The sequence below is a fragment of the Propylenella binzhouense genome, assembly GCF_009866965.1.
In the GTDB taxonomy this organism is placed as follows: Bacteria; Pseudomonadota; Alphaproteobacteria; order Rhizobiales; family Afifellaceae; genus Propylenella; species Propylenella binzhouense.
Genome location: NZ_SPKJ01000017.1, coordinates 1 through 55,622 on the forward strand (window position 1 = coordinate 1; position 55,622 = coordinate 55,622).

Annotated in this window: 46 protein-coding genes; 17 read left to right on the forward strand and 29 right to left on the reverse strand. The window is 69.1% G+C overall.

The features are described from left to right. Positions 1–23: 23 nt before the first annotated feature. The gene (locus tag E4O86_RS07495) at positions 24–1,922 is read right to left on the reverse strand and encodes a methanol/ethanol family PQQ-dependent dehydrogenase (protein ID WP_161139948.1); all 1,899 of its coding nucleotides are present in this window, start codon (positions 1,920–1,922) and stop codon (positions 24–26) included. Between the two features lie 213 nt (positions 1,923–2,135). On the opposite strand from E4O86_RS07495, the gene E4O86_RS07500 reads away from it, so the two are divergent. Beyond that, positions 2,136–2,843, forward strand: a complete 708-nt coding sequence (locus tag E4O86_RS07500) for a Crp/Fnr family transcriptional regulator (protein ID WP_161139908.1) — start codon at positions 2,136–2,138, stop codon at positions 2,841–2,843. 388 nt (positions 2,844–3,231) lie between these two features. On the opposite strand, the gene E4O86_RS07505 is transcribed toward E4O86_RS07500, so the two are convergent. The 4 genes from E4O86_RS07505 to E4O86_RS07520 all read right to left on the reverse strand — a co-directional run bounded on the left by E4O86_RS07505 (position 3,232) and on the right by E4O86_RS07520 (position 8,343). Continuing rightward, the gene (locus tag E4O86_RS07505; protein WP_161139909.1) at positions 3,232–5,994 is read right to left on the reverse strand and encodes an ATP-binding protein; all 2,763 of its coding nucleotides are present in this window, start codon (positions 5,992–5,994) and stop codon (positions 3,232–3,234) included. Between the two features lie 7 nt (positions 5,995–6,001). Beyond that, on the reverse strand, positions 6,002–6,256 hold the full coding sequence (locus E4O86_RS07510; RefSeq protein ID WP_161139910.1) for a hypothetical protein: 255 nt from the start codon (positions 6,254–6,256) through the stop codon (positions 6,002–6,004). Further along, the gene (locus tag E4O86_RS07515) at positions 6,253–6,651 is read right to left on the reverse strand and encodes a response regulator (protein WP_161139911.1); all 399 of its coding nucleotides are present in this window, start codon (positions 6,649–6,651) and stop codon (positions 6,253–6,255) included. The genes E4O86_RS07510 and E4O86_RS07515 overlap by 4 nt, the downstream gene beginning before the upstream one ends. 162 nt (positions 6,652–6,813) lie before the next feature. Then, complete coding sequence (locus tag E4O86_RS07520) at positions 6,814–8,343, reverse strand: helix-turn-helix domain-containing protein (RefSeq protein WP_161139912.1); 1,530 nt, start codon at positions 8,341–8,343, stop codon at positions 6,814–6,816. 375 nt (positions 8,344–8,718) lie between these two features. On the opposite strand from E4O86_RS07520, the gene E4O86_RS07525 reads away from it, so the two are divergent. From E4O86_RS07525 to E4O86_RS07545, 5 genes are all read left to right on the forward strand, one after another. Further along, positions 8,719–10,095 (forward strand): substrate-binding protein, encoded by a 1,377-nt coding sequence (locus E4O86_RS07525; RefSeq protein WP_161139913.1) that lies wholly within the window; start codon positions 8,719–8,721, stop codon positions 10,093–10,095. Between the two features lie 107 nt (positions 10,096–10,202). Beyond that, a complete protein-coding gene (locus E4O86_RS07530; RefSeq protein WP_425500115.1) occupies positions 10,203–11,171 on the forward strand; it encodes a branched-chain amino acid ABC transporter permease in 969 nt (322 codons plus the stop codon). Beyond that, the gene (locus E4O86_RS07535) at positions 11,168–12,283 is read left to right on the forward strand and encodes a branched-chain amino acid ABC transporter permease (RefSeq protein WP_161139915.1); all 1,116 of its coding nucleotides are present in this window, start codon (positions 11,168–11,170) and stop codon (positions 12,281–12,283) included. Before E4O86_RS07530 ends, E4O86_RS07535 begins: the two co-directional genes overlap by 4 nt. Beyond that, entirely contained in the window at positions 12,280–13,050 is a 771-nt protein-coding gene (locus E4O86_RS07540) for an ABC transporter ATP-binding protein (RefSeq protein ID WP_205520762.1), read from the forward strand. The genes E4O86_RS07535 and E4O86_RS07540 overlap by 4 nt, the downstream gene beginning before the upstream one ends. Further along, complete coding sequence (locus E4O86_RS07545) at positions 13,047–13,802, forward strand: ABC transporter ATP-binding protein (RefSeq protein WP_161139916.1); 756 nt, start codon at positions 13,047–13,049, stop codon at positions 13,800–13,802. Before E4O86_RS07540 ends, E4O86_RS07545 begins: the two co-directional genes overlap by 4 nt. A gap of 219 nt (positions 13,803–14,021) precedes the next feature. On the opposite strand, the gene E4O86_RS07550 is transcribed toward E4O86_RS07545, so the two are convergent. Genes E4O86_RS07550 through E4O86_RS07580 form a run of 7 tightly spaced genes read right to left on the reverse strand, consistent with a single transcriptional unit; the run spans position 14,022 to position 22,961 of the window. Continuing rightward, on the reverse strand, positions 14,022–14,882 hold the full coding sequence (locus E4O86_RS07550) for a p-hydroxycinnamoyl CoA hydratase/lyase (RefSeq protein WP_161139917.1): 861 nt from the start codon (positions 14,880–14,882) through the stop codon (positions 14,022–14,024). 55 nt (positions 14,883–14,937) lie between these two features. Further along, entirely contained in the window at positions 14,938–15,726 is a 789-nt protein-coding gene (locus E4O86_RS07555; protein ID WP_161139918.1) for an enoyl-CoA hydratase/isomerase family protein, read from the reverse strand. A gap of 33 nt (positions 15,727–15,759) precedes the next feature. Further along, positions 15,760–16,575 (reverse strand): alpha/beta fold hydrolase, encoded by an 816-nt coding sequence (locus E4O86_RS07560; RefSeq protein WP_161139919.1) that lies wholly within the window; start codon positions 16,573–16,575, stop codon positions 15,760–15,762. Positions 16,576–16,578: 3 nt separating this feature from the next. Then, positions 16,579–18,522 (reverse strand): tripartite tricarboxylate transporter permease, encoded by a 1,944-nt coding sequence (locus E4O86_RS07565; RefSeq protein WP_161139920.1) that lies wholly within the window; start codon positions 18,520–18,522, stop codon positions 16,579–16,581. Positions 18,523–18,559: 37 nt separating this feature from the next. Beyond that, entirely contained in the window at positions 18,560–19,642 is a 1,083-nt protein-coding gene (locus E4O86_RS07570; RefSeq protein ID WP_161139921.1) for a type 2 periplasmic-binding domain-containing protein, read from the reverse strand. Positions 19,643–19,661: 19 nt separating this feature from the next. Beyond that, a complete protein-coding gene (locus E4O86_RS23920) occupies positions 19,662–20,816 on the reverse strand; it encodes an acyl-CoA dehydrogenase family protein (protein ID WP_205520763.1) in 1,155 nt (384 codons plus the stop codon). 30 nt (positions 20,817–20,846) lie between these two features. Continuing rightward, positions 20,847–22,961, reverse strand: coding sequence for an acetate--CoA ligase family protein (locus E4O86_RS07580; protein WP_161139922.1), 2,115 nt, complete (start codon positions 22,959–22,961; stop codon positions 20,847–20,849). A gap of 171 nt (positions 22,962–23,132) precedes the next feature. Between E4O86_RS07580 and E4O86_RS07585 the strand changes: the two genes are divergently transcribed. Then, positions 23,133–23,918: an IclR family transcriptional regulator domain-containing protein gene (locus E4O86_RS07585; protein ID WP_161139923.1), complete on the forward strand. Its 786-nt coding sequence runs from the start codon at positions 23,133–23,135 to the stop codon at positions 23,916–23,918. Positions 23,919–23,943: 25 nt separating this feature from the next. Here E4O86_RS07585 and E4O86_RS07590 read toward each other — a convergent pair whose 3' ends face one another. The 10 genes from E4O86_RS07590 to E4O86_RS07635 all read right to left on the reverse strand — a co-directional run bounded on the left by E4O86_RS07590 (position 23,944) and on the right by E4O86_RS07635 (position 35,157). Beyond that, the gene (locus E4O86_RS07590) at positions 23,944–24,756 is read right to left on the reverse strand and encodes an aspartate dehydrogenase (protein ID WP_205520764.1); all 813 of its coding nucleotides are present in this window, start codon (positions 24,754–24,756) and stop codon (positions 23,944–23,946) included. After that, on the reverse strand, positions 24,753–25,544 hold the full coding sequence (locus E4O86_RS07595; protein ID WP_161139925.1) for an alpha/beta fold hydrolase: 792 nt from the start codon (positions 25,542–25,544) through the stop codon (positions 24,753–24,755). The genes E4O86_RS07590 and E4O86_RS07595 overlap by 4 nt, the downstream gene beginning before the upstream one ends. A gap of 7 nt (positions 25,545–25,551) precedes the next feature. Then, a complete protein-coding gene (locus E4O86_RS07600; protein ID WP_343039119.1) occupies positions 25,552–26,073 on the reverse strand; it encodes a cupin domain-containing protein in 522 nt (173 codons plus the stop codon). 42 nt (positions 26,074–26,115) lie between these two features. Then, on the reverse strand, positions 26,116–27,567 hold the full coding sequence (locus tag E4O86_RS07605) for a 4-hydroxyphenylacetate 3-hydroxylase family protein (protein ID WP_161139926.1): 1,452 nt from the start codon (positions 27,565–27,567) through the stop codon (positions 26,116–26,118). Positions 27,568–27,730: 163 nt separating this feature from the next. Then, the gene (locus tag E4O86_RS07610) at positions 27,731–28,348 is read right to left on the reverse strand and encodes a MarR family winged helix-turn-helix transcriptional regulator (protein WP_161139927.1); all 618 of its coding nucleotides are present in this window, start codon (positions 28,346–28,348) and stop codon (positions 27,731–27,733) included. Between the two features lie 171 nt (positions 28,349–28,519). Beyond that, positions 28,520–29,698 carry an alpha/beta hydrolase family protein gene (locus tag E4O86_RS07615; RefSeq protein ID WP_161139928.1) on the reverse strand — a complete coding sequence of 393 codons (1,179 nt, stop codon included), beginning with the start codon at positions 29,696–29,698 and terminating at the stop codon, positions 28,520–28,522. A gap of 38 nt (positions 29,699–29,736) precedes the next feature. After that, a complete protein-coding gene (locus E4O86_RS07620; protein ID WP_161139929.1) occupies positions 29,737–30,906 on the reverse strand; it encodes an alpha/beta hydrolase in 1,170 nt (389 codons plus the stop codon). Then, on the reverse strand, positions 30,906–33,044 hold the full coding sequence (locus E4O86_RS07625; RefSeq protein ID WP_161139930.1) for a molybdopterin cofactor-binding domain-containing protein: 2,139 nt from the start codon (positions 33,042–33,044) through the stop codon (positions 30,906–30,908). Before E4O86_RS07625 ends, E4O86_RS07620 begins: the two co-directional genes overlap by 1 nt. 18 nt (positions 33,045–33,062) lie before the next feature. After that, a complete protein-coding gene (locus E4O86_RS07630; RefSeq protein ID WP_161139931.1) occupies positions 33,063–34,238 on the reverse strand; it encodes an alpha/beta hydrolase family protein in 1,176 nt (391 codons plus the stop codon). Between the two features lie 58 nt (positions 34,239–34,296). Then, entirely contained in the window at positions 34,297–35,157 is an 861-nt protein-coding gene (locus E4O86_RS07635) for a fumarylacetoacetate hydrolase family protein (RefSeq protein WP_161139932.1), read from the reverse strand. Positions 35,158–35,291: 134 nt separating this feature from the next. Here E4O86_RS07635 and E4O86_RS07640 point away from each other — a divergent pair, with 134 nt between their 5' ends. Continuing rightward, positions 35,292–36,215: a LysR family transcriptional regulator gene (locus E4O86_RS07640; protein WP_161139933.1), complete on the forward strand. Its 924-nt coding sequence runs from the start codon at positions 35,292–35,294 to the stop codon at positions 36,213–36,215. A gap of 6 nt (positions 36,216–36,221) precedes the next feature. On the opposite strand, the gene E4O86_RS07645 is transcribed toward E4O86_RS07640, so the two are convergent. The 6 genes from E4O86_RS07645 to E4O86_RS07670 form a co-directional block, all read right to left on the reverse strand. Next, a complete protein-coding gene (locus E4O86_RS07645; RefSeq protein ID WP_161139934.1) occupies positions 36,222–37,520 on the reverse strand; it encodes an amidase in 1,299 nt (432 codons plus the stop codon). A gap of 57 nt (positions 37,521–37,577) precedes the next feature. Then, positions 37,578–38,564, reverse strand: a complete 987-nt coding sequence (locus E4O86_RS07650; RefSeq protein ID WP_161139935.1) for an aldo/keto reductase — start codon at positions 38,562–38,564, stop codon at positions 37,578–37,580. A gap of 22 nt (positions 38,565–38,586) precedes the next feature. After that, on the reverse strand, positions 38,587–40,089 hold the full coding sequence (locus E4O86_RS07655; RefSeq protein WP_161139936.1) for a tripartite tricarboxylate transporter permease: 1,503 nt from the start codon (positions 40,087–40,089) through the stop codon (positions 38,587–38,589). After that, positions 40,077–40,538, reverse strand: a complete 462-nt coding sequence (locus tag E4O86_RS07660) for a tripartite tricarboxylate transporter TctB family protein (protein WP_161139937.1) — start codon at positions 40,536–40,538, stop codon at positions 40,077–40,079. Before E4O86_RS07660 ends, E4O86_RS07655 begins: the two co-directional genes overlap by 13 nt. A 114-nt stretch (positions 40,539–40,652) precedes the next feature. Continuing rightward, complete coding sequence (locus E4O86_RS07665) at positions 40,653–41,621, reverse strand: Bug family tripartite tricarboxylate transporter substrate binding protein (RefSeq protein WP_161139938.1); 969 nt, start codon at positions 41,619–41,621, stop codon at positions 40,653–40,655. A gap of 90 nt (positions 41,622–41,711) precedes the next feature. After that, positions 41,712–42,938 carry an alpha/beta hydrolase gene (locus E4O86_RS07670; RefSeq protein ID WP_161139939.1) on the reverse strand — a complete coding sequence of 409 codons (1,227 nt, stop codon included), beginning with the start codon at positions 42,936–42,938 and terminating at the stop codon, positions 41,712–41,714. Positions 42,939–43,390: 452 nt separating this feature from the next. Here E4O86_RS07670 and E4O86_RS07675 point away from each other — a divergent pair, with 452 nt between their 5' ends. Continuing rightward, positions 43,391–44,275, forward strand: coding sequence for an amidohydrolase family protein (locus tag E4O86_RS07675; RefSeq protein ID WP_161139940.1), 885 nt, complete (start codon positions 43,391–43,393; stop codon positions 44,273–44,275). A 35-nt stretch (positions 44,276–44,310) separates the two neighbouring features. Here E4O86_RS07675 and E4O86_RS07680 read toward each other — a convergent pair whose 3' ends face one another. Next, positions 44,311–45,765, reverse strand: coding sequence for an aldehyde dehydrogenase family protein (locus E4O86_RS07680; RefSeq protein ID WP_205520765.1), 1,455 nt, complete (start codon positions 45,763–45,765; stop codon positions 44,311–44,313). A 256-nt stretch (positions 45,766–46,021) separates the two neighbouring features. Here E4O86_RS07680 and E4O86_RS07685 point away from each other — a divergent pair, with 256 nt between their 5' ends. The 8 genes from E4O86_RS07685 (at position 46,022) to E4O86_RS07720 (ending at position 55,535) form a co-directional block, all read left to right on the forward strand. After that, the gene (locus E4O86_RS07685) at positions 46,022–46,339 is read left to right on the forward strand and encodes an NIPSNAP family protein (protein ID WP_161139941.1); all 318 of its coding nucleotides are present in this window, start codon (positions 46,022–46,024) and stop codon (positions 46,337–46,339) included. Between the two features lie 64 nt (positions 46,340–46,403). Next, complete coding sequence (locus tag E4O86_RS07690) at positions 46,404–47,306, forward strand: NAD(P)-dependent oxidoreductase (RefSeq protein WP_161139942.1); 903 nt, start codon at positions 46,404–46,406, stop codon at positions 47,304–47,306. 15 nt (positions 47,307–47,321) lie between these two features. Then, positions 47,322–48,167, forward strand: a complete 846-nt coding sequence (locus E4O86_RS07695) for an amidohydrolase family protein (RefSeq protein ID WP_343039121.1) — start codon at positions 47,322–47,324, stop codon at positions 48,165–48,167. A gap of 245 nt (positions 48,168–48,412) precedes the next feature. Further along, positions 48,413–49,468: an ABC transporter substrate-binding protein gene (locus E4O86_RS07700; protein ID WP_161139943.1), complete on the forward strand. Its 1,056-nt coding sequence runs from the start codon at positions 48,413–48,415 to the stop codon at positions 49,466–49,468. Between the two features lie 108 nt (positions 49,469–49,576). Further along, complete coding sequence (locus tag E4O86_RS07705) at positions 49,577–51,286, forward strand: ABC transporter permease (RefSeq protein WP_161139944.1); 1,710 nt, start codon at positions 49,577–49,579, stop codon at positions 51,284–51,286. Further along, positions 51,283–52,455, forward strand: coding sequence for an ABC transporter ATP-binding protein (locus E4O86_RS07710; RefSeq protein ID WP_161139945.1), 1,173 nt, complete (start codon positions 51,283–51,285; stop codon positions 52,453–52,455). The genes E4O86_RS07705 and E4O86_RS07710 overlap by 4 nt, the downstream gene beginning before the upstream one ends. A 78-nt stretch (positions 52,456–52,533) precedes the next feature. Then, positions 52,534–54,330 (forward strand): thiamine pyrophosphate-binding protein, encoded by a 1,797-nt coding sequence (locus tag E4O86_RS07715; protein WP_161139946.1) that lies wholly within the window; start codon positions 52,534–52,536, stop codon positions 54,328–54,330. Positions 54,331–54,362: 32 nt separating this feature from the next. Continuing rightward, positions 54,363–55,535 (forward strand): LVIVD repeat-containing protein, encoded by a 1,173-nt coding sequence (locus tag E4O86_RS07720; protein WP_161139947.1) that lies wholly within the window; start codon positions 54,363–54,365, stop codon positions 55,533–55,535. Positions 55,536–55,622: the final 87 nt, after the last annotated feature.

Sequence of the window (55,622 nt, forward strand, 5' to 3'; positions counted from 1 at the left end):
GCCCGCCTGCCATAAGCCGCCCGTCACTGCGCCGGCGCATCGGTGCCTCCCGTCGCTGGCCGCGCGGGCGCGGCCGGGCCGCCGCCGGCTCCCCCGCCCGCCTCGGGCAGCGCGAAGACGAGGAGCGTGCTGCCGCCCCTGGTATAGGCCGGAAGGTCCTGCGTAGCGCCGACGAAGCCGAGCGCGCCGTTGCGCACCCGCGGGTCGAGCTCGGCGGTGGCGACGGCGCCCGACCAGCCGCCGATGCCGGAAAGGATCGCGACATATTGCCGGCCGTCTCTGCCCTGATAGGTGGTCGGCTGGCCGATGATCCCCGAGGGCGTGCGGAACTGCCAGAGCACCTCGCCGGTGCGCGCGTCCACGGCTTTGAAGAGGCGGTCCATGGTGCCGTAGAAGGCGACGTCGCCGGCGGTCGCCAGCGCGCCGCTCCAGACCGGCAGGTTCTCCTTGATGGACCAGACCTTCTCCTGCCGGACCGGGTCCCACGCCATGAACTCGCCGCGATGTCCGCCGGGCCCGGCATACATGTCCGCCTCGGCGCCGAGATAGGGCGTGCCGGCGATGTAGCCGACCTCGACCGTCTTCATGTTCATGCAGAGATGCTGGTGCGGCACGTAGAGGAGCCCGGTGCGCGGCGACCACGCCGTGGGCTGCCAGTCCTTCGCGCCCGGCGCGGCCGGACAGATGTCCTCGATGGTCTTCCCGAGGGTCGGATGGAGCGCCTCGTTCGGGATGATCCGGCCGGTCTTCAGGTCGACGCCCTTATAGGCGGTGACGTCGTCATAGGCCTTCGCCGAGATCACCTCCCCGGTCGCGCGGTCGATGACGTACATGTAGCCGGTCCGCCCGGGCCGGATCGCCACCTTGCGGGGCTTGCCGTCGATCTGAAGCTCGGTCAGGACGAGCTCGTTGATGCCGTCATGGTCCCAGAGATCGTGGGGGCTGGTCTGGTAGGCCCATTTCGCCTGCCCCGTGTCCGGATCGCGCGCGAAGATGGTCGTCGTCCAGAGATTGTCGCCCGGCCGCTGGTTCGAGTTCCAGGGCCCGGGATTGGCGGTCCCGTAGAAGATGAGGTCGAGCTCCGGATCGTAGGAGATCCAGCCCCACACCGTGCCGCCGCCATGCTGCCAATGGTCCGGCGGCCACGACTTCACGCCGAGATCCTCGCCCTTCATGAAGTCGTAGAAAGGCTTGAAGTCCGGCCCGATGAGCACGTCCTTGTCGGGCCCGGTCGAATAGGCGCGCCAGACGATCTCGCCGGTATTCTCGTCGAGTGCGGTCAGCCAGCCGCGCACGCCCATTTCGCCGCCGCTGTTGCCGACGAGGACCTTCCCCTTCACGACGAGGGGAGCCATGGTCATCGTCTCGCCGCGCGAGATGTCGCCGAGCTGCTTGACCCAGACCTCCTTGCCCGTCTTGGCGTCGAGCGCGACGGTGTGGTTGTCGAGCGTGTTGTAGAAGATCTTGCCGTTGTCGTAGGCCGCGCCGCGATTGACCACGTCGCAGCAGGCGACGCCCTGCGCGGAGAGGTTCGGCTTCGGCGAGTAGGTCCATTTCAGCTCGCCGGTGGTCGCGTCGAGCGCGAAGACGGAGCCCGGATGCGGCCCCGCATAGGGTCCGACCACGTACATCATCCCGTCGACCACGATCGGCGCCGCCTCCTGGCCGCGGTCGGCGCCGACCGAGAAGGTCCAGGCGACCTGCAGCCGGCCGGCATTGCCGGTATTGATCTGGTCGAGCTCGCTGTAGCGGGTGGACGCGTAGTTCTTGCCCGGCATCACCCATTGGGCCGGGTCCTTCGAGAGCGCCTCGAGGTCGCCCTGCTGGGCGGCGGCCTCTCCGGCCGCGATCGGACCGAGGACGAGCGATGCGCCGAGAAGAAGCGCGGCTGCCAACCGGCCCGCTCCGCCTTGTCGGTGCATGCGCGCCGTGCCATGGCGGCGATCCCCGGCCGGCAGGCGGTAGGGGGGCAGGTCGCGCCCGGTTCCGGAGGCGCAGTCAGTCACATGCCGCATCATGGCACCTCGGCTGCTGCATTCAGGTAGGGTTATGTATCCTATCTGACATACGTCAATGCGCGTCTGTCATGTGTGTTACATTTGTACGATTCGCACGGGAGGAGCTGGCACGGTGTCATGGAACGGCAACTCCACCCGAACCGCCTTCTGAGCACGCTTCCGCCGGCGGAGTTCGTCGCGGTGCTGCGGCGGCTGCAGCCGGCGCCGCTCATTCCGGGAACAATCCTCTACGACGCCGGAACAGCGATCGAGACCGTCTGGTTCCCCCATTCCGGCTTGGTTTCGATCGTGAGCCACCCGGGGCTGGACGGGCTCGTGGGCACGGCCGCGATCGGCCCGGAGGGCTTCGTCGGCTTCCCGCTCGTGCTCTGCGCGCAATCCTGGCTCGGCACCACGATCGTGCAGGTGCCGGGCGAAGCGTCCGCGATGGGCGCGGCCGAGTTCCTGGCGCTCGTTGACGAATGTCCGACGCTTTCGCGCCAGCTCCACCGCTACGTGCTCGCGCTCATCACGCAGATCGCGCAGGGCTCGGCCTGTCATCGCATGCATCTGGTCGAGCAGCGCTGCGCCCGCTGGCTGCTGATGTGCCACGACCGCACGCACGAGGACACGTTCCGGCTCACGCAGGAATTCCTCGCGCAGCTGCTCGGCGTGCAGCGTCCGACGGTCACGAACGCGGCCGGCGCGCTGCAGCGGATGGGACTGATCCGCTATTCGCGCGGCATCGTCTCGATCCTCGACCGGGCCGGGCTCGAGCGATCGGCCTGCCCCTGCTACGCCCTTGTGCGCGGCGAATACGAGCGGCTGATCGGCACTCCGCTGTAGCCCAGTAATCGGTGCGGGCGCTCCGCGCGTCATCGGCGTCCCCGAGGCGGCGCCTCGGGCCGAGCCGGCTGCCGCGGCGTCAACCCCCCCTTGCGGGGAGGTCGAGATTTCGGAGCGGAACGCGACGGAAATCTCGGGAGGGGGGCCGGACCGCATGGACCGGACGGCGCTCGACAGCTCGCGATGCGCACCGCCATTCCTGCGGCGGCGCGAACGGATGCCCGGTCCTTCCGCACAGGCCGGGCCAGTCGCACCGGTTGGACCCCCTCCCGAAAGCGGCGCCAGCCGCTTTCGACCTCCCCGCAAGGGGGAGGTTAAAGGCCGAGCCATGGCGGCGCGCCCCTGTCCCGGCAGTGGGCAAGCCCGGGGCGCGGCCGGTCAGGCGCGGTCAGGCATGTTCGCCCTTCAGGGCCGGCCGGATCGCGGTCTCGGCCGGCGCGGCCGGAGGCTCCGCGCCTGCGAGCGGAAGGTCGATCTCGAACACGGCGCCGCGCGCGGCCGCCGGATGGACCGAGATGCCGCCGCCATGCGCCTCCAGGATCTGCTTGGAGATGGCAAGGCCCAGTCCGCTGCCCTCCCTGCCGCTGGAGCCGCGCACGAACTTCTCGAAGATGCGGGCGCGGTCGCGCTCGGAGACGCCGGGTCCGTCGTCCTCGACCCGCAGCACCACCCGGTCCGCCCGCACGCTCCCCGAGACGCGGACATGGCCGCCGGCGCTGTCGTTGAACTTGATCGCGTTGTGCACGAGGTTGATCAGGACCTGCTTCAGCCGGTCGGGATCGGACAGGACGGGACCGAGCCGGTCCGGCACCTCGTCGCGGAGATCGATCCCGTGCTGGAACGCGAAGCCGGTCATCGCGGCGACCGCCTCGTGCGCCGTCGTCGCCGGGTCGATCCGCGCCTGCTTCAGGTCGTGGTCGCCGCGCTGCAGCCGGTTGAGGTCCAGGATCTCGTCGAGGAGCCGGGTGAGCCGCTGGCTCTCCTCGTAGATGATCCGGGCGAAGCGGTCGCGCTGCTGGGGCGACAGCCGGTCGCCTTCCAGGAGCACTTCCGCGAAGGAGCGGATCGAGGTCATCGGCGTCCTGAGCTCATGGCTGACATGGCTCAGGAACTCGTCCTTGATCGTGTCGATCTCCTTCAGCCGGGCATTGGCGAGCCGGAGCTGGACCGCCACGGCCTCGAGCTCGGAGGATTTCTGCTCGAGCTGCCTGCCATATTCGATCGCCTGCTGCGTCTCGTCGAGGATGGTGATCACCTCGTCCAGGCTGATCGTCTCGCCGCCGGCGACGCGCGAGACCAGCACGCGCGCGGAGGCCGCGCCGATCGAGCCGGCCAGCTGGCGCTCCACGAACGAGATCAGGCGCGCGTCGGCGACGAGCTCCCGCAGATCGTGCTTCTCGCTCTCGGCATAGTCGCGGAACACGCGGTAGGCGCGTTCCGGGCCGACGATGCGGCGGGCGAGCGCCATCAGGTCCTCCACCGCCGTGTCTCCCGTCCAGGCGCGCGAGGTGCGCCGGGGCGACTCGCCGAAGGCGTCGACGAAGAGCGCGCTCTGGAGGCGCTCCAGCGGCTTCGGGACGGAGGCGAGCGAGACGAAGACATAGGCGCCGACATTGAGCGACAGGCTCCAGAACAGCGCGTGCTGGATGGACCCCCAGCCGTCGAGGTAGAAGAGCGCCTCCGGCCGCAGGAAGGCGATCCCGAAGGGGCCGTCGGTCAGGAGCCCGGGCATGGCGCCCCCGACCCGGACGAGGCTCGGCAGGAGCAGCGTGTACGCCCAGACGACGAAGCCCGCGAGAAGCCCCGCGACCGCCCCCTGTTCCGTCCCGCCGCGCCAGTAGATGCCGCCGACCATCGCGGGAAGGAGCTGCGCCGCGGCCGCGAAGGAGATGAGCCCGATCGCGGCGAGCGCGTCCGACTGGGCGCCGAACCGGTAGTAGAAGAAGCCGAGCGACAGGATGAGGACGATCGAGACCCGCCGGATCGCGAGCAGGAGCCCCGTCAGGTCGCGGGCCTGGTGCAGGTCGAGGCGCCGGCTCCGGAGCAGGAGCGGCATGACCATGTGGTTGGAGATCATGATCGAGAGCGCAATGCAGGCGACGATCACCATCGACGTCGCCGACGAGAAGCCGCCGATGAAGGCGGCGAGCGCGAGGAGGTCGCTGCCGGCCTGGAGGGGCACCGTGAGGACGTAGAGATCGGGGTTGCGGTCGGGTCCGACGATCCCGAGGCCGGCGACCGCGATCGGGACCGTGAAGAAGCTGATGAGCAGCATGTAGAGGGGAAAGAGCCAGCTTGCCGTCCGCAGATGGCGCTCGTCGGTGACCTCCACCACCGCCACCTGGAACTGCCGCGGCAGGCAGACGATCGCCGCCGCGGCGAGGAAGAGCATGGTCGTCCAGCGCGACGGATCGCCGGCGGAGAAGGGCGGCGTCCCCCGGAGCGCCGGATCGAGCCAGACCGGCCCGGAATAATCGGGGCCGGCCGACTTGAGCCCGATCACGACGAACAGCCCGACGGCGACGAGCGCGGCGAGCTTCACGAGCGATTCGAAGGCGATCGCCGCGACCACGCCCGGATGGTGCTCGTCCGCGCCGATGTTCCGGGTGCCGAAGATGATGACGAAGGCGGCCATGGAGGCGGCCACCCAGAACGCCGTGTCGCCGAAAATGCCGTGCGCCTCGGCCGAGACGAGGGTCTTGCCGACGGTCAGGATGTCGAGGCTCGTCGCCACGGATTTGAGCTGGAGGGCGATGTAGGGCGTCGTCCCGACAAGCGCGATCAGCGTCACGATCGCGGCGACGCGCGTGCTCTTCCCGTACCGCGAGGAGATGAAGTCCGCGATCGAGGTGATGCGGTGCGTCTTCGAGATGCGCACGAGCTTGCGGAGCAGGAAGAAGGCGCCGGCGAAGACGAGGGTCGGCCCGAGATAGATCGTGGCGAACTCGGCGCCGTTGCGCGCGGCCGAGCCGACGGCGCCGTAGAAGGTCCATGACGTGCAGTAGACCGTCAGCGACAGCGTGTAGACGACCGGGGACCTGATGAGCTTGGCGCGGCCGTTCGCGGCCATCCGGTCGGTCGCGAAGGCGAGCACGAAGAGGAGCGCGAGATAGAGCCCCGAGATGGCGAGGACGACGCCCGGGGTGAGCATGGCGCGCTCAGCCGTTCGCGCCGTCGCGTCCGGAGAGGGGCGCATCCGCGCCCTGCCGCTCGTCGCTCCAGGGCAGCCGGCGCGCGAGCAGGAAGGCTGCGGCGATGAGCATCGCCCAGACTGCGAAGATGTAGACGATGAAGACCGGAAACCCTGCGGCCCTCGACCAGGACGCGAGTGCGAGGATCGTCGGCGGCGTGGTCAGGAAGACGCCCAGCCACGGCAGCAGGAACGCGAATTCGTGGAGGCGCCGCTCCCTCATCGGGGCGGCCCCTGGGCGGGCCGGTCGGACCGGCCGACCAGTGCGAGGGTCTGCTCGACCACGTCGCGGTTGGAGAAGGGCTTCGTCACGAACGCGTCGGCGCCGAGCGCGAGCGCCATCCGCCGGTCGTTCTCCTGGCCGCGCGCCGTCAGCACGAGGATCGGCGTGGCGCGAAGGACGGGATTGCCCTTGACGTGCCGCAGGACCTCGAGCCCGCTCTCTTCCGGCAGCATGATGTCGAGGATCACCGCCGCCGGCCGGAGGTTTCGGATCGCCTGCAGTGCGAGTGCGCCGTCCCTGGCGACCGAGACCTCGAGACCCGCACGCTCGATGAGGAACGTGAGCGACTCGACGATATACGGCTCGTCTTCTGCGATCAGCACCAGCGGACGCACGCGTCTCCCCCCGGCACTCGCTGTTCCGGTGCCGTTTCCGCGAAGTTTACCGGTTTTGCGGCCCGAGGCCAGCATCCGAATGGCTGACGCCGCACGGCTGCGCCGCAACTGCCGCCGGGGCGGGACCGGCGCCGCGGGTCTCCGGCCGTGCGACGTTCACGCTCACGGACCGGCCTGGGCGGCGAGGATCGAGGGAAAGGCCCGCTGGGGACAGCCGGGCCGCGGGCAGAGATGGCAGTTTATCCCCGTTTCGAGCGGCGGACCGGCGGTCGCGTCGCCATAGACGACGCGCCGGGCCGCGGCGGCGTCGCAGGCGATCAGGATGCTGTGCGTTTCGGCCGGGGCTCCGAAGGCGGCGGCCGGCTTGGTCGTCACCCGCGCGATGAAGAGGAACTCCCGGCCGTCCGGCAGCCGCACGCGCTGCGTCAGGACCGATCCGGGGTTCCGGAGCGCGCCGTAGACGGGCCAGAGCGGGCAGGCCCCGCCGTAGCGCGGCAATTGCAGGGCCGGGAGGCTGAACCGCTTCGAGATGTTGCCGGCCGGATCGACGCGCATGAAGGCGAAGGGCACGCCCTCGGCCTCGGGGCGGCGAAGGGTCACGAGACGGTGGCAGATCTGCTCGATGCTGCCGCCGAACAGGCCGGCCAGGCTGTCGACGTCGTAGCGCACCCGTTCCGCGGCTTCGCGGAAGGCGTCGTAGGGAAAGAGCAGCGCGCCGGCGCCGTAGCTGTAGAGCGCCCCGACGGCGCGCTCGCGCGCCTCCTGGGTGGTGAGCCGCGGATCCTCCGCCAGGCTCCGGATGGTGCCGGTGTCCTCGAGCATGATCGCGATGCGCGCGAGCTGGAAGCGGAGCGTCGAGGGCGCCATCGCGGCGGGCGCGTGGAACAGGCGCGCGTCGCGGTCGTAGAGGCCGCGCGGCGCAGCGTGGTCGAACGACGCCGGCACCACGCTGACGCCGTGGCGGTGGGCCAGCCAGGCCGCAAGACCGCCGCGCGTATGGCCGATCTTCTCCGCCGCCCCCTCCAGCTCCGGAAAATAGTTCTGCCGATCGATGATGAAGTCGTCGACCTCCTCCGCCGGCGTGCTCGGGCGACCGCTGTCGCCGAAATCGCTGAGCCGCTCGAACAGCGCCTTGGCGATCGCGCCGAGCTTGCCGCTCTCCTCGGCGAGCAGCGCGGTGAAGCGGCGGCGGCGGCCGGGATCGAGCTCGTCATGCTCGCTCAGGATCTCCGCGAACGAACGGACGGAGGTCATCCGCGTCAGGAGCTCGTGGCTCGCCTGGAGCAGCGTGGCGTCATGCGTGAGCCGGTCGGACAGCATCTCCGAGAGCGCGCTCGCACGGTGATAGGAGCGGTGCAGGCGCACCAGAGCGCGGCCCCATTCCGGTTGCCGTCCGACGATCTCCTGCGCGCCGGCCTGGTCGATGCCGAGGTCCTGCACCAGCGGGTCGGCGGAGATCTCCGTGAGATCCTGGACCAGGCGCGACGCCTCGGCTCCGGTCAGATCGGCGAGATCGAGATCGAGCGCGGCGGCGAGGCGGTTGAGGAGCCGTCCGGCAACCTCGCGCTTGCCGTGCTCGATGAGGTTCAGATAGCTCGCGGAGATCCCGATCTCGGCCGCAAGCGCGGCCTGCGTGATGCCGCGCTTGCGCCGGCACTCGCGCAGGCGGTAGCCCACGGGCACCCGCGCCATCTCCCCTCCCTCCGGCCTTCGAGGCTCGATTTTCCGCCCGAGTTTACTGGTTTGGTGGTTCGAATCAACCGGTTGGCCGGGCCGTCACAGGCTGCTTTTACTCCGCTGCCGGCGCGCTCGACGCCCGCGTGCGAGGGCGTCCGAGGCGGCGGCGGCGCCTGCCCGGGGAGCCGATCGAAGAGCGCGCCGATTTTCAGGCTTTACAGCTGGCCTCCACGAATGCCGGCGTCTTTACAAATGTTTGCTGCGGGAGCTGTCGCTTCTGGAACCCGCCCGGATGCCCCTTTACTCTCTGCCGGTCCGACATCCGGACCAAGAACCGGCAGAACAGCTCCGCGGCTCGCCGGACCGCATTCACCCCCGCGGGAGGAATTCATGAAGCTCACCGACAAACACCTCACTCGTAGAGGGCTGCTCAAGGCCGGCGCGGCGACCTCGCTCGTCCTCGCCGCACCGCTCCATTTCGTGCGTGGCGCCTGGGCGCAGGAGAAGGCCATCGGCACCTTTCCCGCCGGCACCAGCGGAAGCTCCGTCAAATACGGCTTCATCGTGCCGCAGACCGGCGCCTATGCCGACGAGGGCGCCGACGAGCTGCGCGCCTACCAGCTGGCGGTCAAGCACCTGAACGGCGGCGGCGGCATGCTGGAGACCATGAAGCCGCTCTCGCTCAAGGGCAACGGCGTGCTCGGGAAGAAGGTCGAATACGTCACCGGCGACACGCAGACCAATCCTGATGCGGCCCGCCAGGCGGCGCAGCGCGCGATCGAGCGCGACAAGGTCATCATGTTCTCGGGCGGCTCGTCCTCGGCGGTCGCGGTCGCGCAGCAATATCTCGCCCAGGACAAGGGCGTGATCTTCATGGACGCGCTCACGCATTCCAACGACACGACCGGGAAGGACCGCCGCCGCTACGGCTTCCGCCACTTCTTCAACGCCTATCAGTCCGGCATCGCGCTCGGGCCGATCCTTGCGGAACGCTATGGCAAGGACCGCCGCGCCTTCCACCTCACCGCCGACTACACCTGGGGCCACACGCAGTACGAATCGATCAGGGACGCGACCGAGAAGCAGGGCTGGACGACCGTCAACAACATCATGACGCCGCTCGGCGCTCCGGACTTCTCGCAGTACCTGACCGCCGCCATCAATTCCGACGCCGACGTGCTCATCCTCAACCACTACGGCAAGGACATGGTGAACTCGCTCACCCAGGCGGTGCAGTTCGGCATGCGCGACATGCAGAAGAACGGCAGGAACATCGAGGTCGTCGTCCCGCTCTATTCCGAGTTGATGGCCAAGGGCGCGGGCGACAACATCGCCGGCGTGCTCGGCACGGCGAACTTCAACGAGAAGCTCGACGACCCGGGCAGCGCGGCCTTCATCAAGGCGTTCACGGACGAGTACGGATTCCCGCCCTCCCAGGCGGCGCAGACCGCCTATGTCCAGACCCTGCTCTATTCGAACGCGGTCGAGCAGGCCGGCACCTTCTATCCGCCCGAGGTCATCAAGGCGCTCGAGGGAGCCGAGATCGAGGGAATCGGACCGGGCAAGGCGCTCTACCGTGCCGAGGACCATCAGTGCTTCCACGACATCCTGGTGGTGGAAGGCAAGGCGCCGTCCGACCGCCAGAACCAGTACGATCTGCTCAAGATCGTGAAGCAGGTTCCGCGCGAGGAGGTGACCTATCCGGCCGACATTCCGGCGTTCGGCGGAAAGGACGCGCAGCTCGGAGCCTACGAGCCCTCGGCCTGACCCGGAGGACGAAGCGCGGCCCGCGGCCGCGCTTCCCCTACCTGTCGCAGCGAGCCGGGGGACCCGGCATTCCGTCTCGGCGCTGATCGTCCGGAACTTCGATGACCATCAACAGCATCTTCCTGATGGTGCTCACGGGCCTGCAGCTCGGCGCGATCTACGCGCTGATCGCGCTCGGCCTCACGCTCATCTTCGGCACTCTGGGGGTCGTGAACTTCGCTCACGGCGCGCTCTACCTGATCGCCGCCTATTGCGCGGTCTTCGCGGCCCAGAGCCTCGGCTTCGGCCTCGCCATCGTGCTCGTGCCGATCATCCTCTTCATCTTCGGCATCGCGATGGAGCGGGGGCTCATCCGCTTCTTCTACCAGCGTCCCCACACGGACCAGATCCTCGTCACGTTCGGCATCGCCATCGTGGTCGAGGAGGTGCTGAAATGGATGTTCGGGGCCAACAACATTCCGTTCGCGCTGCCCTCCTGGGGCGCCGGGCAGGTGCTCTTCTACGGGCTCGGCGCGAACGTGCCGGCCGCGATCCCCGGCATCCGCGTTCCGATGCCCTTCCTGGAGGGCTTCGCCTTCTTCCCGGCCTGGCGCCTCCTGCTCATCATCGTGACCGCCGTCACGATCTTCGCGCTCTTCGCGCTGCTGCAGTTCACCCGCTTCGGGCTCGTCCTCCGCGCCGGCATGCGCGATCCGGAAATGCTGCGCTTCCTGGGCGTGAACGTAACCATCCGGTTCTCGATCCTGTTCGGGATCGGGGCCATGATCGCCGGCATAGCCGGCGTCTTCGGCGGGCCCGTCACCCAGGTCTCGCCGACGGTCGGCATGGCTCTCCTCGTCCCCTCGTTCCTCGTCGTCGTCATCGGCGGGATGGGCTCGATGCTCGGCGCGCTGGTCGCGGCCCTCCTGCTCGGCATGGCCTCGAGCTTCACGACCGGATTCGCGGCGGCCGTCGGCGACCCCACGGCCAAGATGGCGCTCACCGCGCTCCAGCAGATCGTGGTCTATCTCGTCGCCGTCGTCGTGCTCCTGATCCGGCCGCGCGGACTCTTCGGAAAGAAGGGCATCTTCGAATGAGCAACATCACCGAGGCCGGCCTCGCCACGGGCTATGCCCGCGCCGCCTCCCGTCAGCCCGCACTCGTGACGGGCACCGATCTCCTCGTCATCGGCGCGTTCGTGCTGGTCGTCCTCACCATGCCGTGGTGGCTCGTCCTGATCGCCGGCTACGAGGCGCTCGCAACCAAGATCGTGATCTGGGCCATCTTCGCGCTCGGCTTCGACATCCTGCTCGGCTTCACCGGCTATCTCTCCTTCGGGCATGCCGCGTTCTTCGGGTCCGCGGCCTACATCACCGGACTGTCGCTGAAGCACCTGACGTCGGACATCGTGCCGGCGATGGCGATATCCTTCGCGGGCCTTTTCGTCATCGCGCTCGTGATCGGCGTCCTCACGCTGCGACGCTCGGGGATCTACTTCTCGATTCTCACGCTCGCCTTCGCGGAGATGGCGCACGCGCTCATCCTCTCCTCCACGCTCCAGGCCTGGACCGGCGGCGATAACGGCCTCACCGGCCTGCCGACGCCGACCCTGCTCGGCTCGCCGATGCGGGGTCTCACCGTCTTCTATTTCGCCTCGGCCTTTCTCGTAGCGGGCTTCATCGCCGCCCTCGTCATCCGCCGCTCGCCGTTCGGGCTCATGCTCCGGGCGATCAAGGAGAACCCGATGCGGCTGGAATATACCGGCGTGAACGTCTTCGCCTACAAGATGTCCGCCTTCGTGATCTCGGCCATGTATGCCGGGATCGCGGGCTCGCTCACGGTGATCTACGAGCCCTATGTCGCGACCGAATACATCTACTGGTCGACTTCCGGCGAGGTGGTCATCATGTCGGTGATCGGGGGCGTCGGCACGCTCATCGGGCCGATACTCGGGGCGGGGTTCATGCTCTACTTCGAGAACGTGATCCAGGGCTTCATCGGCGAGCAGTGGAAGCTCGTGCTCGGCCTGATCTTCGTCTTCATGGTGATCTTCCTGCCGGGCGGCTTCGTCGATCTCGCGCGCCAGATCTGGCGCTCGCTCGGGCACAGGATCCGCGCGCGGCGCTACAACGTGCCCGACATGGCCCCGGAGGCCGACGAGGACCGGCTCCGCCGCCGCCTCGACCGAGAGGAGGCCGAGGCCCGATGACCGCCATGAAGACACCCATCCTGGAAGTGCGCGGCGTCTCCAAGAGCTTCGGCGGGCTGCGCGCCCTCAACGACGTGAACCTCACCGTGCAGGAGGGCTCGATCCACGCGATCATCGGGCCGAACGGCGCCGGCAAGTCGACGCTCCTCAACGTGCTGATCGGGCTGATCGAGGCCGACGAGGGCACCATCACCTATGCCGGCGAGCGGATTCGCGGCCTGTCGCCGCACACCATCATCCAGAAGGGCATCGCCCGCGTGTTCCAGACCCCGCAGATCTTTCCGGGTCTGACGCTCGTCGAGAACGTCGCGATCGCGGCGCTCGCGAAGCGTGACGGCCAGTTCGGGCTGAGAATCCTCGAATCGCTGAGGCCCGGCCATCCGGTGATGGCGGAAGCCGAGGAGCATCTGGTGGATGTCGGCCTCGCCGGCCATCTGCGGTCGGAGGCGCAGCATCTCTCCCGCGGCGACAAGCGCCGGCTGGAACTCGCGCTCTGCCTCGCGGCGAGGCCCCGGCTCCTGCTCCTCGACGAGCCGACCGCCGGCATGTCGCGGCACGACACCAACAGCACGATCGAGCTTCTGAAGCACCTGTCGCGCAAGGGCATGACGAAGATCGTCATCGAGCACGACATGCACGTCGTGTTCTCGCTTTCCGAACGGATCACGGTGCTCGCCCAGGGAACCGTGATCGCCGAGGGCGCGCCGCAGGAGGTCCGCGGCAATCCGCGCGTGCAGGAAGCCTATCTCGGGGGAGCGCATACATGACGATTGCCGCTGAGGCCCGTCCGGCCGATGCCGTCGCATCGGCGCCCGCCCCCTTCTTCGCGGCCCGCGACGTTCACGCCTATTACGGCGAAAGCTACATCGTCCAGGGCGTGGACTTCGAGGTCCGCGAGAAGGAGATCGTCGCGCTGCTCGGGCGAAACGGCGCCGGCAAGACCTCGACCCTGCGGACGATCGCGCGCGCCGCCCAGCCGTCGCTGAAATCCGGCGAGATCTGGCTCGGCGGCATGCCGCTCCACCGGATGAGCACGCACGAGGCGGCGCGCGCGGGCGTGCAGCTGGTGCCGGAGGACAGGCGCATCATTCCCGGCCTGACGGTGGAGCAGAACCTCATCGTGGCGCAGGTGGCGGAGCGGCCCGGCTGGCCGCTCGCCCAGATATACGAGCATTTCCCGCGGCTCGCCGAGCGGCGGCGGCAGGACGCGATCACGATGTCGGGCGGCGAGCAGCAGATGCTCGCGGTCGCCCGCGCGCTCGCCCGGGACCTGAAGCTCCTCCTCCTGGACGAGCCCTATGAGGGGCTCGCCCCGACCATCGTGCGCGAGATCGAATCGATCCTGCAGGAGGTGAAGCGGATCGGCATCACCACCATCATCGTGGAGCAGAACGCGATCGCCGCCCTCCAGCTCGCCGATCGCGCCGTCATCCTCGACATGGGGACCGTCGCCTACCAGGGACCGGCGCAGGAGGTCCTGGACAACGCCGATCTGCGCCACCAGTACCTGGCGATCTGACCGTCCGGACCCGGCCCCGACAGGAGCAGGTCTCCTGTCGTCACGCCGGGCTCGACGCGGCCTCCATCAGCTTCCTGTTGGAGCACCTGCCGCTTCCTGGATCGCCGGATCAAGTCCGGCGATGGCCGCGGGGCGAGGCGCGAGGCGAAGCCGGGCCTCGAACCGCCAGGGCGGCCCAGGCGAGCGCGCCGTCCAGGCCTCGCCCCGGCGTCCGTCTCCCTACGCTTCCGCCTTCTTCGCGCCGTGCGTGAGAAGCGTGCCGCGCTGGAACGGCTCGAAGGTGGGCTTGTAGATCTTCTCGTCCAGGAACTGCCGCAGGCCGGTATTGTAGGAATCTTCCTTGTCGTTGGCGCGGATGGCCTTCCCCTTCTCCGCGAGGTAGTCGTAGGCCTGCGCGAAATCCATGCTGCGGACATGTCTCATGGCCTGCTTCGTCGCGCGCAGCACTTCCGGGCTCTTCTTCATGAGACGGACGGCGAGGTCCTCGGTCGCCTTCTCGAGCTCGCCATCCGGGACCGCATAGTTGACGAGGCCGATGCGCGCCGCCTCGTCTCCGTCGAACGCATCGCCGAGGCACGCATAATACATCGCATGCCGCGGCAGCAGCGCATCCGCGACCACCTTGGCGACGAGCGCACCGGGCAGGATTCCCCAATTGACCTCCGAGAGCGAGAACGTCGCGCTCTTCGCGGCGATGGCGAAGTCGCAGGCCAGGAGCTGCATGAAGGCGCCGCCGACGCAATATCCGTGCACCATGGCGATGGTCGGCTTTCGGTAGTTGTAGATGCGCTCCCAGCGCCAGCGGTTCGCCGCCTCGGCGGCCTTCTTCTTTTCGGCCGGGTTGCTGTCCAGCTCGCGGAAGAACTTCTTCAGATCCTGCCCGGCGCTGAAATTGCCGCCCGCGCCCGTGATCACGATCACCGCCGCGTCGGGATCGGTCTCCAGGCGGGCGAGCGCATCGTCCATGTCGTAATGGAGGGCCGGGCTCATGGCGTTGCGCTTGTCCGGCCGGTTGAGGGTCACCCAGGCGATCCCGTCATGGATGTTCACCAGCACGTTCTCGTACTTGTAGTCCTGCATCGCGCTTCTCCTATGTGATCATCTTGCTTCGGACGATGCCGTCCCGAGCGGGCCGTCAGCGCCCTCCGAATTCGGGCGGCCGCCTCTCCCGCCAGGCTGCGTGGCCTTCCTGTTTGTCCTCGGTGCCCTCCAGCGCGAAGAACCGGTAGGCATCGGCGAGCCCCGCCAGTTCCGCGTTCGGCATCTCGAGTCCGGTGCCGATCGATTCCTTGACCATGCGGGTGGCCAGCGGCGGCTGCGCGGCGATGCGCCCCGCGATCTCGAGCGCCTTCGGCATGAGCTCGGCGTGCGGGACGAGCCACTGCGCCAGGCCCATCCGGAACGCCTCCTGCCCGTCGATGGGAAACCCGAGCGCGAGCCGCATCGCATTGCCGCGCCCCATCCATTGCGCCGCGCGCACCGAGCCGCCATGCGCGGGAATGATGCCGAGGCCGGTCTGCGGCAGCCGCCATTCCGCCTTCTCGCTCGCGACCACGAGGTCGCAGCAAAGGGTGAGGATCGCCGCGATTCCGATGGCGTAGCCGTTCACGGCGGCCACGGCCGGCTTGGGAAATCCGCCGAGCGTGGCGACGAGGTGCCGCTTCCGCTTCGGCACGGACCGGATGAAGGCGGCGGCCGAGTCGATTTTGTGCGCGGCGGGGTCGCGGATGTCCGCGCCGGCGGAAAACGCCCCGCCGGCCTCGTCGCCCGTCAGAAGGATGCACCGGATCTCGTCATCCTCCTCGCATTGCGCCAGACGGTCGACGAGATCGGAGGACATCGCCTCGGTCAGGGTGTTGCGCGCCTCCGGCCGGCTGAGCGTCAGCAGGCCGACATGGCCCCGCTTCTCCAGGATCAGGGGCATGGCCGGCCGACCTTCCGGAGAGCGACAGATCCGTCAGCGCCCATCATCCGATCCTCCCAGGAAGCGGCGCAGGATCGCTGCGAGCCGAAGAGGGTCCTCCACCGGCAGCGAGTGCCCGACGCGGCCGACCATTTCGAAGGCGGCCGGAATGGCCGCGGCGATCTCGCGGCAGCTCGCGGCCGGCGCCACGGGATCCTCCTCGCCGGCCACGACGAGGGCCGGGGAACGGATCAGGGGCAGGTCGGCGTGGAGGTCGCTGCCGCAAAGCGCGTTCCAGAGCTGCAGGTAGCCGCCCGCCGGGACCCGGGCCATGTTCGAGACGGCGGCGCGCCGGCGCGCCGCGTCGAGGCCGCTGCCGAGGATGCCGGGGCCGCGCCGGCCGGCGAATTCCGCCATTCCCAGGCTCTCGACCTCGGCAAGGCGGGCCCTGCGCAGCCTTTCGCGCTCCTCGAAGGGCCTTCCGCCGAAACCCGCGACCGGATGGAGAAGCACGACCTTCTTCGCGGCGAGGTCCGAACAGGCGGAGAGCCCGGCGACGATCGCCGCGCCGATCGAATGCCCGACCAGATGGGCGGATCCGAGGTCGAGCGCGGCGAGCAGCCCCGCGAGCGCGCGTGAATAGTCCCGGATCGCGGGCGAGGCGTCCGGGAGCGGGTCGGACGCGCCGTAGCCCGGCGCGTTCCAGGCGATCACGCGATGCTCCGAGGCGAGGCTCCCGAAGACTTCGTCCCAGACGGCACAGTCCGTGCCGATGCCGTGCACGAGCACGACGGCGTCTCCCGAACCGGCATCCCGGTACGAGATCCGCGCCCCCCCGACGTCCACCGCCTGCCAGTCAGCCGCCTGCATGGCTCAACCGAGCAGAAGCGCTGGATACCAGATCGTGTGGACGATCTGGTCGAAGGTCACGTAGAGGAACAGCGCGCAGCCGATCGCGTAGAGGGCGGCGACCCACCACCGAACCGAGCCCCAGACGAGCAGGAACAGAAGCACGAAGACCGGGAGCGCGATCAGCTGCCCGACGAGGACCGTGCCCAGGATGATCCCGGCGAGCCAGACATAGAGCATCGCGCCGCGCCCGAGGGTGGCGAACGGGAACGGCTCGCCTCCGCCGGAGCGACCCCGCCGCAGGGCGGCCCGGGCATCCTGGAAGATGACGATGAGCGTCACCACGAAGGTCGGGATCGCGATCGCGAGCGGAAAGCGGCTGACGGCCGGCGGCCAGTGCCAGGCAAGGACGATCGCCAGGAGCAGCACGGCCGCGAATACCGAGGAGACGCCGAGCGATATGCGCGGATCGCCCCGGTCCCCCGCGGCAGGCTCGGGCGGGCCGCCCGACTTGAGCGCCCTGCGGATCGTCAGGAACAGGGTGAGGAGCGTGATCGCGGCCAGGACCAGCACGATCGGGCGCCCGAGCCAGGACAGGCCGTACGCCTTCACGCTCAGGTGGAGCGAGTTCTCCATGATGGGGCCGAGGACGAAGCCGAGCACCAGCGGCGCGCGGGGCCAGTCCGCCGCCACCATCGCCGTCCCGAACATCCCGAAGACAAGCAGGATGACCCAGTCGCTGATCTGCGTCCCCGAGCTCCACGCGCCCATGAAGACGAAGACGAGGATCGCCGGCACGACCATGTAGCCGGGAATGAAGACGATCCGCTGGAGCTGCTTGGTCCAGGCGGAGAGCACGATCGCCGCGATGATATTTGCGATCACCAGCGTCCACACGAAGCTGTACGTGATCGACAGATTCCGGGTCAGCATCTCCGGTCCGGGCGCCATGCCCTGGATCTGGAACGCGCCGAGCAGGATCGCCATCGCCGCGCTGCCGGGAATGCCGAAGGCGACCGTGGGGAACAAATCGCCGCCCTTGATGGAATTGGATGCGACCTCGGGCGCGATGAGCCCGCGCACGTCGCCCTTGCCGAACTGCGACTTGTCCTTGGCGCTCTGCACGGCGTGGCCGTAGGCCATCCAGTCGGCGATGGCGCCGCCCAATCCCGGCAGGGCCCCGACATAGACCCCGATCAGCGCGGCGCGGAGCGTCAGCCAGCGGTGCTGGACGATGTCCCTGATGCCGGTCAGGAACCCCCCTGCCTTGGACGGCGGCACCTCGGAGATCGAGCCGCCGCGCAGGGTGAGCGAGACGACCTCCGGCAGGGCGAAGATGCCGAGCACCATGGCGATCATGGGAATGCCGTTGAGGAGCTCGGGAAGGCCCAGCCAGAACCGCGGGACCGCCGCCTGCTCGGAATAGCCGACCATCGAGAGAACGAGACCGAGGCCGGCCGAGAGCACGCCCTTGGCGATCGACGAACCGCTGAGGGCGCCCACCATGCAGAGGGCGAGGACCCCGAGGGCGAAGAATTCCGGCTTCGCGAATCCCATGACGAGGGGCCGGATGATCGGGATCGAGACCCCCATCACGAAGGCGCCGATGACGCCGCCGATGGCGGCGCAGGTGAAGGCGATGCCGAAGGCCCGGCTCGCCTCCCCCCGCTTCGCGAGCGGGTAGCCGTCCAGGATCGACGCCTGCGCGGCGGCGGTCCCCGGCACCCCGATCAGGATCGCCGGGATGCTGTCGCTCGTGGTGGTGACGGCATACATCCCGAGAAGGAAGGCGAATGCCGAGACCGGGTCCATGCCGAAGGTGAACGGCAGCAGGATCGCCATTCCCGTAATGCCGGAGAGGCCCGGCACGGCGCCGAAATAGGTCCCGAGGAGGATCCCGAGCCCCATGTACCCGATGGCCGGCCACTGCGTTGCAAGCAGAAAGCCCTCGACGACGTGCTGGAACACGGTGCCTCCCTCGGCTCGAACCTGCGCGGGATCGCTGTCAGTTCTTGGAGAGTTCCTGGACGTAGCCCGCCAGGAACCGGGAAACCGCCGGATCCACGGTTCCGAGCTGGCGCACGACCTTCTCCGCCTGGGCACCCGAGACGATGCCGGGAGGGGTCCCAACGGTCTTCGTGTAAGCCTCGACGAAGGCCTGATCGCTCTGCAGCTCCTCGAACGCCTTGCGCATGTCCGCCACGGCCTCGGAAGAGGCCTTGGGCGGGAGGAAGACGGTCCGGTAGACGCTGTCCATGATCGAGCTGATCAGCCGGAGCGACTCCCACTTCTCGCCGGAGGGCATGGCGTCGGAGCCGTTCTTCTCCCTGTAGAGCTGAAGGAAGGTCGGAACTTCGCTGAACGCGGGGCTCGGCCCGAGCTTTCCGTTCGCGTCCTCGACGTCGAAATGGAAGGCCGGGATGACGACGCCGTCCTTGACCATGGTCGGCTCGATCGAACCCCGGTAGCCGGCGATCGAGCTCGCGGCCGCCTGGACCTCGTTCTGCAGGACCGCGGTCTCGACGTCCTTCAGGCCGCGATAGCCGGACACCATCTCGAAATCGAGGCCGAGGAGGTCGAGCGCCAGCCCGACCCGCAGCGTGGTATGGGTGTTCGGTGCCAGCGCTCCGACCTTGAAGGATCCGGCCTTCAGCAGGTCCTGCGGCTTCTCCATGCCGGGCGCGACGTCCTTGCGGACATAGACGATCGCCGGCTGCTCGAAGCCCGCCACCATCTGGAACTTGTCGTAGCCGACGCGCAGGCCCGGATCGGAGAGGAGCTGCGTCATCGGATTCCAGGTGAAGAAGGCGAGCTGGGTCGCGTCGTCGGGAACGATCTCGCCCATGTAGTTCGTCGCGATCAGCCCGCCGGCGCCCGGCATGTTCTTCACGATGACGGTCGGCTTTCCCGGAATGTGATCGCCGAGAAAGCGCGCGACCACGCGCGCCTCGATGTCGGACGGACCGCCGGCCGGATAGTTCACCAGCATGGTTACGGTCTTGTCCGCGTAGAACTGTGCCGACGCGGCGCCCGAAAAACCGAACGCACCCGCCAGAAGCACGGCGCAAGCTGCAATACTCGACCTCATTCTTCCCTCCCTCACACTGTTATGCGGCGTATTTGCTGATGACATGACGCGCCAAAGCAGCACGAAGAACCTCCTCCGGCCCCTCCGTGATCATCATGCTGCGCTGGTCACGCCAGAATTTCTCGATCGGAAGCTCGTTCGTCAGAGCTATTCCGCCGTGGATCTGCATGCAGCGATCCGCCGCCTGGAACGACATCCTGTCGCCAAGCATCTTCGCCGAATAAGCCTCGTAGCGGATGTCGAGCCCGGCGTCGTATTTCGACGCCGCGCTGTAGACGAGGAGCCTGAGCTGCTGAAGGTCCAGGTAGCAGTCGACCAGCATCCACTGTATCGCCTGGCGGTCCGCCAGAGGCCGGCCGAACGTCACCCGCTGCACGGCATAGGTCGACGCCATTTCGAGGCAGCGCTCGATGACGCCGATGGCGCGGGCGCCGTGGCGCAGCCGGCCGACATTGATCCAGTCCTGCGCGAACCTGAACCCTTCGCCCTCTTCCCCGATCCGCTTGGCGGCCGGGATGCGGACATTGTCGAGCGCGATCTCGCAGGGCTCGTCGTCCATCATCGTCCGCTGGGTCCGCACGATGGATACGCCGGGCGTATCCATGTCGAGCAGGAATGCGGTGATCCCCTTGGCGCCCCTGGACCGGTCGGTCGTCGCCATGAGCTGGGCGAAGCTCGCCGTCTTCGCGTTGCTGATGAACCGCTTGTAGCCGTTGACGACATAGTGGTCGCCGTCGCGTATGGCGGTGGTCGCTATGCCGGAGGGGTCGCTCCCCGCGCCCGGCTCCGTCAGCGCGAGGCAGCAGCGCTTCGTGCCGTCGATGACGGGATAGAGGTAGTCCCGCTTCTGCTCCTCGTTCAGGTGGAAGAGGATGGGGCTGACGTCCGGCCCGAAGATCTGGGGCTTGCGCGTCGGCAAAGCGATCGTTCGGCCCATCTCCTCCCACATGACGCAGCGCGCGAGGAGACCGAGCCCGAGCCCGCCATATGCCTCGGGGAGGGAGACATGCCAGTACCCCATCTCCTTCGCACGCGCCTCGAGCCGCGCACGGATCTCCGGCTTGAGGTCCGGCCCGTCGCAGGCGTCCCGCTCGATCGGGATGATCTCGCGGTCGACGAAGCGGCGGAGCTGCTGCTTCATCTCCTTGAGTTCGTCGGATAGTTCGAAATCCACCTGTGACTCCTGTCTCGCCGTCGCGCCCGATCAGCCCGCGCGCACCGCCCTGAGATCGACAGCCCGGACGCCGCCGCCCGCCGGCAGGACGATCAGCGGATTGATCTCGAGATCCGCGAGCCGGTCGCGGTGGCGCATGAAGAAGTGCGCGGCGGAGAGCACCGCCTCCGTCAGGGCCGGCACGTCGGGAGCCGGGCGGCCGCGATAGGAGCCGAACAGGGCGGCGGAGCGGAGCTCGCCGATCATCCTCTCGACGTCCGCCGCCTCGATCGGAAGCATCCTGAAGGTGACGTCGCGGATGGCTTCGACGAGGACGCCGCCCAGTCCGAAGACGAGATAGGGCCCGTAGCCCGGGTCGTTGCGGAATCCGACCAGCACTTCGAGACCCTGGACCATCTCCTGGACGAGGAAGCCGGCGATCTCGGCGCCGGGAACGGCCGCCTCGAGGCGCTCGGCCATGGCTTGCGCCGCGGCGCGCACGGCGTCCTTGCCGGCGAGGCCGAGCGCCACGCCGCCGATCTCCGTCTTGTGGCTCGCCTGGGGGGAGACGATCTTCAGCGCCACCGGGAAACCGATTTCCGCCGCCGCTTCGGCTGCCGCAGCCGCATCGGCCGCCCGCCTTTCGCGCGGAAACCGCACGCCCGCTTCCGCGAGCAGGCGCTCGAGGTCGCCTTCGGGCAGATCGAGCCCGGCCGGCGGCGGGACCGGCGCGATGCCTTGGCGCAGCGTCCGGCCGTAGTGGTCGAGCGAAGCAAGGACGCGGCAGGCCTCGGGAAGCCCCTGAAGGAAGGGAATGCCGGCCTCCTTCTGGAAGCCGCGGCCGAGATCGCCGACATTCTGGGAGAGCCGGGCGATCGCGAGGACCGGCTTTCCGGTCGAATCCGCCAGCCTCCGATAGACGCCCGGATCGGATCTGTCGGCGTCGGATTCCGGAAGCTGGGCCTGCAGCGCCAGGATGTCGACATTCGGATCGGCCGCGATCGTCTCGCAGATCCGCCCGTACCGTTCGTGCATCGTGGCGGGACCCGCGCCCGCATCGAGCGGGTTTTCCGGCGAGAGGCCGGGGTCGATCTGCTCCCGGAGGCGCTCCTCGGTTTCCGGCGCGAAGGGCGGAAGCGCGAGGCCCGCCTCGTCCGCATAGTCGAGAAAGAGGCCCTTTGCTCCGCCCGAATAGCAGGCCATGCCGACCCGACCGCCGGAGGGGAAGCGCCCGGCCTGGAAGGCGAGCGCGTGCTCGATCAGGTCGTCCAGCGAATGGCAGCGGACGATGCCGAGCCGGGCGCAGACGGCGTCGAACAGCCGATCGTCGCCGGCGAGCGCGCCGGTGTGGCTCCGCGCCTGCGCCGCGCCGCGCTGGCTGCGGCCGATCTTGACGAGGAGGACCGGCTTGCCGGCGGCGAGCGCCCGCTCGGCAGCCGCGACGAAGGCGGCCGGGCGCCGCACGCCTTCCACCATGCAGACGATGAGCCGCGTCGAGTCGTCCTCGACGAGGAAATTGACGTAGTCGGCGAGGTCGAGGTCGATCTCGTTTCCGCTCGAGACGGCATAGCTGAAGCCGAGCCCGCGAACGGCTGCCTGGCGCAGCCAGTACATGAACGTGCCGCCGCTCTGGAAGACGACGCCGACGGGGCCCGGCGAGAGGCTGCGAACCCGCGGCGACGGATAGAACAGATGGCCCTCGCGGATCGCCAGCGTCCCCATGCAGTTCGGGCCGCAGATGCGCAGATCGTGATTCCTGCTGAGCGCGCGCAGCCGTTCGGCGCGGGCCGCGCCGGCCGCATCGCCGCCCTCCCCGAATTGCGAGGCAAACACCAGGGCGCCCTTCAGCCCGTTCGACAGACCGGCCTCGAGGGCGTCCGGAATGTGGTCGGCGGGGATCACCGTGATGGCGAGGTCGACGGGTTCGGGGATCGCGGCGAGATCCGGAAAGCACGGCCTGCCCCAGAGCTCGCTCCGACGCGGATTGACCAGGAAGAGCTCGCCCGAATAGCCCGCGAATTCCAGGTTCTCGTAGACCCGCCGCGGCCAGCCGGCACCGCCGGTCTCCGACGCGCCGACAATGGCGACCGACCTCGGCCGGAAGACCGGGTCGCAGTCGCGGAAGTGCGGCTCGGTCGAATCCCCGAGCTGAAACGCCACGCTCATCGGCAGGCCTCCCATCGCCTTGGGGAATGTCGTCGGGTTCGGCTCATGCGGCCGCGCCCGAACATCGCTCCAGATCCGGAGCATCACTCCCTTGACTGTGCGCAGGGCGCACAGTTATTCTGCATTGCGAACAGATTACCCGGCTGAGCCGGGGAATCAAGGGAGCTTCCGTTGTCCGAATCCGAATCCTGGTTCGTTACGTCCTTCGCGCGCGGCCTCTCGGTGCTGCGCGCCTTCGGCCCGCACACGCCGCAGTTGAAGCTGAGCGAGGTTGCGAAATCCGCGAACATGTCGCGCGCGGCCGCCCGGCGCTTCCTGAAGACGCTCGAGGCGCTGGGCTATGTCGGCAGCCAGAACGACCGCTTCTACCTCCGCGCGAAGGTGCTTGAGCTCGGCTTCGCCTATCTGTCCTCGATGGACTTCCAGGAGCTCGCCAAGCCGTATCTGGACGAGATCGCCCGGCAGGCGGGCGGCTCCTCCTGCATCTCGGTGCTCGACGACGGTGAAGTGGTGTTCGTCGCCCGTGCGGTCGCGGAGCAGCGCATAAGGCTCGTCGCGAATATCGGCTCGCGCTATCCGGCCTATGCCGTGTCGATGGGCCGTGCCATCCTGGCGAACCTTCCGCCTGCCGAGCTCGACCGCTATTGCGCCCGCGTCAGGTTCAAGCCCCTCACCGAATACACGATCTCCTCCGTGGACCAGCTCAGGACGGTGCTTGCCGCGGAGCGGGCGAGAGGCTGGTACGGCTGCAAGGACGAGACCCGGATCGGCGTGACGGCGATCGCCGTGCCGATCTTCGACGAGCAGGGCCAGGCCCGCGCGGCCGTCAACCTGAACCTCAGCGGCCAGTTCAGCGATCCCGAGCAGGTCGCCGACCTCTATCTCGCCTCCCTGCGGGATTGCGCGGCCCATCTCAGCCGCGCGCTCACGCTGAACCTCATCCCGGTCAGCGTCTGAGCGCGCCGGCGCGGACCGGCGCCCTTCACCGGATCGACGAGAAGTGGCTGCGGATCGCCTGGACGATGCTGAGCGCGGCGAGCCATGAGGTCTTCGGGTTGTCCGGCAGCGGCGCGTTCTCGAGCCGGATCCGGAAACTGCCGAACGCGCCGGCGGCCTCCAGCTCGTGGATGTTCCTTCCGATCGCGGGATCCGCCACAAGCGTGACCCTGGTCCGCTCGAAGCCGATGCCGGCGAGGGCTACGGCGGCGGTGACGTTGGCGTTCTTCGGATAGAGCGCCGCCGCCGCGCGCGCATCGCCTTCGAAGATGATCGTCTCGCTCCGCAGCGCGGCGAGATCGAAGCGCTCGCCCGCCGGGCTGCCGAGCCAGGCGTGCGGCGGCTTCCGGCCGGTATAGACGACGTGGTCGAGCCCGGCGGCCGCGGCCGCGCGCAGGACGTCGAGCCCGCCGATCGCGCCCGAGGCGATGACGGCGCGGGCCCCGCCGGCCCGGGCGCTTTCCTCGATCTCCGCGCGCACCGCGGCGTCGCCAAGCGCGCCGATCGAGACGATCACGCAGTCGACGCCCCGGCGCAGGACAGTCGGGAGGACGGTCGCGACCGCCTGGTGGCTCGCGCATTCGACGACGAGTTCCGGCCGCCAGGCGAGAAGCGCGTCCACCTCCGGGAAGAACGCGACGTCGTCGGGCCCGGCCGGCGCGGCCGCCACCTTCCCCGGCGGCACCAGCGCCGCACCGATTGCGGGCATGGCCTCGTCGGCGGCGAGGCTCGCCCGCAGCGAACGCGCCATGGCGCCGAAGCCGATCGTGGCGACACGCTTGCCCGCGGCAGGCATCATGCGCTCCGGAGGAAGTTCAGGACAGCGTCCGCAAAGGCCTGCGGCCGGACGCGCGGATAGAAATGTCCGCCGGCGAACCGGACCGAGCGGGCGCCCGGGATCGCCGCTGCGAGCCGTTCGGCATGATAGGCCGGGACCATTGCGTCATCCTCGGCCGAAACCACCAGCGTGGGCGCGGCGATGCGATGAAGCTCGGCCGAACGGTCGAAGTCGAGCAGCATGCGGATACGGGCGGCCGTGACCGCGATCGGCTCGAGGTCGGCCGCCGCCGCCTTCGTGGCGCGCTCGAGATCGGGCGCATGCGCGTTCACCCAGTCCGGCGCGTAGCCGAGGATGTTCGTCAGGTCCTGATAGGCCGCCGGTCCCATCCGTTCGAGCACTGCGGCGCGGAACGCGAACAGCGTCCTGAAGCGGTAGTCCGCACGGTCCCAGGTACCGCTGAGGACGAGCCCGGCCACCCGGTCGGCCGCGTCGAGCGCGAGAACCTGGCCGATGGCGCCGCCGGTGGAATGGCCGACGACATGGGCACGCTCCACGCCGAAATGATCGAGAACGGAGACCACGTCCTCCGCCAGCGCCTCGATCGTGTAGCGCTGCTCCGGACGGTCGCTGCGCCCCGCCCCGCGATGGTCGAACAGGATGAGGCGGTGCCCGTCCCGCAGGAGAGACCGGTGCGGGTTCCAGAACGCCGCGGACCCGCCGAGACCCGGGATGAGGAGCAGCGGGTGGCCTTCGCCCTCCGTCTCCGCGTGGATGCGGCATCCGTCGGGGGTCCGCACGAAGGGCATCGCGGCCTCAGGACTTCGCGAAGGTGTCGACGAGCGGCTCGCCGAACACCGTGGCGCGTTCGATCTCGAGCACGTCCGCGGGCCGCGGGAAGGGCGCGGGCGCGGGCTCGCCCGGCTTCATCGGCCGACCGATCGCCTTGAAGAAGGTCTCCAGGCCGTTCGGCATGAGAAACCACACGAAGGTCAGGTCGCAGCCTTCGTCCGCGACGAACATGTGCCGGTTCGTCCTGCCGATATAGACGCTCGCGCCCGGCACGAGGCGGTGCTCCTCGCCGTTCAGGACCGTCCTTCCCGTCCCCGAGACGATGTGGATGACCTCGTCGTGATCCGGATGGGTATGCTCGCGCACGTAGCAGCCGGCGGCGACGGTCTGCGTGCCGAGGCCGAAGCGATGCGTCATCTCCACGATGTGCGGCGCAAGGCGCACGTTGATGTGGCCGTTGGCCGGCACGGGCTGCCAGTAATGCTCGCCGCCATCGGGCTGGACCACCATCACCGCCGGGAGCTCGGACCGCGTCTCAGTCTGCACGAAGATCACCCTTCATCTGGAATGGCATTCGTTCCGCGGGCGCTAGTCGGCCGCGTATCGCTCCATGAATCCCTGCGCGATGCCGTGGATCTCGTCCCAGGGCACGTTGACGAAATTGTAGTTGCGGACCGCGAAGGCCGGCCCCACGAAGAACTTCTCGTAGGAGGTGGCGCGGCTCGCGTGTTCGGAGCCGACGACGTCCCAGGCGAGCTTGAAGAGCTTCATGCGCTCGAGCGCGCCGCGCTCGCCGGCGGTCCAGTACTTCTCGAACGCGGCGCGAAGCTCCGGATCGCTCATGATGTCGATGCTCGCGGGGAACTGGAAGTGCCCCCCGCCCATCAGCTCGCGCAGGATGTCGATGATATAGGAGTGGTTCTCCATGGCCCAGTGGATCGCGCCGTAGAGGTAGCGGCGGTTGAACACGACATAGCCGTCGTCGACCTCCTGGAACGCCTCGATCTGCCCGTCCACCATCGCGTTGAAGCCCGCCTCGAAGGCCGCGAGCCGGCCGAGCGTCTCGCGGACGGCGGGAATGTCGCGGGCGCCCGAGCTCGCCGTCACGAGGCTCGCGATGCTGAGCAGGAAGCGGAGCTTGGTGCCGAAGCGGACATTGCTCTGGTGGTTGGCGATCACATGCGCCGGCGTCCTGATGTAGATGTCGCGCGAGAGACCGGGATCGTCATGGACGATGACCTTCTCCCACGGCACCTTCACGTCCTCGAAGACCAGCATGCAGTCCGATTCGTCGAAGCGGTGCGTGATCGGATAGTCGAACTCGGCCCATCCCTCCCGGTGGAACGGCATGCGCGCCCAGAGCGACATGCCGGGAAGGTTGAGCGGGATCACGCAGGTGATCGATTCCTTCTTCTGGTCGGGAGCGAGCGGCATCACGTTCCCGATCAGCACCTCGTGGGCGTAGGCGGCGCCCGTCGCCAGCATCTTCATCCCGTTGAGAACGACGCCGTCGTCCTCTTCGGCGGTCACGCGCAGGGCCGGCTGCGGCAGCCCGCTGGTCTGGTAGTAGTTCTTGTCACGCGCACCCTGCGGCGGGACGATCGCATAGGTCGCGAAGACGTCGTCCTTCCGCATGTGCTCGTAGATGCGCATGAGGTTGCCCGAGCGATTGCCGCCGGCGGCGTCGAACACCTTCGGGTTCATGCTGAGGCCGGTGATGTTGCCGGCCACGGCATCGGGCGTGCGGCCCATCAGGCCGTAGGAGAACTCGGCGATCTTCCGGTGCGCGCGGCTGCGCCGGCGCAGGTCGGCCTGCGAGCGCGGCTGCAGATAGTACATCGGGTAGCGTTCGCCGTTCTCCTCGAAGGTCAGGATGTCCCGGTTGGCGGGATCGGCCTTGAGGTCGTAGAGCGCGGCATAGGTTCTCGCGCCGTTGGCAAAGGCCGGGTGGGTCGTGGCGTCCTCGATCCGCTCGGCGCCGACATAGATCCTCCGGCCGTCCCGTATCGATTCGAGATATTCCTTGCCGGTCTTCAACATGAGCGACTTCCCTCACAGAGTTCGCGCCCGCCCGGCCGAACGGAAGGCGTCATATCGCGGCGCATGCTAGAACAGTCGTATATGTAAGTTGCTTACATACGTCAATCCGGACCGCCCGGCCGGGCGGTCGGAAGAAGCGCGGACGCGCCGCCCGGCCGGGGCGCTACTTCTTGCGCTCGCTCAGCGCCGGCGAATTGATCGTGTGGAGCGCGTGCTCGGCGTCGACGACGAGCTTGTCCATGATCGCGTGCAGCGACTGCACCTCTTCGGAGGTGAGCGATCCGAACACCAGATCGTTGGTCAGGCGCCGGAGCGGCCCGACATCGACGATCATGTCCCGCCCCTTCTCGGTCAGCGTGAGCAGGCTGCTCCGGCGATCACGCTGGTTCGGACGGCGCTCGACGATGCCGCGCTCGATCAGCTTTCCGATCTCGGCGGTGACGAAGGGGCTCGAGACCCGGAGCTCGTCGGCGATCTGGCCGACGGTCGCGCTGCCCGCTTCGCCGATCGCGACCATCATCGAATATTGCGGACCCGAGACGCCGATATGCGCGGCGAAACGATCGCGCGACCGAAGCATCAGGGTCGACGTACTCAGGACCTTGTAGATAAGATTGCGGAACTTCCCGTCCGATCCGTCGACGAGAAGCGTGTCGAGCGAAGTGCTGAGCGGCGGAAACCTTTCGCCGGAGGCCCCTGCTGCGGTATCCGTCCGCGCCGGGGCCGCCTTCTTTGCACGCGCGGGCCGGCGTGACGGTTCCTTCTCCTTGGGCGATGGCATGCAGCATCCTCACTCCGCGGGTGCGTTTCATGCAGCATCGTGTTCCGGACGACAAGCCGTCGAAGTCTCCGGGCGCGCCGGCGAAGCCTGGTCGATCGCCGGCCTGCCGGGCGAAGTTCCGCCCGTTCCGGCGGGCCGTCCCGCCGGGAGCGATCTCAGGCGGCGGACCGGCTACCGAGGGCTTGACGTTCCGATCCGGCTTGCCAGCCAGTCCGCCGCATAATCGATCCCGACCTGGCGGTTGTCGACATGGGCGTGCTCGGCGCCGCCCTCCTCCATCGAGAAGATCCTGATCGACTTGTCCCTCGCGCCGACCGCCTCGTAGAGCCTCGGCGCGTTCTCCACCGGCACGATGCGGTCATTGCCGCCATGGGTGACGAGGAAGGGGCAGGCAATCCGTTCCGCCACGCCCTCCAGCGAGAATTTGCGGGCGATCTCGATCGCCTCGTCCGGCGTGCCGGCATCGACCACCCACTGGAACTGGAAGTTCGACTGGCCGATCGCCTTCGGGTCGCTCTCCGTCTTCTGCTTGATCCGGAGCTGCCAGCCGGCGAGGTCCCAGTGAAGCGCGCTGAGGGCTATGCAGGCGGCATAGCGCGGCTCGAAGGCGGCGACGCGCGAGGAATAATAGCCGCCGAAGCTGTAGCCCATGATGGCCACCCGCTTTCCGTCGACCTCGGCCCGGCCGGCGAGATAGTCGTAGGCGGCCGTGCCCGCCGCCTCGTAGTCGTACCGGCTGTGGATGCCGCGGATCCGGAGCGACTCGCCCTGGCCCGGGCCGTCGAGGGACAGCGTGTTGAAGCCGCGGCGGGCGAATTCGAGCCCCGCGAAGATGATGCTCATCTCCTTGGAATTATCCATGCCGTTGACGACGACCACGGTCGGCGCGGGGCCGTCCGCCCGCTGTGCGGGGAGGAACAGGGCCGGCAGGCTGGCGCCCTCGTAAGGGACTTCGACGAACTCGATCTCCGGGTAACGCCGGCGGATGCCCTCGTGATAGCAGCGATAGGCAATGCGGCTCATCGCGCGCTTCGCCTCGCCGGGCGGCACGAAGCGCTCGGCGTTGTAGTGATAGTGCGCGGCCCGGTAGTAATAATTGCCGGCGGTGCGGTCGTTCCCCTCCGCCGCCGCCTGCTCGGCGATGGCCTCGACCGTGCGCGCGAGCGCCCCCCATTCCTCCCACCAGGCGCTCTGATCGCCCTGGCGGGGCCGCAGACGCTCGCAGGCGCGGTCGATCTCCTCGAGGGCGACGACGCCGTAGGGCGCCATCCCCTTCATGATGAGTGTCGCGTTCGACCACAGGAAGTTGCCGGGAAAGGTGTCGATCCAGGGACCGCGTTCGACAGGCATGACGTCTCCGGTGGTTGGCTTTTGGGAATGGCTGGCGTTCACGGGCGCGCTTGCGGTACGACGGTCTCGCTGATCCAGTCGGCGATGAAGTTCACGCCGGCGCGCCGGTCGTCGACCTGGCAGTGCTCGGCTGCGCCCTCGTCCTCGGTAAATATCCTGAGCGTCTTGTCGGCAGAGCCGGCGCGCTCATAGAGGATCTGCGCCTGCGAGGGCGGGATCAGCCGGTCGTTCGCGCCGTGGACGACGAGGAACGGGCACGCGATCCGCTCGGCCACGCCCTCGAGCGTGAAGCGGCCCATCATCTCGATCGCCTTTGCCATGTCGAGATCCGGCACGCCGAGCACCCAGGGCACCTGGAAATGCGACGTGGCGGCCTGGTGATTGCGCATCTCCTCCTCGATCCGGACGAGCCAGCCCCTCAGATCCCAGAACATCGCCCCGAACGCGACGCAGCCGGCATAGCGCCCGTCGAAGGCGGCGATGCGCGGCGCGGCATAGCCGCCGAAGCTGTAGCCGAGGACGGTGACGCACGACGGATCGACCTCGGGGCGGCCGGCGACGTAGTCGTAGGCGGCGCGGCCCGGCACCTCGTAGTCGTAGCGGCTCGGGATGTTCCGGAGCCGAAGCGTCTCGCCCTGGCCGGGCCCGTCGATCGCCAGCGTGTTGAAGCCGCGCCGCGAAAACTCGAGACCCGCGAAGATGACGCTCATCTCCTTGCAATTGTCGAGACCGTCGAAGACGACGACGGTCGGCGCGGGGCCGTCGGCGTCCGCGGCCTTCAGGAAATAGGCCGGAAGCGTGCCGCCCTCATAGGGCACCTCGACCGGCTCGATCCGGGTAAACGAGCGGCGAAGGCCCTCCCGGTGGCAGGCCAGCGACTTCCTGTAGACCTCGGTCTTGAACGGTCCCGGCGGGATCATCCGCTCGGCCGTGTAGTAATAGTAGCCGGCACGCATGTAGTAATCGCCGGCGCTGATCCTCCGTCCGGCGGCGTCGGCCGCTTCGGCCAGGCGTACGGTATGGTCGGCCATGGCCGACCATTCCTCGTGCCAGGCATCGTGTTCGTCCTGGCGGGCGGCGAGCCTCTCGCAGACCCGCTCGATGTCATTGAGGGCGACCACGCCGTAGGGCGCCATGCCCTTGGTGACGAGCGTGGCGTTCGACCATTTGAGGTTACCGGGGAATTGCTCGACCCAGCGGTTCGTCATCAGCCGTCCTCCTCCCGCAAGAGCGCCGTCATGATCCGCGCGCGGGAGAGCGGCAGGTCGCGGATGCGGACGCCGAGGGCGTGCGCGACCGCGTTGCCGATCGCCCCGGCGGTCGGGCCGACCGCCGCCTCGCCTATCCCGAGCGTCGGCTGATCCTGCGGGCCGACGAAGCGGATCTCGATCTGCGGCACTTCGGAGAAGCGGAGGATCGGGTAGTCGTCCCAGCTCTCGGTCGCGATCCTGCCGTCGGCGAACCGGATCTCCTCCTTCAGGGTCCAGCTCGCCGCCTGGACGATGCCGCCCTCGATCTGGCTCGCCGCGCCGTCCGGATTGACGACGAGGCCGGCGTCGACCGCGGCCCAGACCCGCTCGACGCGCACGTCCTCCCCGACGGACAAGGCGGCGATCGCGGCCATGTAGGCGGCGCGGTTCTTGTAGCGTCCGAAGGCGAGACCCATGCCCGTCCCCTCGCCCCCGCCGGGCCGCCGCTGCCAGTCCGCCATGGCCGCGACCTCCTCGAGCACCGCGCGGGCGCGCGGGTCGGAGCTGAGCGAGAGCCGATAGGCGAGCGGGTCTTCGCCGCAGCGCTCCGCCAGCTCGTCCAGCAGCGATTCGATCGCGAAGGTGTTGAGATGCGCGCCCAGGCCCCGGATGGTCGAGGTGCGCAGCGGCAGCCCGTCCAGACGGTGATGCACCATCGCGCGCCGCGGAATGTCGTAATAGGCGTCCGCATTCCGGCTCGCGCCCCCGCCGATCGCGTCCGGCACGTCCTCCAGGGCGGCCGGTTCCGGAGGCACGAGCCCGAGCGCCGCGGCGGAGGCGAAGTTCGGGCGGCCGTTCATGCCCGGCCTGCGTCCGTGGATCGGGCTGCGGATCTCGATCGTCCAATCGGCCGGCCTGCCGTCCGGTCCGAGATCGGCCCGGATCGCCACCGCCGATGCGGGGCCGAGCGGCGCGGCCGCGAATTCATCTTCCCGCATCCATTCGACCCTGACCGTCCGGCCGGGATTGCGGAGCGCCAGGAAGGCGGCCTCGAAGGCCGCGTCATCGGCGGAATTGTGGCCGTAGCAGCCGGCGCCGGGCCGGTGCGAGACGCTGATCTGCGCCGGCGCGAGGTCGAGCGTCCGGGCGAGCCAGTCCCGCAGGACGAAGACGCCCTGGCTGTGGCTGTGGACCGTCAGATGCGCGCCGTCGAACCGAGCAAGCGCACAGGAGGGGGCGATCGAGCCGTGGCTGATGAAGCCGCGCGAGAAGCGGGCCTCGACGGCGGTCGCCGTCCCGCCGCCGCGGGCCGGGCCGCCCGCTTCGGTGCGGCGAACATGGGACGGCCAGTCCCGGAGCCAGCGCCGGTCGTCGCCCTCGACCGGCGAGGGATCGCCGTCGGTCCATCCGGCCGAGCGGCGCGCGGCCTGCCAGGCGCGCGTCGCGGCGGTCGGATCGTCGGAGAGGAAGGCGGCGAAATCGCCCTCGCGGAAGACCATTATCTCGCCGCCAGCCGCCTTCCGCACGCCCGCTTCGTCGAAGCGCGCGAGGCGGGCACCGCTCCAGGGCCGGTGCAGCACGCGCGCATGGATGAGGCCGCACGGCGCCATGTCGTGTACGAACGGCGCGCCCGCGACCCGGGCCGCGAGATCGGGCCGCGGCACGCTGCGGCCCACGATCCGGTAGTCGGCAGGGCGCTTGACGGCGGCGGAGCCGGTCGCCTCGCGGTCGAGATCGACGGCAGCGGCGAGGGACCAGTAATCCTCGCCCGTCGGCTCGCCGGCACGCAGAAAGCGTCCGTCGGCGATCTCGAGCTCCGCCGGCGCGCAGCCGAGCCGTTCGGCGAGCCGCGCCAGGAAGAGCGCCCTCACCTCCGCCGCGACGAGACGGATCGCGGCGCCGGAGACGGCGGTGGAGTTGCTGCCGGAGGTGAAATCCTCCGCCGGCGAGGCATCCGTCAGGCCGGATATCGTCGCCATGCGCCCGAAAGCGACGTCGAGCTCCTCGGCCGCGATCTGGGCGAGCGCCGTCAGGATTCCCTGGCCGAGCTCGACCTTTCCGGTCGAAAGGCGCACCCGTCCTGCCGTCTCGAACCCGATCCACGTCCCGAGCCGCGGATTGTCGACGAGGCTCTTGGGCAGGGCGTTCGCGATCACCGCCGTCGCCGCCCGGCGCTAGAGGTTCTCGAGCAGCCAGTCGCCGATATAGTCGATACCGAGCTGGCGGTGGTCGACCTGGCAGTGCTCGGTGCCGCCCTCCTCCGCGGTGAAGATCTTCAGGTGCTTCCGGTTGGAGCCGATCTTCTCGTAGAGGATGCGCGCGGATTCGAGCGGCACGATCCGGTCGTTCTCGCCGTGGACGATCAGGAACGGGCACTCGATCTGCTGCGCGATCCCTTCCAGCGTGAAGAGCTTCGCGCGCTCGAGCGCGGCCTTGTTGTCAGGCGATCCCACGACCCAGCGAAACTGGAAGTCCGACGAGAAGCTCGTCCTCGGATCGGCCGCGAGCTTCGCCTTGATGTCGGCCTGCCAGGCATGCATGTCCCAGTGCATTGCGCCGAACGCGACGCCGGCGGCATAGCGCTTGTCCATGCCGACGATCCGCGGGGCATGGTAGCCGCCGAAGCTGTAGCCCATCGCCGCGACCCGCTCCGGGTCGACGTCCGGCCGCGACGCGACGTAATCGTAGGCCGCCGCGCCCGCCACCTCGTAGTCCGGCCGGCTGACGATGTTGCGGAGCCTGAGCGCCTCCGACTGGCCCGGCCCGTCGATCGCGAGCGTGTTGATGCCGCGCCTGGCGAAGTCGAGGCCGGCGAAGATGACGCTCATCTCCTTGCAATTGTCCATCCCGTCGAAGAGCACGACGGTCGGGGCGGGCGCGCCGCTCTTCGACCCGCGCACGAAATAGGCCGGCAGCGAGGTCGCCTCGTAGGGCACGTCGAGATGCTCGATCTCGGGATGGAGCCGCTCCAGCGCGCCGCGATAGCAGCGCAGGGCGTTGCGGTACATTGCGAGCTTTTCCTCGCCGGGCGGCATGAACCGTTCCGCGCTGTAGTAATAGTTGCCCGCGCGCATGTAATTGTGCCCGGCCGTCACCTCCCGCTTCTCGGCCGCCGCCCTGTCGGCCACCGCCGCGACGCGGTCCGCCATCGCGCACCATTCCTCGCGCCACGCACGGTCCAGATCGGCCTCGTTCCGGCGGGCCTTCAGGCGCCGGCCGACCCTGTCGACCTCCTCCATCGCCACCGCGCCGTAGGGCGCCATGCCCTTGACGATCTGCATGGCGTTGCTCCAGCGCAGATTGCCGGGAAAATGCTCCGCCCAGGTGCCGCATTCGTCCTGCGTGTCCATCTCCCGCCCCTCGCTGTCCGTGTCGCACCCGTCCGGAGCCCGGGCGGGCCCCCGGGTGTCACGCCTCCGCCGCCACCGGGTTGGTGAGCGCCCCCACCCCCTCCACCTCGACCGTCACCTCGTCGCCGGGCTTGAGCCAGACCGGCGGCCGGCGACCCATGCCGACGCCCGCCGGCGTTCCCGTGGCGATCAGGTCCCCCGGCTCGAGCGTCATGATCTCCGATAGGGTGGAAACGATCGCGGCGACGTCGAAGATCATGCCGGACGTGTCGGCCTCCTGCATGACGGCGCCATTCAGGAGGGTGCGGATCCGCAGGCCCGCCGCCCCCGGCGGCACCGCGTCGGCGGTCGTGATCCAGGGGCCGACGGGGCCGGTGCGGTCGAAGTTCTTCGCGCCGGTCCACTGCGTGGACTTGCGCTGGTAGTCGCGCACGGAGCCCTCGTTCATCAGCGTGTAGCCGAAGACGTATTCGAGCGCGTCGGCGGGCGAGACGTGCCGGCAGGCCCGCCCGATGACCACGGTGAGTTCCGCCTCGTAGTCGAGCTGCTCGGAGCATTTCGGCACGATCATCGGCTCGCCCGGCCCGACGAGGGAGGTCGTGCAGCGCATGAAGACGGGGGGATAGGTCGGCACCGCCTGCCCGGTCTCCTCGGCGTGGTCGTGATAGTTGAGGCCGATGCAGACGATCTTGCCGGGATCGGCGATCGGCATGCGCAGGGTGAGGCCCGCGAGGGGCCGGCCCGCATCGGCCGGCGCGCGCCCGAGCGCATCCTCCAGGCCGGCGGGAACGCCCGTCGCGATCAGCGCCTTCATCGAGGCCGGTACATCCGGGACGAGATCCGAGACCGGCACGACCGCCTCGCCGCGCACCACGCCGACGCGCGCGGCGCCCCCCTCCTCGAACGTCACGAAGCGCATTCTGCTTGTCGCCTTTTATAATCGCAGGCGTCGTTCCGGCGCCCGTTCCGCCCGCATTCCGAAGCTTTGCGCAGGGTGGCGCAAGCCGGTAGGCTCTGGCACCTTGAATCTCTTTAAAACCCTGGCTGATAATCATGCGCCCGCCCCTTCGAGCCATCGGCACCTTCGTCCGCTGCGCCGAAATCGGCAGCTTCAGCAAGGCCGCGCTCGAGCTCGGCATGACGCCGCAGGCGGTGAGCGGGCAGATCAAGCAGCTCGAGGACTGGGTCCAGGTCCGGCTCTTCCACCGCACGACCCGCAAGATCAGCCTCACGGAAGAGGGGGCGAGCTTCTTCGAGCATTGCAAGAGCGGCATGGAGACGATCGACGACGGCGTCCGTGCGCTCCGCGAGGCGACGAGCGAGGCGGTCGGCACGGTGCGGCTCGCCATGCCCTACGTGATCAGCAGGGGCTACATCACGCCGCTCCTGGGAAGGTTCTTCGACCTCTATCCGCGCGTCTCGATCGAGCTGATCGTCCAGAACCAGAATCCCGACGTGGTCGAACAGAGCGTCGATCTCGGGATCGGCAGCGGGCCCATGCCGAAGGGCTCGATCATCGCCCGCCGGCTGGCCTCGGTGGAGCTCGTGCTCTGCGCCGCGCCCGCCTATCTCGAGCGCTTCGGAACGCCCGCCTCGATCGCGGATCTGAAGCGGCACCGCTGCGTGGCGCTCCGCCATCCGCGCACCGGCAAGATCATGCCCTGGACGTTCAAGGGCGAGAGCGGAACCGTGACCCTCGACCTCGAGGGATGCCTGACCACGAACGACACCGACACGCAGCGCCAGGCGGTGCTCTCGGGCGTCGGGATCGGCCAGCTCGCGAGCTTCTACGTCGCCCCGAACGTCCGGGCCGGCCTGCTGTCGCCGCTCCTGATCGGCTACACCGCGCCGCCCTACCACTTCTACCTTTACATGCTGAAGCGCACGAAAATCCCGCTGAAGACGCGCGTCCTCGCGGACTATCTCTATCGCGAGCTGCGCAGCCTGCCCGATTTCCAGTCCGGCACCGTCCGCTGAGGGCCGTCAGGCGAGCTGACGCCATGCCCAGTCGGCGCAGGCGAAGAGCGCCCGGTCGCCATGACGCGCCCCGACGAAGTGGAGACCGACCGGCCTGCCGTTCGGACCTTCCAGGAGCGGCAGCGTGAGCGCCGGCACGTGCAGCGCCGTCCACATCTTGTAGAGGTCCGCTCCGGCAAAGGCATCCCAGCCGAGCGGGGCCTCGCCCGTCGCCGCGGCGCCGACGAGCACGTCGACCTCCTCCCAGACGGTCGCCATCCGCGCACGGCAGGTCTCGGCAAGCTCTATGCACGCAATATAGCGTGCCAGCGGGCAGTCGAGCCCGTCGGCAATCCGGCCGCCGCGCAGCGTGTCGCTGATCCCGTCCCAGCGCGTCTCGATCTCCCAGGCGAGATTGCGGACGAACTCGAAGCTCGAGATCCAGCGATGCGCATCGGTGAGCGCCTCGAAGCCCGCCGGCATCTCGATTTCCGTCACGGACGCGCCGGCGCGGGCGAGCCGGTCCACGGCCTCCTCGACCCGGCGCTGCACCGTGGGGTCGACCTGCGGCCAGACATGGGTCCGGCAGAGTCCGATCCGCGGCGGCCGCTCGCGCCGTCCGACCGGCTCCGGCGGCACGCCGAGAAGGACGTCGCGGTAGAGCGCGACATCGGCAAGCGAGCGGGCGCAGATCCCGAGCGTGTCGAGGGAGCCGGACGCCTCCATGACGCCGTGCAGGCGATGCTCCCCGTAGGTCGGGCGGTACCCGAAAATGCCGCAGAAGGAGGACGGACGAACCGTGGAGCCGGTCGTCTGCGTGCCGATCGCGAGCGGGACCATGAAATCGGCGACGGCGGCCGCAGAGCCGCTCGATGACCCGCCCGGGGTGCGGTCGAGATCCGTCGGATTGCGCGTCGGTCCGACATGGAGATTGGCGAATTCGGTGGTGACGGTCTTGCCGAGCAGGACGGCGCCGGCCTTCCGGCTGAGGGCGACGCAGGCGGCGTCGCGCCCGGCGCGGCGGCCCCGGTGGATCGGAGTGCCCCATTCGGTCGGGAGATCGGCGGTGTCTATGATGTCCTTGACACCGAAGGGCACTCCGCCGAGCGGACCGGTGCGGCCGCTCCGGTCGAAGGCGCGCGCCGCGGCGAGCGCGGCCTCCGCGTCGAGATGCGCCCAGGCGCGGACGTCCGGCTCGCGCTCCGCAATGCGGTCGAGGCAGGCGCGCATGACCGCCTCGCTCGTGAACGCGCCGGCGGCGATGCCGCGGGCGAGCGCGGTAGCGTCGAGCGTCTCCAGCCGAACCGTCTCGCCCGCGATGTTCATAGCATACCTCCGTCAGATGGTTGACCGCCGCCGCGCCCGGCTTGCTTCGACCCGGGTTCAGAGCCCGAGCATTGCGAGGAGCGCGGGCGGATAGCGCAGGCCGGCGGCGCTGCCGGGCATGAAGGCCGCCTCGAGCAGGGCGCACTCCCCCGGCGTGAGCTCGATTTCCAGCGCCCGCAGGTTCGCCTCCAGATGCGCGACCCTGTGCGTGCCCGGGATCGGCACGATTCCGGGCGAGCGCTGGAGGACCCAGGCGAGTGCGATGCTCGCCGGCGCGGCGCCGTGAGCCTCGGCGAGCGCCTCAAGCGGTGCGAGCAGCCGCCGGTTCCGGGCGAAGTTCCCGGCTTCGAAGCGCGGATGGAGGCGCCGCATGTCGCCCGGCGCGAGCTCGGCGGGATCCTTCAGCGCCCCGGCCAGGAAGCCCCGGCCGAGCGGGCTGTAGGCGACGAGCGCGATTCCGAGCTCGGCGAGGAGGGGCAGGATCTCCGCCTCGGCATCGCGGGACCAGAGCGAGTACTCGGTCTGCACCGCGCTCAGGGGATGGACCGCATGGGCGCGGCGGATCGTGTCCGGACCGGCCTCGCAGAGGCCGAGGAACCGCACCTTGCCGGCTTCCACGAGGCGCGCCATCGCACCGACCGTCTCCTCGATCGGCACGGCGGGATCGACGCGGTGCTGGTAGTAGAGGTCGATCGTCTCGATCCCGAGGCGCCGGAGGCTGGCGTCGCAGGCCTGCGGGACATAGTCCGGGCGCCCGTTCACGCCACCCGGACCGCCGCCCGCATTCCGCAGATTGCCGAACTTGGTGGCGATGACGAGCCCGGCACGGCGGCCGGCGAGCGCCCCGCCGAGAAACGCCTCGTTGCGGCCGCTGCCATAGGCGTCCGACGTGTCGAAGAGGGTGACGCCGCGCGCGATGGCGCGGTCGAGCGTCGCCAGCGCATCCGCCTCGGCGGGAGCGCCGTAGCCCGAGGTGAGGCCCAGGCAGCCGAGGCCGATCGCCGAGACTTCGGGCCCTGCCGTTCCGAGGCGGCGGGTCAGCATGGCGCGCCCTTCCCGTCCCGCCTCATCCCGCCGCGGCGGCGGAGACGCCCCGGCGGACCGCCCGGTAGCGCGACCAGGCGACATAGGCGATCAGAAGGACCAGGAGGAGCAGGATGCCCGCGCTGATCGGCCGCTGGACGAAGCCCATGTAGTCCCCGCGGAAGAGCAGGAGCCCCCTGCGCAGGTTCTCTTCCAGGAGCGGCCCCAGAATGTATCCGATCAGGAGCGGCGCGGGCTCGAATTCGAGCAGCCGCAGCCCGTAGCCCACCAGGCCGACGATGAGCACCATCCAGACGTCGAAGAGGTTGTTGTTGACGCTGTAGACGCCGACGCAGATGAAGATCAGGATCGCCGGGTATAGGAGCCGGTACGGGATCTTGAGGATGCTCACCCAGATCCCGATCAGGGGGATGTTGAGGATCAGAAGCAGCAGGTTCCCGATCCAGAAGCTCGCGATCACGCCCCAGAACAGGTCCTGGTTCTGCGTGACGAGGCGCGGACCGGGCTGGATGCCGTGTACCATCATGGCGCCGAGCAGGATCGCGGTCGTGGCCGTACCGGGGATCCCGAGCGCCAGCGTCGGGATGAACGCGGTCTGCACGGCCGCGTTGTTGGCGGCCTCCGGCGAGGCCACGCCCTCGATCGCGCCCTTGCCGAACCGGGACGGGTCGCGCGCGATGCGCTTTTCCACCAGGTAGCTCATGAACGACGCGAGCGAGGGTCCGGTGCCGGGCAGCGGGCCGAAGAAGGCGCCGATCGCGCTGCCGCGCAGAATGGCCGGATAGGCCTGGCGCCACTCCGCGCGCGAAGGGATCATCGAGCGAAGCGAGATGCGCCGCTGGACGATCTCCCCGCCCGGCCGGTCGATCGAGGCGATCACCTCCGACACGCCGAAGAGACCCATCGCGAGGACGACCATGTTGATGCCGTCCTGAAGCTCGTAGAAGCCGAGGTCGTAGCGCACGACCCCGGTATTCAGATCGGTGCCGATGCACCCGACGAGCAGGCCGAAGACGATCATCATCAGGCCCTTGACGACGGAGCCCCCGGTGGCGGTCCCGGCGGCGACCAGCCCGAGCAGGATGATCGCGAAATATTCCGCCGGGCCGAAGGCGAGCGACATGGTCATGATCGCCGGCGTCAGCACCATCATCAGGATGATGCCGAGCGAGCCGCCGATGAAGGAGCCGACGCTGGTCGTGAAGAGCGCGACGCCGGCCTTGCCCTGCTTGGCCATTGGATAGCCGTCGAGGCAGGTGATCGCGCTCGCCGGGGTGCCCGGGAGGCGGAGCAGGATGGAAGCGGTCGAGCCGCCATATTCGGCGCCGTAATAGACGCCCGCGAGCAGGATCAGCGCCGTCGTGGGATGGAGATAGAAGGTGACCGGGAGCAGCATGGAGACCGCGGCGAGCGCGCCGATCCCCGGCAGCACGCCGATCGCCGTGCCGAGCAGCACGCCGAGGAAGCAGTAGGCGAGGTTCGTGCCCGTGAGCGCGACCTCGAAGCCGAGGATCAGCGCGTCCACTGCAGCAGCCCCGCGAATCCGGGCATCGGCAGGTGCAGCCCCAGGCGGAACACGGCCCAGGCGCCGACCGCCAGCGCCAATCCGAGCAAGGCGGCGCTCGCCGGACGCGCCGACCTGTCGCCGAGCGAGGCGAGCACGACCGTCAGGAACACCGCCGGGATCAGGCCCAGCCAGTGCAGCCCGAGGGCGAAGGCGGCGATCCCGGCGCATACGGCGAGGAGAGGCCTCGGCGCGATCCGCTCGCTGATCTGCGCCGGCCCTGCCTGGAGCAGGAGGACCGCCGACAGCACGACGAGGATGATTCCGAGCACCAGCGGAAAATATCCCGGGCCCATGTGCTGGGCCGTCCCGAGATGCAGGCGAATGGCGCCGGCGACGAAGAAGATCCCGACCGCACAGAGGATCCCGCCGCCGATGAGGTCTTTCGTGCGACTTTGCCGTTCAATCATGACACCTCCGTCGACCAGCCGAGATGCGGGACGAAGCGGCCCGGGCTACGCCCGGGCCGAAGGCGCGCGGGCCGCGCATCGAGGCGCCATGCGCGTCCGGGCGGCCCGCTGCGGTCAGTCGGCCTTGATGCCGCGCTTCTCCACCAGCGCCGACCAGTTGGTGATCTCGCTGTCGAGCGAGGCCGCCATTTCCTCGGCGGGTCCGAATTCAGGCGCCACCTCGATATTGGCGAGCCGGTCGCGCACCGCCGGACGCTCCAGGGTCTCCTTCATCGCGGCCGCGAGCTTCTCCTTGATCGGGGCGGGCGTCCCGGCCGGCACGAAGATGCCCCACCAGAACCTGAGCTCCACGTCCGGCTCGACGCCGAGCTCCTTCAGCGTGGGCACGTCCGGCATGGTCGGATTGCGCTCCTCGGACGTGACCGCGAGCACCCGCACGCCGCCCTCTTCCGAAAGCTTCCGCGCGCTGCCGACGCTCTGCATCATGGCGTCGACATGGCCGCCCACCACCGCGGCGTTGGCCTCGCCGCCGCCGCGATAGGGAATGTGCTGAGGCTGCACGCCGATGAGGTCGGCGAGGGCATCGAACGTCATGTGGGAGACGCTCCCGACGCCCGAGGAGCTGAAGTTCACGCCGCCCTCCTTCGCCTTCGCGAACTCGACGAATTCCTGGAAGGTCTTGGGCTCGAGCTTGGAATTGATGATGAGCGCCATCGGGGCCGTCCCGATCTTGGCGACCGCCTCGAAGGCCTTGCGCGGATCGAGCGGCTCGTCGGGGCGAAGCGCCTTGCCGAGCGCCACCGCGTTCTCCGCGAGCAGCACCGTATAGCCGTCGGGCGGTGCCGACTGGACCGAGCGCCAAGCCACGTAGCCGCCGGCCCCGGGCCTGTTCTCGACGACCACCGGCTGGCCGAGCACCTGGCCGAAATCGTCGACGATGACGCGCGCCAGATTGTCCGTCGAACCGCCGGGCGAGAAGGCGACGACGAGCGTCACCGGCTTGTTCGGAAAATCGCCGGCGCCCTGCGCGAGCGCGGACCCCGAGAGCACCAGGGCCGCGATGAGCCCCAATGATGACTTCAATCCGAATTTCATCCTGTTCCTCCTCCCTGTTCCCGTTTGGGTCGGTGCCCCGTCGGCTCGAGCCGATCTTGCGGCCACCTTCCCGGACTATCAGGCCAGCATCGCCTCCTTCCCCCTGTCGGACGGACTGCCCGCCTCGCGCGACAGCCAGCGGTCGGCGAGCCAGTCGGCGATGAAGTCCACGCCCGCCTGCCGGTCGTCGACCTGGCAATGCTGGGAGCCGCCCTCCTCCGCCGAGAAGATCTTCAGCGTCTTGTCCGCGGAGCCGGCCTCGGCGTGGAGGCGGCGGACCGAATCGATCGGAACGAGCGGATCGTCCTCGCCGTGCACGACCAGGAACGGACAGGCCATCCGCTGCACCACGCCGTCGAGCGTGAAGCGCCGCATCTTCACGAAGCTCTCCTCGCGGCTCGCCGTCCCGAGCACCCACTGGATCTGGAAGTCGCTGGTGGTGGCACGGCTCGCATCGCCCGCGATCCGGTACTTGTTCGCCAGCCACTCGGCCATGTCCCAGTAGGTCGCGCCGAACGCGACGCAGGCCGAATAGCGCGGGTCGAGGCTGGCGACCCGTGGCGCGCAATAGCCGCCGAAGCTGTAGCCCATGACGGCGACGCGGGACCGGTCGACATCGCCGCGGCCGGCCACGTAGTCGAAGGCCGCGGCGCCGGGCACCTCGTAGTCATGGCGATAGCGGATCCCGCGCAGCCGGATCGCCTCGCCCTGGCCGGGCCCGTCCACGGCGAGCGTGTGGAAACCGCGCCGGGCGAATTCCAGTCCCGCGAAGAGGACGCTCATCTCCTTGCAATTGTCGAGCCCGTCGAAGAGCACGACGGTCGGCGCGGGGCCGGCCGCCCAGGGCGACCTCATGAAATAAGCGGGGAGGCTCGTCCCGTCCGCAAGCGGCACCTCGACCGGCTCGATCTCGGGATGGCGGCGGGCGAGGCCGGCGCGGTAGCAGCGGAGCGCCTTCTCGTAGATCGCCTGCTTTTCCGGGCCGGGCGGCACCATCCGCTCGCCGGTGTAATAGTAGTTGCCGGCGCGGAGATAATAATGGCCCGCCGTCAAATCGTGGGCCTCGGCGGCGGCCGCGTCGCCCATCCGCTCGACATGGCCGGCCATCGCGCACCATTCGTCGCGCCAGGCCGCGGCGTCGCCCTCGCGGCCCCGCAGCCGCGTGCCGATCCGGTCGATCTCGGCGAGCGCGACCGCGCCGTAAGGCGCCATGCCCTTGCAGATCAGCGTCGCATTCGACCAGGACGCGTGGCGCGGGAAATGGGCGACCCACTCGCCCTGCTGATGCCGATCGGTCGATGCCACGATCCGTCCTCCCCGCAAGGCTGCCGTTCGATGCCATCGGCATCCGGCAGCTCTCATTCATCACCGGATAATTCAGGTGAGAAATCCGGCGGGACGCGCCCTCTAGTCTACGACAGATCCGTCGATTCCCTCCAGAGGGGAGGCAAGTCGGCGCTTGCGGATCGGAAGTCCCGTTTGCGCCGTTTCAATCTTGTTGTCCGGCGAGCTTAGGAGAGCCCGGCGCCGTTGCTGAACCCGGCATTGCGTGAAACAGTTTAAAGCTGACATGGAAGATTGGGCCGAAGTCCCGGGCGGCCGAGCGCGCGCCCCGAATCTGCCCCCGCAGGTGGTGGCGAAATGCCGGCGCAGGTCGCGGCGGATTTCGACGGCGGGCCTCTTTACAATCGACCCGCGTTGCGGGTGAGCATGGCGCCCGGAGCGGAGAGGACCGCAGCACGCTTTGGAGCAAGCCGATGTCGCAGCCCCTGCCGGTCTGCCCCGCGCCCGATGCGCATCCCGTGCCGCCCGCCTTCGACGTGCCGGCGGGCGCGGCCGACTGCCACGCGCACATATTCGAACCGTTCGAGCGCTATCCGCTGCAGGGCGAACGCGGCTACACGCCCGCTCCGGCGCCGCTCGCCGACCTCCTGGACCTTGAGCGGCGGCTCGGGGTCGAACGCCTGGTCCTCGTGCAGGCGAGCGCGCACGGCACCGACAACCGGGCGATCCTGGATGCGGCGAGCCGGCATCCGCAGCGGCTGCGCGCCGTCGTCTCGGTCGGGGAGGAGGTCTCCGAGCGGGACCTCGAGACGATGCACGAGAAGGGCGCGCGCGGCATCCGCGTCAATCTCGTCGATCGCGGCGGGATGCCGTTCAGCTCGCTCGCCGCGCTCGCGAAGGTCGCGGAACGGATCAAGCATCTGGGCTGGCACGTGGAACTCCTCGTCCAGGTCGAAAGCGCGCCGGAGCTGGAATCGCTCGTGAGGAGCATGCCCGTGCCGGTCTCGGTCGGCCATATCGGCTATTGCAGGACGGCCGAGGGCCTCGACCATCCCGGCTACAGGCGCTTTCTCGAGCTCCTCCGCGACGGGCTGTTCTGGGTGAAGCTGACGGGCCCCTACCGTATCTCGGCGGAGGAAAGGCTGCCCTATTCCGATGTCGCCCCGTTCGCCCGCGCCGTCGTCGAGGCCGCGCCGGGCCGCGTCGTCTGGGGCTCCGACTGGCCGCATGTCCTCCACTGGGGCGAGATGCCGAATGACGGCGGGCTCTTCAACCTGCTGTCCGACTGGGTGCCGGACGAGCAGGCGCGGAAGCGGATCCTCGTCGACAATCCTGCGCGGCTCTACGGCTTCGGGTGAGGCGGCCGGTCACCCGAAGCCGCGCCCGGCCCGTCTCACAGATTGAAGACGACGAGCCGTTCCTCCGTCATCTCCCGAATGGCGTAATGCGGGCCCTCCCGCCCGATGCCGCTGTTCTTGACCCCGCCATAGGGCAGCTGGTCGGTGCGCCAGGTCGACGTGCCGTTGATGATGATCGCGCCGCTGCGGATGCGGCGGGCCGCCTGGAGCGCGATCTCCAGGGACCTCGTATAGATGCCGCACTGGAGCCCGAGCGGCGCCTCGCTTACCAGCCGGAACATGTCCTCGATGTCGCTGTAGCGCTGGACCGAGGCGACCGGCCCGAAGACCTCGTTGCAGACGACCTGCATGGAAGGCTCGACGTCGACCAGCAGCGTCGGTTCGACCTGCGCGCCGCGCCGCCCGCCGCCGGCGAGGAGCTTCGCGCCGCGCGCGACCGCCTCGCTCACCCACGATTCCACGCGCTTCGCCGCGTTCTCGTCGATGAGCGTGCCGACATCCGTCTCCGGTTCCAGCGGATCGCCGATCCTGAGCCCGCGCACCTCGTCCGCCATCCGCTCGACGAAGCGGTCGTAGAGGCTCTCGTGGACGTAGACGTTCTGCACCGAGGCGCAGCTCTGGCCGGCGAGGCGCATCGCGTTGCGGGCGCAGACGGGCGCCGCCTCCGCTATGTCGGCGTCCGAATGGACGATCGTCTGGCCGGTGCCGCCGAGTTCGAGCGCGACGCGCCTCAGCCCGGACGCCGCCTTGATCTCGGCACCCACCTTGGTCGAGCCGGTGAAGGTGATGAAATCGACCCGCGGATCGCGGACGAGCAGCGGCCCGACCGTGTTGCCGTAGACGACGTTCAGAAATCCCGGCGGCAGCCCGGCATCGACGAAGAGCTCGACGAGCTTGTGCACCACGAGGGCGGCCTGCGGCGGCGGCTTGAGCACCAGGACGTTGCCGGATGCGAGCGCCGGGGCGACCTTGTGGGCCGCGAGGTTGAAAGGGGCGTTGAAGGGGGTGATGCCGGCCACGATCCCGACCGGGAAGCGCAGCAGCATGGCGATCTTGCCCGCGCCCATCGCGGTCGCATCGAGGGGCACGTGCTCGCCCTGGATGCGGACCGCCTCCTCCGCCGAGAGCCGGATCGTGTCGCGCGAGCGGGCGATTTCGGCGCGGGAATCCTTGAGCGCCTTGCCGGTCTCCCGGGTCATGATCTCCGCGATCTCGCCGGCACGCTCGGCAAGGAGGACGCCGACGCGATCGAGGAGCGCCGCGCGTTCGTAGCCCGGCATGGCGGCCGCCTGCGCCTTCGCGGCGCCGGCGGCGGCAAGGGCGGCGTCGAGATCGTCGGCGTCGGATTCCGGCACGATCGAAACGACGTCACCGCGATAGGGATCGCGGATCCCGTATTCGCTCCGCCCGTAGCGCCACTCGCCGCCGATCAGCATCGGCACCCGCCTGGCAGTCTCCGCTTCCGCGACGGCCAGCCTGCTCACGCTCATCGTTCCCGCCCTCCCGGCTCGTTCTCTCCGGCCGCATTCCGCCGCCACTGCACAGGGCGGCCCGAGGGCCGTCAAGCGCGGACCATGCTCCCCCCGGCCGAACCGATGCCACGCCGGAGGCAAGAAGGTGCCGACGCTCATTGACAATCCCAGTTCACGATACTCTAGTGGACGCGAAATGGGAATCCGATCGAGCTGGACTGCCCTGGGCGGGCCGGTGCGGATCGCAACGATCTCTGAGCGACCGGGAGGGCGAATGGTCGTCGAAGAACGGATCTACACCCTGGCCCCGATGTCGGCCGGCGGCTTCCTGAAGCTGGTGGAGGAGGAGGGCTTCGCGGTCCAGACCGAGCATCTCGGCACCCCCCTCGGCTATTTCCAGACCGAATTCGGGCCGCAGAACCAGATCGTGCATCTCTGGGCCTATCGCGATCTCCAGGATCGCGCCGAGCGCAGGGCGGCACTCGTGGCGGACCCGCGCTGGCAGGCCTTCCGCCCGAAGCTCAAGCCGTTCCTGGTGAGCCAGGAGAACAAGCTTCTGATCCCGGCGCGGTTCGCGCCCGTCGAGCGCTGAGCCTGACCTGAGGCCCGGCCGCCGCATTCTCTGGGGCGGCACCGCTCCGCCGATCGGGGACATCATGGAACGCATCATCTTCATCGGTCTCGGCGCGATGGGCGAGCCCATGGCCGCCAACCTCCTCGCAAAGGGCTTCGACCTGACCGCCGTCGGAAACCGGCGGCCGGAGCCGGTCGCGCGGCTGCGCGAGCAGGGGGCGAAGGTCGCCGCGGACCTCGCGGAGGCGGCCTCCGGCGGCGGCATCGCCATCCTCATGCTGCCCTCCTCGCGGGAGGTGGAGGCGGTGGCGCTCGGGGACGGCGGCCTGCTCGCCTCCCTTCCCGCGGGCTCGGTCGTGGTCGACTGTTCCACCAGCGATCCGGAAAGCACGGCGGCGCTCGGCCGAAAGTTCGCGGCACGCGGCGTCGCCATGGTCGACGCACCGGTGACGCGCGGCATCGCGGGCGCGAAGCAGGGCAAGCTCGCCTTCTTCGTCGGCGGCGACGAGGCCGATTTCGCGCGCGTGGAACCGGCCCTCTCGGCGATGGGCGACACGTTCCACCGGATGGGTGCGCTCGGGTCGGGCCATGCCACCAAGGCGATGACGAATGCGCTGAGCTACGCCACGGTCGCGCTGGTGGGCGAGATGCTGTCGCTCGGCGAGCGGCTCGGCATCGACCTGCCCGTCCTGCAGGAGGCGCTCATGTCCGGCGCGGCGAGCAAGGCGCTCGAATCCTTCGGCCCCCGCATCATCGCCCGGGACTATGCCGCGCCGCGCGTCACGATCGGCAATGTCTGCACGCATCTGGCGATCGCCGAGAGCATGGCCGCGCGTGCACACGCCCAGGTTCCCGTGCTTCAGGCCGCCGAGAAGGTCTACCGGCGCGTCTCGGCGCTCGGCCACGATGCGAGCGACATGTCGAGCATCGCCGAGCTCTGGGACGGGCCGGACGGGGCGGCGGAAGCCGGACGCGCCGCGTCCTAGCCGGGGGCTCTCTCGGTGAGGATCGTCGACTTCCGCCTGAGGCCGCCGGTCGGCGGCTTCCTCGACATGATCATGTACGCGAACGCGCCCCGGCGCGACCGGCTGACCCGGATGCACGGCTTCGAGCCGGCGCCCTCGGCGGTGCAGAGGTCCATGCCGCTTCTCCTCGAGGAGATGGACCGCGCGGGAGTGGCGGCGGGCGTGGTGGTCGGCCGGCTGTCCGGCCTGTTCGGCTCGGTGACGAACGACGACGTCGCGAAGATCGCGGCCGACCATCCCGGCCGCTTCGTTGCCGTCGGCTCGATCGATCCGACGGATCGCGACGGCGCCATCTCGGAAATCACCCGGGTCGCCGGACTGGGCTTTCGGGCGATCAACATCGAACCGGCCTCCTATGCCGTTCCGATGAAGGCGGACGATCGCCGCCTCTATCCGATCTACGCGCATTGCGAGGGCATCGGGATCCCGGTCATCATCATGGCCGGCGGCAGCGCCGGTCCCGACCTCAGCTACACCGAGCCGGCCCATCTCGACCGGGTCGCAGCCGATTTCCCGGAGCTCAGGATCGTCGTCTCGCACGGCGGCTGGCCCTGGGTGCACCAGGTGCTCCACATCGCCTACCGGCGCCCCAACCTCTATGTCTCGCCCGACCAGTATCTCGCCAACATGCCCGGCATGAATGACTACGTGGCCGCGGCAGACGGCTTCCTCTCGGACCGGTTCCTTTACGGAAGCTCCTATCCCTTCACGCCCGTCGACAGATATGCGGAATGGTTCCGGACGCTGCCGATCCGTCCGGAATCGATGGAGAAGGTCCTGTTCCGGAACGCCGCGGACCTGTTGCGGCTCGACCTCGGATGAGCGTTCCCGGCCCTCTTCCGACGCTGCGGATCGCCGGATCGGCGGCCGCGTCGCGCGCCTTGCGGCGGGCCCCGCCCGTCGCTCTCCGCGGCTCCGTCCGAGCCGCCCTTCCGCGGCCGGCCTCATGGCCCGGATCTGTTGACATGCTCACTTTACGGCAGTTCAATCGAGAATAATCGAGAAAAGACCAGGGCCGGAGAGTCCTGGCGGGAAGGCCGGGCGGCCGAGACGAGGGAGGACCATCGATGGGCATCATTCGAGCAAGCACGATCCCGAACCCACGCATTTCGCGGCGGACCTTCGTGCAGGGAATCGGCACGGCCGCGGCGGCCACCGCGCTGGGCGGCTCCTTCGCCGGCGACGCGCGCGCGGCGGGTCCGCTGATGTGGTACTCGGCCTCCTCCGTCGAATCCGTCGACGGCTGGGCCAAGATGTACAAGGAGAAGACCGGCAACACGGTCGAATATTTCCGCACCGGCGGCGTGAAGCTCGCGCAGCGCTTCGCGCAGGAAGCGCAGGCCGGGCAGGCACAATGCGGCCCGATCGACGTCTCGATTCCCGGCCTGATGTCGCAATGGGCGCGCCAGGGTCTCTTGATGGAGTACGACAGCCCGGAAGCCGCGCACTATCCCGACGACATCCGGATGAAGGGCTTCTGGACCCCGATCAAGGCTTTGGTCTGCTGCATGGCCTACAACGCCGACGTGATCAAGCCGGAGGAGGCGCCCAAGCACTGGGAGGACCTGCTCGATCCGAAGTGGAAGGGCAAGCTCGTCACGGCGGACGCCTTTTCGAGCGGCGCCACGCTCCACTGGTTCGGTGCGCTCCGCAGCGCCTACGGCAAGGAGTTCATGGAGAAGCTTGCCGCACAGGACGTGCTGGTGAAGCAGGGCTCCGGCGAGACCACGGACACCGTCGTCTCCGGCGAGCGCCCGGTCGCAGCCATGATCCTGCAATATTACGTCTTCGGCGAGATCGACAAGGGCGCGAACCTCAACGTCGTCTTCCCGGAGGAGGGCCTGCCGATCAGCTACGAGGTGATCGGCATCTCGAAGGATGCGCCCGACCCCGAGGGGTCGAAGAAGTTCGTCGACTTCGCCCTCAGTAAGGAGGCGCAGACCTCCTGGCAGAAGACGTACTACACGCCCTCGATGCGCGACGACGTGGAGCCGCTCTCGCGGGAGCACGGCCGGCGCCCGCTCAGCGAAGTGAAGCGCATCGGCAGTTCCGCCGCCGACCTCGACAAGCTGTTCGAAGAGCAGGCGGACCTGCTCGACGCGTGGGGCGAGCTCTTCAAGTAGGCGCCACCCCAGTACCGGATGCGCCGGGCGTCCGGCGCGTCTCCCCGGACGGACTGATAGAGCGGGTCTGTGGCAGTCTCCGAAGCGGCCGGACAGTACGGGATCGTGATGAGGCGGGTGAGAGCGGCGTCGCTCCTCGACCCGCTCTTCTACGTGCAGGTCGTCGTCATCCTGTTTCTGTGCGCTCTCATCGTCTATCCGGCGGCGATCCTGCTCGGCATGTCGCTGCGCGACGAAGCGGGCGGGCTCACGCTGAAATGGTTCGCCGAGGCCTACGGCAACGCCCGGAATCTCGGCGCGATCCTCAACACGCTCGTGATCGCCTCCGGCACCGCGGTCGCCGCCACGATCGCCGGCACCTTCCTCGCATGGGCGGTCGTGCGCACCGACATGCCGGGCCGCCGTCTCGTCGAAATGGCGTCGGTGGTCCCCTTCATCTCGACCCCCTTCATCGGAGCGCTCGCCTGGGTCCTTCTCGCAAGCCCCGGGGCGGGGCTCCTGAACCAGCTCTGGTCCTATCTCGGCGGCCCCGGCGTCCTCCTCGACATCTATTCCCTCGGCGGCATGATCTTCGTGGAATCGCTCTACGAGATGCCGTTCGTGTTCCTGATGGTCGCCGGCGCGCTCCGCTCGATGGATCCGACGCTTGAGGAGGCGTCCCTCTCGGCCGGCGCCGGCCTGTGGCGCACCACCACGCGGGTGACGCTCCCCCTCGTCCTGCCGGCGATCCTCGGCGGTGCGCTTCTCGTCTTCGTGCTCGCGGCGGAACAGTTCGGCGTCCCGGCGGTGCTCGGCACGCCGGCACGGATCCGGGTCCTCACCACCAGCATCGTGGAGAGCCAGGCCTCCTACCCGATCCGCCTCGGGCTCGGCGCCGCGCTCAGCGTGACGCTGCTGGCGATCGCGCTCGTGGGGCTCTGGCTGCAGCGCCGGATGCTCGGGCGACGCTCCTACACCACGATCGGCGGCAAGGGCGCGCAGCCCCGCCGGTTCCGTCTCGGCAGGCTGCGCTGGGCCATCTTCGCGGCCTGCCTCGCCTATCTCATGCTCGCGGTCGCCCTGCCCTACGCCGCGATCTTCCTGAGCTCGATCCGGACGATCTGGACGGCGGACTTCCGCTGGGACCAGTGGACGCTCGAGAATTACCGCTGGGTGTTCTTCGACTATCCGATCACGCAGCGCGCTTTGGTGAACAGCCTCTTCCTCGCGGTGGTCGGCGCGAGCGTGACGATGCTCCTCTGCGCCGTCATCTCGTTCCTCTCGCTGCGGACGCGCCTGCCCGGACGCCGCGCGCTCGACTATCTCTCCATGGTGCCGATGGGCTTTCCCGGCGTCGTCCTCGCCTTCGGCCTCCTCCACGCCTGGATCCACCCGCCGGTCGTGCTCTACGGCACGATCTGGATCCTCTTCGCGGCCTACATGACGCGCTACATCCCGATCGGGGTGCGCGCGACCTCGGCGACGCTCGTCCAGATCCACCCCGAACTGGAGGAATCCTCGCTCTCGAGCGGCGCGAACTGGTTCCAGACCTTCAAGAACGTGACGCTGCCGCTCCTGAAGCCCGGCATGCTCGCCGGCTGGATCCTGCTCTTCATCGCCTTCTCGCGCGAGCTGAGCGCCTCGATCCTGCTCTATTCGCCGCGGCTGGAGGTGCTCTCGGTCGCGATCTACGACCTGCTTCTCGGCGGCGAGTTCCGCGCGCTCTCCGCGCTCGCCTTCCTGCAGATCGGAATGGCGCTGGCGATGCTCGCGCTCGCCAAATGGGTGTCGGGCCTCGACCGCACGCCCGGCGAGCGAACCGGCGGGAGGACGCCTTGACGAGCCTGATCGTGGACCGGCTGACCAAGCGCTACGGCTCCGTGCTGGCCGTGGACGGCATCTCCTTCTCGGTCGAGCGCGACGAGTTCATATCGCTGCTCGGCCCGAGCGGCTGCGGCAAGACGACGACGCTGCGCTGCATCGCCGGCTTCGAGCGCCCCGACGGCGGCGCGATCCTCCTCAACGGCGAGCCCGTCGCCGACGCGGCGACCGGCTTCTTCCGGCCCCCGAACAAGCGGCATTTCGGCATGGTCTTCCAGTCCTATGCGGTCTGGCCGCACATGACGGTGAAGGAGAACGTCGCCTATCCGCTCAAGGTCCAGGGCGGCGTCCCGCGCGCGGAGATGGAGGCGCGCGTGGCCGACAAGCTGAGGATCGTCGGCCTCGTCGGCTATGAAGAGCGCTTCCCGACGCAGCTCTCCGGCGGCCAGCAGCAGCGCGTCGCGCTCGCCCGCGCCCTCGTCATGGAGCCGCGCGCGCTTCTCTTCGACGAGCCGCTCTCCAATCTCGACGCCAAGCTGCGCGAGCGGATGCGCTTCGAGCTCATCGAGATCCAGAGCAAGCTCGGCATTCCGGCGGTCTACGTCACCCACGACCAGGCGGAGGCGATGGTGATGAGCCGCACGGTGATCGTGATGGAGAAGGGCCGCATCTCCCAGTCCGGGCGGCCGGAGGAAGTCTACGCTAGGCCGAAGTCCCGCTTCGTCGCGGATTTCATCGGTCTCAGCAATTTCGTCGAGGGCACCGTGGCCGGGCCCGCGGGCGACGGCAACTGGCTGGTGCGGACCCCGCTCGGAGAGCTCGTCTGCTGCAGCGACGAGCCGCTCGCGCCGGGCCGCGCGGCGGTTCTGGCGATCCGTCCCGAATGCATCCGGCTTCAAATCGAGCGGCCGTCCGGACCCAACGTGGTCCCAGTCACCCTGAAGCAGCGCTACTTTCTCGGCCCCTATTCGGAATATTTCGTCGCCGCGGGCGAGATCCCGCTCCGGGTCCAGGCCAGCGATCCCGTCGAGGTCGCGCCGGGCGGAACGCTGTTCGCCGCGATCGATCCCGAGCGCTGCCGCGTGCTCGCAGGCGAGGCGAGCCCGGAGGCTGCGCAGGAGATGGCCGTGCGGGCCACCCATGCCGCCGACCTTGCGTTCCGCACGCCCTCCGTGGGCCTGGCCTGACGTGCCGGCCGAGATCCGTCGAGGCGCCGGCGGGGCGGCGGCCGCCACCGCCGGCCAGGAAGCCAGGAAAGAACCCGAATGCGCGAGAACATGCTGAATGGCGGCCAGGTCATCGTCGATTACCTGATCCGCGAAAAGGTGCCCTATGCCTTCGGCCTGTGCGGCCACGGCAACATCGGGTTCATCGACGCCCTCTACGAGCGCGCGGACGAGATCGCGACGATCTCCGTCCACCACGAGAGCATCTCCGGCTTCATGGCGGACGTCTATTACCGGGTGAGCGGGCAGCCGGTCGCGACCTTCACCTCCTGCGGGCCCGGCTCGGCGAACATGCCGATCTCGCTCGCCAACGCCTATCTCGATTCCGTGCCGTTCCTGGCGATCACCGGCAACGTCCCGACGAGCCAGTTCAACCGCGGCGCCTTCCAGGAGCTCTACCGCCATTACCAGGCCGACTTCCCCTCCACGGTCCGCGCCTATTGCAAGCGCGTGTTCCAGCCGACGCGGGGCGAGATGGTGCCGCTCGCCATCCGCCAGGCATGGAAGACGATGGTGACCGGACGTCCCGGCCCGGTCGTGCTCGACGTGCCCTTCGACATCTTCAAGGAGGCGGCCGCCGAGGAGACGCCGCGGCCGGAGGATTGGACCGCCAACATCTCCTGCCGCGCGGGCGCCGATCCCGAAGGCGTCGAGCGGGCGCTCGACATGCTCGTTTCCGCCGAGCGGCCGGTGATCCTGGTCGGGCAGGGCGTGAAATACGGCCGCGCCACGGAGGATCTGCTCCGCCTCGCGGAGCGCCTGCGCATCCCGGTCGCCTGTTCGGCGAGCGGGCAGGGCGCGATCGACAGCCGGCACGAGCTCAATCTCGGGCTCGTCGCCCGCAACGGGCCCTACCAGTCCAACCACGCGACCCGGCAGGCCGACGTGCTGCTCGCGCTCGGCGTCCGGTTCGACGACCGGACCTCCAGTTCCTGGCTTCCCGGCTATTCGTTCACGATCCCGCCGACCAGGCTCATCCATGTCGACATCGATCCCGACGAGATCGGGCGGAACTACCCCGTTGCGCTCGGGCTGATGGCGGATGTCCGCACCTTTCTGCGCCAGCTCAACGGAGCGCTCGACGCGCGGGGCCCCGTCGCGGTCCCGGAAGCCCGCGAGCGCTGGCTCGCTTCGATCGACGGCTGGCGGAAGGAATGGGACGCCTTCATCGAGCCTGGCTTCCACGACGATTCGACGCCGATCAACCCGCAGCGCGCCGCCCGCGTGATCGACAGGGCGCTGCCGGAGGATGCGATCCTCGTCAGCGACATCGGCATCCATCACAACTGGCTGATCCAGTTCTGCGAACCGCGCCGGCCCGATTCCCTCATCGGCTCGATGGGCTTCGGCCCGATGGGCTTCGGCGTCGGCGGCGTGCTCGGCGCCAAGCTCGCCGCGCCCGACCGGCCCTGCGTCTCCGTCTGCGGGGACGGCGCGTTCTTCATGCACGCCAATGTGCTCGGCACGGCCGTCGAATACGGTCTGCCGGTCGTCTGGGTGGTCTGGAACAACTACGCCTACGCGTCGATCCGGGGGCTGCAGCGCGGCTATCTCGGCGGACGCGAGCTTGCGACCGACTTCAGGCATCCCGAGACGGGGCAGCCCTACAATCCCGATTTCGCGGCGATGGCGCGCGCCGCCGGCATCGACGGCGTCAGCGTCGACCGCGCCGACGATCTCGGCGACGCCATCAAGGCCGCGATCGCCAGGAACAGGCCCTGCCTCATCGACGCGAATATCGGCGCCGACAAGAACCCGGCCGGCGCCGGCGTCTGGGAACTGCCGGGCCTCGGCGTCGGCAGGCCGGCGATCGGCTCGCGTTACGAACCCGCCTGAATGCGGCGCCCAAGAAGGTCCTGGAGACGATGATGCGCGGAGAGGAAGCGAAGAACTTTCGGCTGCTCGGCCACGACCGGTCGGCCGCCTGGGGCGGCGGCAGCCTCGTCGAGGTCAGGCGCGGGCACGCCTATGTCGGCGCGGTCGGCGGCTCGAGCTACAACGGCAGGGAGGGCTTCACCGTCCACGACGTGAGCGATCCGCGCAATCCGCGGAAGGTCGCCGAATTCCTGGCGCCGCCCGGCATCCACATGCACAAGCTCAGGATCGTCGGCGACGACATCCTCTACGTGAACTCGGAAGCGCTGCCGGGCGATCGCGGCAAGGGCGCGCGCACCGGCTTCTACATCTTCGACATCAGCAGGCCGGGCACGATCCGCGAAGTCGGGTTCTACGACATGCCGGGCAGCGGACCGCACCGCTTCGGCGTCGACAACGAGCGGCAGCTCGCCTTCTTCCCGAACGACGCGCCGGGCTGGGACCGCCGCGTCATCTGGACCATGGACATCCGCGATCCGCTGAAACCCGAAGTGGTGAGCATCTGGGGACTGCCCTCGCAGAGGGCGACGGGAGAAGGGATCCACAACGATCCGCACCCCGCCGAGCAGACCTGCACCCTGCACGGGCCGCCGATGATCCGGGGCGACCGCATGTTCGCCGCGTTCTGGGGCGGCGGCGTCGCCATCATCGACTGCTCCGACCTCCGCAACATGAAGCTCGTCGGGCATACGCGGTGGTCGCCGCCCTTCGTCGGTTCCAACCACACGGCCTGGCCGATCGGGGACAGGCCCTATCTCGTCGTCACCGACGAGGCGCGGGCGAAGCAGAGCTACTGGGACAGCCAGTTCATGTGGATCGTCGATATCCGCGACGAGACGAACCCCGTGACGGTCTCCACCTGGTTTCCCGACCGGGAGACCTACTTCCACCGGGCCGGCCGCTTCGGCGCCCACAACATCCTCGAGAACATTCCCTCCGAAGGGCCGTGGAAGGACCTCGTCTTCATCACCTATTTCAACGCCGGGCTGCGCGCCGTGGACGTGAGCGATCCGCTCCGCCCGAAGGAGGTCGGCCATTACGTGCCGGCCGTGCCGGAGGGGCAGGAGGAGATCCAGTCGAACGACATCGGCTGCGACGATGCCGGCCGGCTCTACCTGATCGACCGCTGGGGCGCGGGAATGCACATCCTCGAATATACCGGCTGATCGCCCGGGCCGGGCGGCGCGCGGACCCCCGGTGCGCCCGGCCGCGACGGCAAGCGGGAGCCGGCGGGCTCAGTCCGGCCGGGCCGG

Bases quoted from the DNA above. Each gene is read 5' to 3' on its own strand.
- E4O86_RS07495 (WP_161139948.1), bottom strand. From the start codon at position 1,922: ATGCACCGACAAGGCGGAGCGGGCCGGTTGGCAGCCGCGCTTCTTCTC.
- E4O86_RS07500 (WP_161139908.1), top strand. From the start codon at position 2,136: ATGGAACGGCAACTCCACCCGAACCGCCTTCTGAGCACGCTTCCGCCG.
- E4O86_RS07505 (WP_161139909.1), bottom strand. From the start codon at position 5,994: ATGCTCACCCCGGGCGTCGTCCTCGCCATCTCGGGGCTCTATCTCGCG.
- E4O86_RS07510 (WP_161139910.1), bottom strand. From the start codon at position 6,256: ATGAGGGAGCGGCGCCTCCACGAATTCGCGTTCCTGCTGCCGTGGCTG.
- E4O86_RS07520 (WP_161139912.1), bottom strand. From the start codon at position 8,343: ATGGCGCGGGTGCCCGTGGGCTACCGCCTGCGCGAGTGCCGGCGCAAG.
- E4O86_RS07525 (WP_161139913.1), top strand. From the start codon at position 8,719: ATGAAGCTCACCGACAAACACCTCACTCGTAGAGGGCTGCTCAAGGCC.
- E4O86_RS07535 (WP_161139915.1), top strand. From the start codon at position 11,168: ATGAGCAACATCACCGAGGCCGGCCTCGCCACGGGCTATGCCCGCGCC.
- E4O86_RS07540 (WP_205520762.1), top strand. From the start codon at position 12,280: ATGACCGCCATGAAGACACCCATCCTGGAAGTGCGCGGCGTCTCCAAG.
- E4O86_RS07545 (WP_161139916.1), top strand. From the start codon at position 13,047: ATGACGATTGCCGCTGAGGCCCGTCCGGCCGATGCCGTCGCATCGGCG.
- E4O86_RS07550 (WP_161139917.1), bottom strand. From the start codon at position 14,882: ATGCAGGACTACAAGTACGAGAACGTGCTGGTGAACATCCATGACGGG.
- E4O86_RS07555 (WP_161139918.1), bottom strand. From the start codon at position 15,726: ATGCCCCTGATCCTGGAGAAGCGGGGCCATGTCGGCCTGCTGACGCTC.
- E4O86_RS07560 (WP_161139919.1), bottom strand. From the start codon at position 16,575: ATGCAGGCGGCTGACTGGCAGGCGGTGGACGTCGGGGGGGCGCGGATC.
- E4O86_RS07570 (WP_161139921.1), bottom strand. From the start codon at position 19,642: ATGAGGTCGAGTATTGCAGCTTGCGCCGTGCTTCTGGCGGGTGCGTTC.
- E4O86_RS07580 (WP_161139922.1), bottom strand. From the start codon at position 22,961: ATGAGCGTGGCGTTTCAGCTCGGGGATTCGACCGAGCCGCACTTCCGC.
- E4O86_RS07590 (WP_205520764.1), bottom strand. From the start codon at position 24,756: ATGATGCCTGCCGCGGGCAAGCGTGTCGCCACGATCGGCTTCGGCGCC.
- E4O86_RS07595 (WP_161139925.1), bottom strand. From the start codon at position 25,544: ATGCCCTTCGTGCGGACCCCCGACGGATGCCGCATCCACGCGGAGACG.
- E4O86_RS07605 (WP_161139926.1), bottom strand. From the start codon at position 27,567: ATGTTGAAGACCGGCAAGGAATATCTCGAATCGATACGGGACGGCCGG.
- E4O86_RS07610 (WP_161139927.1), bottom strand. From the start codon at position 28,348: ATGCCATCGCCCAAGGAGAAGGAACCGTCACGCCGGCCCGCGCGTGCA.
- E4O86_RS07615 (WP_161139928.1), bottom strand. From the start codon at position 29,698: ATGCCTGTCGAACGCGGTCCCTGGATCGACACCTTTCCCGGCAACTTC.
- E4O86_RS07620 (WP_161139929.1), bottom strand. From the start codon at position 30,906: ATGACGAACCGCTGGGTCGAGCAATTCCCCGGTAACCTCAAATGGTCG.
- E4O86_RS07630 (WP_161139931.1), bottom strand. From the start codon at position 34,238: ATGGACACGCAGGACGAATGCGGCACCTGGGCGGAGCATTTTCCCGGC.
- E4O86_RS07635 (WP_161139932.1), bottom strand. From the start codon at position 35,157: ATGCGCTTCGTGACGTTCGAGGAGGGGGGCGCCGCGCGCGTCGGCGTG.
- E4O86_RS07640 (WP_161139933.1), top strand. From the start codon at position 35,292: ATGCGCCCGCCCCTTCGAGCCATCGGCACCTTCGTCCGCTGCGCCGAA.
- E4O86_RS07645 (WP_161139934.1), bottom strand. From the start codon at position 37,520: ATGAACATCGCGGGCGAGACGGTTCGGCTGGAGACGCTCGACGCTACC.
- E4O86_RS07650 (WP_161139935.1), bottom strand. From the start codon at position 38,564: ATGCTGACCCGCCGCCTCGGAACGGCAGGGCCCGAAGTCTCGGCGATC.
- E4O86_RS07660 (WP_161139937.1), bottom strand. From the start codon at position 40,538: ATGATTGAACGGCAAAGTCGCACGAAAGACCTCATCGGCGGCGGGATC.
- E4O86_RS07675 (WP_161139940.1), top strand. From the start codon at position 43,391: ATGTCGCAGCCCCTGCCGGTCTGCCCCGCGCCCGATGCGCATCCCGTG.
- E4O86_RS07680 (WP_205520765.1), bottom strand. From the start codon at position 45,765: ATGAGCGTGAGCAGGCTGGCCGTCGCGGAAGCGGAGACTGCCAGGCGG.
- E4O86_RS07685 (WP_161139941.1), top strand. From the start codon at position 46,022: ATGGTCGTCGAAGAACGGATCTACACCCTGGCCCCGATGTCGGCCGGC.
- E4O86_RS07690 (WP_161139942.1), top strand. From the start codon at position 46,404: ATGGAACGCATCATCTTCATCGGTCTCGGCGCGATGGGCGAGCCCATG.
- E4O86_RS07700 (WP_161139943.1), top strand. From the start codon at position 48,413: ATGGGCATCATTCGAGCAAGCACGATCCCGAACCCACGCATTTCGCGG.
- E4O86_RS07705 (WP_161139944.1), top strand. From the start codon at position 49,577: ATGAGGCGGGTGAGAGCGGCGTCGCTCCTCGACCCGCTCTTCTACGTG.
- E4O86_RS07715 (WP_161139946.1), top strand. From the start codon at position 52,534: ATGCGCGAGAACATGCTGAATGGCGGCCAGGTCATCGTCGATTACCTG.
- E4O86_RS07720 (WP_161139947.1), top strand. From the start codon at position 54,363: ATGCGCGGAGAGGAAGCGAAGAACTTTCGGCTGCTCGGCCACGACCGG.